The following is a 56,717-nucleotide window of genomic DNA, read 5'->3' on the forward strand; positions in this document are numbered from 1 at the left end:
GCGGCATCTTCCGCCCCATCCTCTACGCCGTCCCAATGCAGTACCTCGCCTACCACACCGCCGTCGCAAAAGGCACAGACGTCGACCAGCCCAGAAACCTCGCAAAATCCGTAACCGTGGAGTGAAACGCGGGCCGCTGCCAGAGGAGACGGCACCCGGCCTCTTCCAGGCTCTGTCCCTGCTGCTCGTGGCGGGCAGGGAAAGATCTGTTGCGACCCTGCTGGAGCGAGGGATCTCGCCGCTGTCGGACAGCACGATCATCGACCTGCTGCGGGCACGGGGTGACGCGGGGCAACTTGCGCAGTCGGGCGTCTTCTTCGAGTGGCTGGACCGGCAGCCCGCCCTCCGTCGGGATGTTCTGCATGATGCGGTCTGGGACGCGATCGACGAAGCGGCGCAGGGATCGATCATCGACCCTGGTTTGGCAGGCCGCTTGATGCAGCAGCGGCCGCCGTCACTGCCTTCCCGGCCCGACACTGCCGCGGTCGACCTCTGCTATGTCCTTGCGATGAGCCTCCCCCAGGATAGTTCGGGCTATGCTCAACGCAGCCATTCGCTGATCCCCGCATGGACCGCACACGGCCTGCACATCCATTGCCTGACCATCCCCGGATTTCCCTGGCACCGCGGCAAGGCCGGCGAGCGGGGGGGCGACCAAGTCGGCAGCGTCTCTTACGACCGCTGCGGCGATGAAACCCATGCGATACCGTCGGACCTTGCCAGCGTTCGCGCCTCGGCCTCCGAACTTGCGAACCGGCTGATGCTTGTCCGGCCCAAGGCCGTCATGGCGGCATCGGACTTCGGCGCGGCCCTGCCTGCCCTTCTGGCGGCGCGCTGGCTGGGACTTCCATTCATCTATGATGTCAGGGGCTTTTGGGAACACTCGCGCGCGGCCGGCGATCCCCGATGGGGAAGCAGCGCCGAATTCGGCCGGTCAGTGGCCATCGAAACCTTCGTGGCGTCCCAGGCGGATCTTGTGCTGACCCTCAACGAGCCGATGCGGTCCGAGCTGGTCCGGAGGGGCGTCCGACAAGAGCGTGTCGCCTTGGCACCCAATGCCGCAGATCCGCACCGGTTCGTGCCCCGCCCCCGCAACGCTGCACTGGCCGCCCAGCTGGGGATCGGTCCATCCGAGATCGTGATCGGCTACATCGGTTCGTTCAGTCGGTATGAAGGTCTGGATGACCTGATCATGGCTGCTGCCAAGCTTGCTGAACGCTCCAGCAGCTTCCGGGTGCTGATCGTCGGCAGCGATCATCAGGCCGGTTCGCCCGAAGTTGCGCGCCTGCGCGCAATGGTTGAAGAACACGGGCTGAGCGGCCGGGTGACGCTGCCCGGTCGCGTACCGGCCGAAACGGTGTCGGACTGGTATTCGCTGATCGACATCGCCCCGATTCCCCGCAAATCCTGCACGGTCACGCAGCTCGTTTCGCCGCTCAAACCCCTGGAGGCGATGGCGATGGGCAAGGTCGTGGTCGTGCCCGACCTGCCCGCGCTGACCGACATCGTCAGCCATGACAGGACAGGCATCGTCTACGGGTCGCGACAACCGGACGGGCTTGCCAACGCGCTCGGCAGCTTGCTGGATGATCCCGATCAGCTCAAGGGCCTGGGGCAGCATGCGCGGGACTGGGTCGTGCAGGAGCGGAACTGGCAGACCTGCACGCAGGCATCGGCCGACGCGATCCGCGCGTTGATAGGCTGATTCTCGCAGAGCGGGCGTGAAAGATACGGCGCACCGGCGGTCGAGGCGGCTTCCCGCTCCGGTTGCGACTTTCACCTCGGGATGAAGTAGGCTAGCCACGGGATGCGTTTCCGACCGACAGTTCAAGGAGCCTCTGAAATGACCCAGGCAAGCGTGGCCCCGCCAGGCACCGATGTCGCACCCTTGTTGGGCCGGGCTCGTCACATCGACAGAATGTCGGAGCTGACGCCCGACGAGATGAAGCAGGTCCTGCCAAGCGAGGCGTTGTTCTGGACCCCTCGCCACCAGGAACAGGACCGGGCTTCGGGACATGTCCCGTTTCTGTTCTGGCTGGCCGACGCGGTCCGCCCAAGCACCCTGCTGCAGATCGGCCTGAAAGATCCGTCTGGCTACTTCGCCTTGTGCCAGGCCGCCGAGCGCCTGGAGCTGGGAACCTTGTGCTTTGGCGTGGCCCAGGGCACCTCTCTTCCGCCTGTCGACGCTTCCTATGCGTCCTTTTCAGTAGTTCGCCCGGGCGGATTGACCGAACTCGAGATTCCGGATGCAACGCCGATCGACCTGCTGGTGATCCAGGAACACCTTGACGCAGAGCTGGCAGCCCAGATCGCCGATCTCGTCCTGCCCCGCCTTTCGGACCGTGCCGTCATCCTGATCAGCGATCCTCAGAAAGCAGTGCCATCGGCGCTGGACCTGATCCTTGGTGATCAGGTGCACAGCACCACCCTCTTCACGATGGAGCAGGACCTGCCGGGCTGCATGCTTGTCCTTTGGGGGCGACAGCAGCCCACCCACCTGCGCACGTTGGTTCACCAGAAGCCCGGAATGGCCGGCTGGCTTTCTGCCAACAAGGTCTTTTCGACGCTTGGAAAAGGCTTGCTGGCAACTCGGCAGCTTGGTGCGATGTCCCAGCAGTTGAGCCTTTCGCAGGAGCGGCTTGAGCAGGCCGAGGCGGCAAGCGCACCGGCATCGCGTACGGCCGCCACCCAGGAGCAGTGCATCCAGACCCTGACCGACGAGGTCGCCGACCTCCGCCAGTCTCTCGCGACGGCCCAGGCCGAACACGGTGAGCGCATCGAGGACATCGCGGTTTTGACCCGCCATTTCCGCACGGAAGCGACAAAGATCACGCAGGACTTGCAGAAGCAGACCGCCCGCGGGATCGTGCTTGACCAGCAGAACAAGAAATTGGCTCGGCAGCTTGACGAGATGACATGCCATCGTGACAGTCTTCTGAACAGCACCTCATGGAGGATCACCAAGCCGATCCGCGATCTGGTGCGAGCCGTGCGGGGATACTGACAGGCGGTATCCGCTACGAAGGGTCTACCTGGAACCGGCTCTTGCAGCAGATACTGGGGAAACCGCCACTTCTGCGTCGCCAGCAAAGCCGCCAATCTGCGCAGCACCGCCCCACCAGCACGCGCGTCCGAGAACAAGGCCAGTTCTCGGCGGTGAACTCGCTCTGGCAATCGCCGCCGGGGCCCACGGACGCTCGGACTTCCCGCGATCTGGCGCCGAGATGGTCCAGGCCAATCCAGCCCAGAAAGTTGCTAGTGACGATGCAGTCGGGCTCGGCGCATCCGGTTGCGCGTCGATCCCACGCCCGCGGCGCTGGTCTCGGCCGTCGGACCCGATTTCCCGCGGCGCCGACGTCGATCACCACCAAGATTCGGGAGTGCCGCGACGCCTGCACGAGTTGGGCGACCAGCGTGGGATCGGCATGGCCAGCGGATCTGTCGTGCGGGTGCCGGGGCACGCTGCGTCTTGCAGCTTCGCCCGGACCTGTCGCTTTCGCTGCTTGTTGCGCAACTACAGGTTCATCGGGTCGTCTTCATGGTGGTGACCTATCCTTCACGTCCCAGCGAAACGTGAACCCGCCGACAGCCGTAGCGCACGCCATTCCCGGTCGGCTCGACCCGATGGCGCCTCGCTGGCGTTCATTTCGTGGAACTTTTTGTTCCTCGTTCGACGGTCGCCTGATCGCTTGGGAACTTGTAGCGGAACCCAAGCCTCTCGATACGCCAAGCCTCACAGGCAAAGCGACACGCCGAATGCATGGCATCTGGTCAGGGTAAGCCAGCAAGCTGCACCGCACCGAACCACGCCTCCCGCCGGAGGATCGCGTTGAGCAGCAAGCCTCCATAGCGCGTTCGTCGACAGATCCGTTCTCCGGTCCTCTGCGTTCCAATTCAAGTCGGACGCCTGACCGACCCTTCTTTCGGCAGATCCCCACAATAGGCATTCCTTCCTGATCGGCTTCAGGATAGACGCCACCGGCATCGCTGCAGAACTTCGCGTTGAAGCGGGACGTCCCCTTTCCCACCAACCTCAGGCCACGCGTTCGATCTCGGCGGTACCGAGTGCGTTGAAGCGGTTCATGAGTGCGACGCGGATGTGAACTTCAGCGGCCTGTCTGTCCGGGTGTCGCGAGGTGATCCGCTCGCCGAAGGACTTGAGGCAGCGCATCTTCGCCTCGATTCGACTTTGGACGTGATAGCGGGACCAGTGCTTCCGGTTGGCCCGACCAAAGCGCCTGGTCGCCCGGAGGATCTCGTTGCGGGCGCGGGCGGCAGGGCAGCCTTCCTTCCAGAGGCGGCCGTTCCTGCGGATCGGGATGACGGCCGTGCCGCCGCGGTCCACGATAGCCACGTGACACCGTCGGGTGTCGAAGGCGCCGTCGCCGGTCACGGTGCCGATCTGTTCATCGGCCGGGATCTGGCTCAGCAGGTCCGGTAGAACCGGGCTGTCGCCTTCGGCTCGCGGTGAATTCCAACGCCCGGATGTCGCCGGTGGCTGTATCCATAGCCTACCAATCGACCGCATGAATTCTCCGGCAGGCCGCGGTCTGCAACAACGCTGACGCCACCGCTCACCCTCATCCACCAACGTCGGAGTCTTTATCGCCTTCAGCTCCTCACTCATCCGGGAGACTATCGGCCGAAAAGGGCAGGTTCGAACGGGGCAAAGCAGACGAGAAGAAATATCCGCATGAGGAACGCCGCCTCCGCGATGAAAAAGGGCCGTCGCTCCGGCAGGATAGTCTAATGGGTGACGAGCCGATCGGGATGATGACCCATCAAGAAGCTATGGCAACGGCGGACGTCTGCTGCGGCCTTGGGTTCAGGCCAGCTCGGTTCGACAAGCTGCGGGCGAGGACCGCAACGTGGGTGGGGCCGACGCCCGGAAGCTGAGGGCGCTGGAGAATGGTCAGCCTAAGGGCCTGCTGGTCGACGTGACGCCCGACGCCATCGTGCGGAAGATCCTTGCGGAGTATCTTCGCCGACACCGGAGGAGCGATCCGGGGTGTTCAACGCGATGCGGAAACGGACTTGCTTGAGGGCGGGCGAAGACGACCCGCAACGCCACGCCGGTTCTGGCGGTGTCAATCCGAGGACGGTGCGGCGCGAACCTCTGCGCGAGAAGTCCGCAAGCCCAGGTGCCGCCCGGACCTGGGCTTGCGGAAAAAGGCAAACGTGGCAGGCTTTCTCTTTTGTCTGCCGGAGAATCTCAAGCGCGAGGGAGGATGCTTGCTCCACTTGATTCTCTGGCTGGTTCGGGCCAATCGGTTCCCATAGCATCCTGCAAAGGTGGTACCTCCTACAGGCAAGTGCCGGGAACAGCATTCGTGGCGGACAGAACATCGATCAATCGCCCTTCTAAGGCAGCGGACGCCTTCGAGGATGATATCGCGGCTTTGAATCGCGCAGCGGAACTTGCGGCCTTATGTCGGCTGGTTCGAACGCAGGACCGTGCGTTGTTGCGCAGTCAGCGGAAGGTGTTCGCGCTTTCCGCCCAAGTTGCCGCCTTGCAGCAGAAACAGCTGGACGTGAATGACCAGCGCAACGACCTCGCGCGACAGGTCGAGGATCTGCTGAGCAGTAGTTCATGGCGCGTGACCGCCCCGCTGCGGCTGCTGGCGCGGTTTCTGCGATCCCGCAGGCGGTCATGAAACTGCCGCCGTCCGATTTGGCCGCCATCCGCGCGAGCCACCTGTTCGATGCCGACTGGTATACGACACGCTATCGGGATGTCGTGCTGACAGGGATGTCTCCTGCCGCCCATTTCCTGCGGTTTGGGCGGACGATGCGGCGGTCGCCGGGTCCCCGCTTCGACACCGGGTTCGTGCTGGACAGATACGCCGATATTCGCGACGCCGACAGGAATCCGCTTGTTGCGTATCTTGACTGCACCGATACCGACCGCAGGCCCACCACCGCGGAAGAACTTGACGGCTGGCTATGCCGCCTGCGCGATGGCCTGAGTTCCGACAAAGGCCTTCTGCTGTGGGTTCAGGTGCGGCACATGGATCCCCGCCTAGCCCATACGATAAAGTCGGCGGCGTCGGCTTGCGAACATCACGGAGCAGCACATCTTCTGATCGACGATTCTGATGCCGACCCAGCGGCCAAGGACTGGCTGACAGACCAGTTCGAGCCTGCGATGCAGCGCCGCATCATCCAGCGGACCAGCAGAACCTCGTCAGTGGTTCCGGGACGGCGGCTCGTCATGATACTTCAGCCGGGCCAGTCCGTCTCGCAGCCCGAGCTTGCGTATCTGGATCTGCTGCTCGCCGAAAATCCGACGGGTTTCCTGATGCATCGACTGCTGGGCCGATGGGACAGCCCGGCCTCCCACAAGGTTATCATGCCTGATTGGCTGTTTCGCGACAGCACCACGGACAGAAGATGCCTGCCATGGGCGCGCGACGGCATGGACCGGCTCTTGTCCGCCCTGAGGCTGGCACCGGCCCTTCCCCTTCTTCGCGAGCGCGAGGATCCGGGCATCTTCGATCAGTGCCCCTATTATCGGGACCTGCTGCAAGCAAATCCGCTGGCGAATGTCGTCATCGAGGTCGCACGCGGGCCTGCTCTGCCGGAGATCACGCCTACCGAAGAACCGGTGGAACGTGATGGCCTGGCGTTCAACGCGGCCCTGACTGCAATGACACATCTGTCAGACCCTGCGGCGAAGCAGGAAATGCTGCACAGGCTGAATCGCCACAAGATGCAGGTCATCGAGAAACTATCGCCGGACCGTGTTCTGGACGATCTGTTCGCAAAGGTGGCGGCACCGCTGCCGGACCCGGTTGACGCAGAGCATATCAGCCTGTTCGCATGCGTCCGCGACGAGAGCGCCCTGCTGAACGTCCTGATTCCGCACTACCGAAGCATCGGCGTCACGCGCTTCTTCATCGTCGACGACGGGTCGCGGCAACCGGTCCGCGACATGCGGCTTGGACCCGACGTTGCCGTCTTCAGTCCCGCCTGTGGCGATTTCAGGACGTCGAAGACGTTGTGGATCGAGTCCTTGATGAAGGTCTTTCTGCAGCCGGGCGCCTGGGTTCTGACGGTGGATGCGGATGAATTCATCCGCCTGCCGCGAGAGATGACGTCGCTTCCAGAACTGGCGCGCCACCTTGACGGCATCGGACGCGACTTTGCCGCGGGCCTGCTTCTGGACATGTTGCCCGTTCCTGGCAGTGCCATCGATCCGGCGCGAAACGACCCCCGCGATGGGTTTGTGCGCTTCTTGTATGACCCGTCGAAGCCGCCCGATGATTACCGAAGCGATCCGGCGGTAAGGTGGGGATTCGGAGCCGAACGGGCGCACCTGTCCTGGCGCTTCGACGCGCGGTGGCGGCTGTTCGGCACGGTCGATTCGCTTCGCAAGATGCCATTTTTCCGCTACTGGCCGGACCGGCATCCGAACCAGGGCTTCCACAGCTTCGATTATCTGGACACCGCGCGGATCCCGGGCCCCGGGATCTGGGCGCAGACGCCGGTCCTTCCGATGCTGCACTACAAGCTGGTCAAGCTGTTCGACGACGACTCTCGGCGCCGGATGCTGGAACGTTCGGCGGGCTACCATGCCCAGACCAGCGCCAACATCGCGCAGAGCTTTGCCATGTCCGACACAGAGGTTGGCGCCCGTCTGCTGGAGCTTCGTCCATGGCTGCGCGACGCCTCGGAGGCCGACATCGTCACCCGCGATTTTGCCCGAGCCGCAGGTCCGATTTGCCTGAAGTAACTTGCCGGCTGTTCATGTTACCAGCTGCCTGGTCGCAAGTTCGGCAGGGCGACGAAGATCATCACCAGAACGCGCCAAACCGAAGGCCCCGAACCAAGATGAAAAGCAGATCGTCATGACCTCAGCCCCATATGCCGACCTTCTGGGAGCCATCGTCCTGGGCTGGATGTCCCGCATCGCACGCCGCATCGACCTTCTGGGCGCGGACACCCACGTTTCCGTAAGGTTCACAGGCCCTGCGCGCGCGCAATTGACCGAGTTGGCCTCCGCCTATGCCGGACCCCCTACATTGGCCGGCGGCCAGCCGCTGGTCACCCCCCGGTTGACGTTGCTTGGGATCGGGGCGCTTTACCCGCAATGCTTTGCGTTTGCGCAATCCCTCGCCGCGGCAGAGCCTGGCCAGCCCCGCCTGGCAGATCTCTGTCGATCCGTCCTTCACGACTTTTGGAACGAAGATGATCCCCGGATTCGCACCCTGGCGCGACTGTCTCATAAAATCGATGCAGGAAACCTGCGCGCGCTGATCGCCGCCAACGATGAGGCGTCGACATATTTCCGCGACCGTCTGAAGAGCGAATACGACGCCCTGCGGCAACAGCTGGCCGGCCCGTCGGACAGCACGACGGTGCTGCTTGTCGACGCCGGGCCCGACCGCACGACCAGGCATCTGCTGCAGCAGATCTTCCCCGACATCCGGTTTGAAGCGGTCTACTTCGGAACCACTGACGTCGGTGCCGATCCACACCGTGAGGGGGTGATCTTTCACGCTCCGCATCATGATCCTGATCGGCCGCAGACGGCGCTGGCACTGTATCCGATGCTGCTGGAACGCCTGATGCAATCGTCATCGACCACCAGCGGTCTTTATCGGGCCGTCGTCGATTTCGTGCGACAGAATTCCTCGCTCCCCCACTGGCACGCTGAAGAGGCCATGGCGCAAGCGCTGGACCAGTTGGCCCTCCGCTTGATCAGCCCGACAATCGAAGATGTCGAGGTCTTGGGTTTCGGTCTGACAGATCTGCGATCGACTTGGCAGCCGGGCCAGAACGTTCTGGAGAATTCCGCTGGTCATGCAAGCGCGCTGATGTCTCATGCCACGGGGACGTCACCCGACGCGACGTTCTTCACTGAACACGAGCGCGGGATTTCGCCTGCCCAGCCGGAAGGCAAGCCCGACGGTTGGGCCGGATCGGTGGCCATCGTGACCCGTACCAAGAACCGCCCGCTGCTGTTGCGGCGTGCGGCGCGTTCCGTGTCTGAACAGCAATGGCGCAACTTCTGGTGGGTGGTCGTCAACGACGGCGGCAACCCCGACCCGGTGCGCAAGATCATGGCGGCCAGCGGCGTGAGCCCTGACCGGATCCTTTTCATCAACAACCCTCAAAGCGTGGGCATGGAGGCCGCCTCGAACCTTGGAATCCGCGCCGTCGACACCGAGTTCGTCGTCATCCACGACGATGACGACCAGTGGGAACCCGACTTCCTGCGTCAGGGCGTCGAGTTTCTTGCCTCGCCTCGCGCCGCAGCCGCGGGATTCGAGGGTGTGCTGTCACGGGCCTGGAAGGTCGTCGAACAGATCGAGCGCGACCAGGTGAATGCGAAGCATAGCGAAACCTTCATGCCCTGGATATCGGAGGTTCCACTGGCGCAGATGGCGGTCGGGAATTTCTTTGCCCCGATCAGCTTTCTGTATCGCCGCCGCATCTATGACGACATCGGCGGGTATGACGAAAGGTTGCCGGTGTTGGGTGATTGGCGCTTCAACCTTGACTTCCTCGCGCGGGCCAACATCGGATTTCTGGACCGCCACCTTGCCTACTATCATCATCGCGACGAGTCGGCCGCACCCGAGGCTTCCGGCTATGTCAATTCTGTCGTCGGCGCAAACGCCCTGCACCAGCAGTACTTCTCGGTGGTGACGAACGGAATCCTGCGCGACCCCGATACCCCCAAGGGACTTCGGCTTGCCGTCGCCAACGCCCATCAGCAGAGAATATTCGAACGGAACTTCAACATGACGCGCGCGCAAATCAGCAAGCTGCAGGCGCGGATGGATGCCGCCGGCGTGCCAGAGTCGGCGCCCCCTTCTCTGCCCGCAGTTCCGACAGCGCAAGGGCCAGGCCCGTTGCCGCGCGCCGACCGGGACCACATCTTGCGGTCCCTGCGCACGGCGCTGCCGCTTACCACCTCGTTTCGGCGCATCGCCGCGCGGCTGCGGTGGTTCCTGCGTCTGCGGCGGCTTCACGACGCTCGGGCGCGTCACAGGTATCTTCCCAAGCTGTTTCACCTGATCCCGAGCCCGGCCGACTTCGACCACATCTCGTATTTGCGCAATCATCCTGAAATCTGGGCCACCCGCTTCAACGGGCCTGGTGAATGGATCCCCTACCACCATTACCTGCTGACTGGCATCGACCGCGGAAACGTCCGGCCGACGCTGCCGCTTCTACAGTCCGGACCGGACGACGCGGCGCACATTCCCTGCACCGAACGGACCTGCTAACAACCCGCTCATGACGACGCTGATTCTCCATCCCGGCTCCCCCAAGACCGCGACATCCACCCTGCAGCATGTCCTGCGCGCGAATCGGGCCCTGCTTTCAGGCGCCGGTGTGGGCCTCATCCTGCCCGAGGATTTGCGCGGAAAGCCGTATCTCGGCCGCTATCTGGCTGCCTATCGTGGCGAACATGTCCCCGACATGGCACAACGGACAGAGGCCTTCTTTGCGCCGTTCCTCGGCCGGCACGAGCACGTCATCTGCAGCGAGGAAACCTTCTGCCACGACTTCATGCCGTCGCGAAAGTTCGCCTCTGGCGGGATCGACAGGGCCGCCCGGACGGCCGAACTGCTGTCGATGACGGGGGCAGCGCGGACAAGAATCGTTCTGGGCGTCCGCCCTCAAGTGGATCTGCTGACGTCGACCTATACGCATTTCGTACATCGCCATCGCGAGACCCGCAGCTTCACGGAGTGGCTGGATGCAGAGGTCAACCTTCCTGACCTTCTGTGGAAGCCAGTCGTCGATGCCTTTCGAGAGCGCTTTGGCGCCGAGTCAGTCCATGCGATTTCCCTAGCCATGACAAGGGACGTGGGGATGCAGGGTTACCTGCGGGCCGTGCTGACGGCCTTCGGGATCGGCCACCTGGGATTGGACCTTGATACCGACAAGGTCCATAATCCTTCACCCTCGCAGCGAGCGGTGCACCTCTGTCGCATCATGAACAACGAAATCGCCCACCCAAAGCGGTCCGAGACGATCAACACATCGCTGGTAGAAACCTTTCCGGTTGCAGAGTTCGGAAAGTTCGTCCCCGAGGACTGGACGCTGCCCGAGAACATGCAATCCCTCTACGCGGCCGATCACTCGGCCGCGCTGTCCTGAGGGGGTTTGCTGGCCGCAGCCTCACCGGAACCGATTTCGCCCCGGTAGCGCGCCAGCAGCAGGTCGACATGCGCCTGCAAGCTGGGCATATGCAGCTCCTCGTCAAAAAAGGTCTTGCGCAGTGAGGCGTCGCGAACAAGCCGGTCCAGTTGCGCGCGGAAGTGGTCGGCGTCGCCGGCGGTGAATACGAAGTCGTCCGGCCGTGTCAGCGTCTGCTTGGCTCCGACATTGGAGGACAGAAGCGACGGGACGCCAAGGCGTGCCAGCTCGACCGTGACCTGGTTGAACGTCTCCCACCAGATCGAGGGAACGACGTTCAGGTCGATCATCTGCGACAGCGCGGTGATCTGGTTGCGGGCATAGCTGGGGATGACCTTGACGCTGCGGAACCGCGTCTCGAGCTGGGCAAGCTGGCGTTCGCGCTGGGGCGACAGCCGCGCCACGATCAGAAGGTCGACATTTTCCCGGTAGAACGGATCGTCGATTTCAGAAAGAGCATCTATCAGGAACGGCAGGCCCTTCGACCGAATGTCGTAGCCGATGAACGAGAGCGTCAGCGCCGTATCGGCCGAGGCGGCATCGGCAGCCCGACCCGTGGTCGCCCGCGCTGGACGTCCGGCACGCAGCGCCCGGCGTTCCTCGGGCGAGATCTCGATGTCGATCGGCAGCAGCAGCGTCTCGACCCGGGTGCCGTCCGGCAGGAACCGCATCGCCGTCTGTCCGCACAGATCCGACACGGCGAAGACTCCGTCGAGGTTGCGCAGGGCGACGCCGTTGGCTTCGCGCCACTGGCGGAAGGCCCAGCCTTCGAGCAACCGGGCACCCGGCGCGTGCGGGCGCGGCGGGCGGGTCTTTGGGCCGGCCTGCCAGCCATGGGATTTGCCGACATCGGTCTTGGGGCGAAACTGCCACTGGCGAAAGCCCGTGCGCAAGCCCGAGGCGACGTCACGCGCAAGATTGCGGACCGCCTTGACGTAGGACTTCGTGCCCGAGAAGCTGTCGAACAGGAAGCCGCCGAGCGGGTGCCCCGCCAGCCCGCGCCCCTTGATCGCGCCACCGACGCGGTCGAAGGCGATGAGATCGGCCATCCTGTGATCGCTTCCAAGGCAACCGACGCAGCTTTGGCCGTCGTGATAATCGTTGCAAGGCCGCCGGTTGTCGTAAAGCAGTTCGATCTGCGGGCAGACCGGCATGTAGTTGTGGAACGTGTAGAAGATCCGCCGCAGATTGCCACCTCTTGCCAGGTTCAGCACGTCGGCGCCGATCCCTTCGAGGTTGTGGATGTGGAGTGCGTCGAACGGCCCGTTGACGTCGATGAAGTCGCGCACGAGGCGCGGCGTCACCTGGTCGCGCAGCCACTGGTCGACCGAGTTGAAGGCCGCATGCGCAGGGGCCTTGATGGGTGAGTTGACCAGCGTGAAGGTTCGCAGGCGGGGATTGTCGAAGACGTTCGATGTCTCTTCGATCGCAGGCTTGCGGTTGAAGAAGCGGTAGCGCTCACCCGAGGACAGAAACCACACCTCGACCCCGTCGCGGGAAAGAAGCTCGGTGATGACGTTGCGGAGATACATGGTGACGCCGCCGCCCGCCATAACCGGGCTGTCGAACTGCGCCCAGTTGTAGATCAGGATTTTCATCGCGATATCAATCCGATTATCCGATTCAAGACCGGATTGAGCCAGCCAAGGCGGCTGGCGGCCATGCTGCCCTGGACCCAGCGATCCTCGTAGAGGCAGCGTGACAGGTCCGACCGCAAGCGCCACAACCGCACGCGGCGCAAGAGGCCGCCTTCGGTGATCTCGGTCAGGCCCGCCTGGTGGGTCAACCCCTCGACCGCCCGGAGCGTCGCCCGCCGGGGCTGGGCAAAGCGGCTGACGATCGCCCGCCGGATCGCCGCATCGGCATCTCGGTCCGACAGCGGAGAGACGCGCAGCAACCGGTCGATGCTCCGAGCGGTGCGCAGCAGGCGGGTTCGCCCGACCGGCCCTTCGTCTTCGTTTCCCGGCCCGAAAACCGGATGAAGCATGCCTGCCGCATCCGCGCGGTAGTCGCGCAGGCTGCCACGGCTGCGGTCCACGGCGAACGGCTCCAGCCAGGCGAAGTTGAAGGCGGCGGCGCGGTGGCGCCAATCGCTGCGGCCGACCATGACGGGGTCAAGCATGGTTGCCCGGGGATGCATGCGGCCCAGGTTGCCGGCGAAGAACCGGTTGGCCGCAAACATCATCAGCGCCATCCGAGAGCGGACGGGATGTCCCGCGTGCTGGAGGAAATACATGTGTTCCGACAACGATTTCAGGACGGTCCCGGAATACCCGATGTCGACCAGCAGGATGCGCTGATCCTTGGTGAACAGGTCTTGCTGGTCCAGGTAGGCGATGACCCGCCGGCGCTTGGCCTGAATGACATCGTCCAGCTGCCCTGCAATCCACTCGTCCGCAACCAAGTCCGCCACCGCCAGATCCTGGGCCTGGTCCGTCAGCGCCCCCAGTTCGTCGGGCTGAAGGCCAAATGCCCGGACGATGCCGCCCAAGGTGGGCTCCTCGTCCTGAAGCCAGCGGACGTGGAAGTTCAGGTATTCCTCCCAGTTCGGATCCGTCCTGTCCGGGCAGGTCAACAGCACCCCGGCGCGACGGCTGAAGGCGAGGTCGCCCATCCGCGGAAGGTCAAGTGCATCCGCCGCGCCGCTGTCCTCGATCAGCTGCCGTACCAGGTGGTGATAGATCGTGCCATCCCGCGTCAGAAAGAGAATCCGGTCGAAGCCGCCCTGCTGCGCGGTTGTCATAACCTGCCGGGCGAAGCTGAGAAAACCGGCAGAGATGAGCCTGACCATGCCTTCGGCCGGCTCTCCTGCAGCGATCTGATCGACCAGGCGCGTCGCGGCGGCGGGCCGCCGATGAGCACCGAGATGCGTCAGGTGATCCAATCGCGCCTTGTGAACCTCGTTTTCGCTGTTGAAGTAGTGCAGCGCGTCCCAGCCCCGTTCCCGTGGGCGGGTCACGTCGTTCGTCCAGTTGTCGCCCAGGTGCAGCCGCCGCACGCTGCCGCAGTCCAGCGCCCGGTTGATATGGTCGAACATCACCCCGCTGTTCTTCGTCACGCCGACGTCGCAGGACACGAAGATGTGGTCGAAGAACACGGTCAGTCCGTGATCGTCCAGTATCAGCCGCAGCCAACGCTCTCGCAGGTACATGTCGGAGACAAGGACCAGCGTCTTGTTCTGGGCCTTCAGCGCGATCACGAAGTCGCGCATTTCGGGGTTTATGACCAGGACGCGCCGCTCTGTCTCTACCTCGAAGGCGATCAAGGCCTCGACGGCGCGCGCCCTTCTGGCAGGATCCGAGACATATGGTTCCAGCGCAGTGTCGAAGACGTCCGCAAGGTCGACCTCGTTGCGATAACCCGCTCCGGCGACCATTCCGGCCGCCTTCACAGCGTCCTGATGACGGTAGCGGCAATGAAGCAGCAGTCCGGCCGGCAGCGGACCATCATCGCCGCGGATCATCCTTTCGCCGAACTCGGCCGTCTTCAGATGCACATCATCGATGGCGATGGTCCGGGAAACCAACGTATCGAAAAGATCGAAGCTGATGATCCGGTACGGCTGCACCAGCGCGCTCAGCTGCTCGGGATGCGAGAAATTGTTGGCGTCAAGGCCAAGGCGCCCGAACTTGCGCTTCGCTGCTGCCAGCGCAGCCCGCTCGGGGGCCATCATCGCGCCGATCCGCGTCAACTGAGATACAAGCAACGAATGGTCCGATATTGTCGAGTGGGGTCGATCACCGGCCCGAAAGCCGGCGTCGGTACCCCGCCCTGATACGGCTCTTGCCCGGGAATCGTCAAGGCGGGCACGGCAGAACTGCGGATCGCGGCGGTTGCCGGACGGGAACGCGGCGTGGTAACCGCGGATATCCGCCGGCATTTCAGTCGGCCTTGCAAGGTCGCGAATCCCCCATGGTCTTGGACAAGCCCACCATCGCTGCCGCTGTCGTGACCCATAACCGGCTGGACAAGCTGGCCGTCACGATCGAGCGCCTTCTGGCCGAGCCGGTGGCGCAGGTGGTGGTGGTCGACAACGCCTCGACCGACGGAACCGCGGAATGGCTGTTCTCGCAGGACGATCCGCGCCTGATCGTGCACAGGAACACCGCCAATCTTGGTGGTGCGGGCGGGTTTTCGGTCGCCATGGAGATCGCACGGGACCGGACGGCTGCGGACTGGATCGCCGTCATGGATGACGACGGACGGCCCGAGCCCGGCGCGATGGCTGTCTTTTCCAACATGGACCTCGACGGTTGGGACGCCATCGGCGCGGCCGTATTTCACCCGGATGGCCGCATCTGCGAGATGAACCGCCCCTATCGCAACCCGTTCTGGCACCGCCGCGCCTTTCTGCGCACGCTGGCGCGGATGCCCTTCGGGCGCGGGCGCACCGGGTTCCACCTGCGCGACGCCGACTACTTGCCCGAGGCGCCGGTATGTGCCGTGGACATGAGCAGCTTCGTCGGGCTTTTCCTGTCCCGGTCGGCGCTGGTGCGGGCGGGGCTGCCTGACCCGCGGCTGTTCATCTATGGCGATGACCAGCTCTACACCCTCAAGATGCGGCGGCAGGGTCTGCGCATCGGCTTTGCGCCACAGGTGCGGTTCGAACACGACACCGCCGCCCAGCAGGCGCAGAGCGGACTGGTGCTTCGGCCAATGTGGAAGGTCTACTACATGTACCGCAACGCGCTGATCGCCTATCGCGTGGCCGCGGGGCCGTGGTTCTGGCCGCTGGTGCCAGTCTTGCTGCGAAAGTGGCGGAAGAAGTCGGCCGACTATGGCTCGGATGCTGTCCTGTTCCGCCAGATCCTGGATCGCGCGGTACGCGATGGCCTGGCATCGCGGCTCGACCGTCCTCATTCGGAAGTTCTGCGCCTTGCCCAGGGCAACTGATCGGCGTGTTGCCGGTCGGGTCTGATCGATTCAAGTCACGCAGCGGTGGAACCGATCGCAAATCTCATCCGCAGCTCACCGAGGATGAGGGGACTGGGCATCAACGATCAGGATCGAGTTTGGACGATGCTCATGAAGATCTGCGACAAGCAGCGTGAAAACAAACGTCACGGCAGTGGTGCGGCTTGTGGCCGAGCGAGACAGGATATCTTCGCCCGTTCATCGGCTTCTGGACCATCTGGACACATGAAGCATGCCGCCGAACAGCGATCACTCGATGTGGCCGGCGATGGCGCGGCCCAGGGCAAAGACGCGCTGTTCCAGGATCACCGGCGTCTCGCAGACATAGGTCAGCGACTGCTGGCGCTCGGTGAAGATGCGGATGTCCCAGTCCAGCGCCTCCTCCGCGGCGTCGATGGCGTCGAAGTCCGGCTCGGCAGCGGCTTCCTGTTCGGCCATCTTGGCGCGCCGTTCGTCGATGCGGTCGGCCATCTGCACCTGCGACCTGCCATAACGCGCGATGCCGGCAATGATCGTGCTGCGGTCGCGCTCGATCTTGTCGAAGATCGCCTGCATCAGAGCCACCAGCGACGCGTCATCCGCCTCGGCGGCGAACGCGGCAATCTCGGCCTCGGCCTCCTCCAGCGGCAGGCGGCGCTGTTCCAGCCGCGCAGCCAGCTGTGCAATCTGCGGGTCGCGCACCAGTTCCGCCGTCCGCTCATCGGGCTGCGGGCCGGTCCAGACCTGCCCCAAAGACAGATGCGGCTGCTTGCGCTGAATGCAGGGCCAGTCAGGATCGGTGCCCGTCGCGGCCCAGGCGGGGGCCGCCAACACTGCCAGCACCAGGAACAAGCGGATCATGCGGGACCTCCTTTCCGGCGGGCCCAGAGGCCCTTTTGCGGATCATACATGAAGACGGCCGCCCCGAAGAACCCCGCCAAACATCCTAGAACGACTGCAAGCGAGGTCCAATTGACCTGCAGATAGAGCGCGAACCGGATCAGTTCGACCGCGTGGGTGAAAGGGTTCACCGCGCAGATGTCGTGCAGCAGCGGCGAACTTTCGTTCATTCGCCACAGCGGATACAGCGCCGAGGACGCGAAGAACATCGGGAAGATCACGAAGTTCATCACGCCCGCAAAGTTTTCCAGCTGCCGGATGGCGCTGGACAGGAACAAGCCCATCGCGCCCAGCATCAGCCCCGACAGGATCAGCGCCGGGATGACGGCGATGTAACCCCATATTGGTGGCTCGATCCCCCAGAACCAGGCGATGGCGAGGAAAGTATAGACCTGGATGATCGACACGACCACGCCCGCCACGAGCTTGGACCCCAGCAGGAACCATCGTGGGAACGGGCTGACCAGCAGCGTGCGCATGGCCCCCGTCTCGCGGTCATAGACCATCGACAGTGACGACTGCATGCCGTTGAACAGCTGGATCATCGCAACCAGTCCCGGCGTGACGTAGACCTCGTAGAGGACATAGGTTTGGTAGGGCGGCGTGATCGACAGGCCCAGGACGGCGCGGAAGCCCGCGGCAAATATGAACAGCCAGACCAGCGGCCGCACCAGCGCCGCAAGGAAGCGTCCGCGCTGGTTGACGAAGCGCAGTGTCTCGCGGCGGGAAATGCCCAGGAAGGCCGTCAGCCCGCCGCGCCTCATGCCGTTACCCCGGTCAGGTCAAGGAAGGCCCGGGTCAGGCCATCGGACCCGGCGATGTCGGCGGCCAAGCCGTGGCGCAGGACCGCTCCGCGATGCAGGATGACCAGGTCGTCGGTCGGCTCGATTTCGTCCATGATATGCGTGGCCCAGAGAGCCGAGACGTTGTCCTGCGCGATCAGCCGGCGGGTCAGGGCCAGCACCTCGGCCCGCGATTTCACGTCCAAACCCACCGTCGCCTCGTCCAGAAGCAGAAGTTCGGGGCGGTGCAGCAGCGCGCGGGCGATCTCGGCCCGGCGGGACTGGCCGCCGGACAGGGCGGTGACGCGGGCATCGGCCCGGTCCAGCAGGTCAACCTGGGCCAGCACCTCGTCGATGCGCGGACGGGCTAGGCGACCCGGAATGCCGTGCAGGCTTGCGTGATAGAGAAGGTTCTGACGGATGGTCAGGTCAGCGTCCATCGCCCGACTTTGGAAGACGACGCCCAGACGGGCCAGCGCCTGCGAAGGCTCGCGCCGCAGATCATGGCCGCCGACGCGGATCACCCCCGACCGGTTGTTGTATAGCCGCGTGATCAGGGAAAACAGCGTGGTCTTCCCCGCACCGTTAACGCCCAGAAGCGCGGTGAACTCACCGCGCCGGACGGTCAAAGACACGTCCTTCAGCGCCTGGACGGCGCCGAAGTCGTGGCTGACATGATCGATCTGTAGGGCTGGTGTCACTGGATGTTGAAAACCGCCTGCAGCGTGTCGCCGGACGATCCCGGCACCGACAGCGTATAGCGCCCCGGCAGGATTGCAATGAAGCTGAATACCGCCGTACCGGCGCTGTCGAATTCGATGCTGTGGACGCCCATGGGGCGCACCTCGATGTCCTCGACCACGATCTCGTTGATCCAGATGGCGCGGAAGAAGTCGCCGCCAGACAAGGCCAGTTCCTGGCTGCCATCCGCGGTGATCTCGATCCGATAGTATCCGCCGGACTTGATCGTGTATTCGCCGCCGGCCACCGGCTGACCCGAGGCCAGCGTCAGCGGCGCCAGATCGGTGCGGTTTTCCCGCGCCAGAACGCCCGCAAACCCGTAGTCGAACTGCCCGGTCGCGTCATAAACGCCCTCGCCCGCGCTCTCCTCCTCCTCTTCCTCCTCCTCGGTGTCGGCGGCTTCGGTGGCCGCACCGTCCATGGTCGTATCGGCGGCCGGGGCTTCTTCGGGCTGCGATTCCTGGGCAGTCGTTGGCAGCGCCAGGATCAGCGCCAGCGCGGCGCCGGACATCAGCTTGGTCAGTATCGTCATGGAAAGCTCCTTTATACGTGAAATCAGTCGGGGGCGACGACGACGCCCCAAGGCTGCTGCCCGACCTGGACCGAGCGGACGACCTCGTTCGCCTCGACGTCGATGATCGACACGTCGTTCGAATTGCCGTTGGTGGTATAGAGCCACTTTTCATCGGGCGAAAATGCCAGCTGCCAGACCCGCTGGCCGACCAGAAGATAGTCGGTCACCTCGTCGGTCCGGGCATCGACGACGGCGACGCGGTTCGCCGGGCCAAGGGCCACGAACAGCTTTGTTCCGTCCGAGGTGACGCGGGCGCCCACCGGCTGGATCGCCTCGGGCAGGACGCCCGGAATCTCGAAGCTGATCTTCTTGGTGATCTGCTGCGTCGCGGGGTCGATGACGCTGACCGTTCCCCCGATCTCGGACGTTACGTACAGCTTCGACCCGTCCGCAGTGTACTGGGCAAAGCGCGGGCGGCTGTCGACCAGGACGTTCGCGGTGATCTCGAACGTCTCGGTGTCGATGAAATGCGCCATGTTCGTCGTTTCCGACGTGTTTATCACGACGGCGCCGTCCGGGCTGACGCCCATGCCTTCGGGTTCGACGCCGACCGGCACCTCGGCCAGCACCTGATGGGTTTCGGTGTCGACCACGGTGACGATGTTGTCGTCCTCGTTGGCAATGAAGAGCGGGTTCCCCGACGGGTGCAGCACGAACAGTTCCGGGTCAGGGCCCGACGGCAGGGTGTGCAGCTCCTCCATCGTGTTCGGGTCGAAGACGCGGACGAGGTTATCATCAGACGCGCAGACGTAAAGCTCGGTCCCGTCGGGGCTGATCGTGATGCCGCGCGGCCGATTGCCGACGGGATAGGTGCCGATCACCTCGAAGGTTTCGCCGTCGATGACGGTAACGTCGTTGCTGCGCTCGTTGGTGACGAAGACGCGGTTCGCCAGCGCGGCATCGGCCGAGATCAGCAGCGCAAGCCCGGTGGTGGCGGAAAGCAGGTGTTTCATGACGCCTCTTGGAATTGGCATTGGGTTTCGGGACGGTCGACACCCAGCGTGTCGAGCTGGCTGGTCTGGTGCAGGTACTGGTCCTGCGGGCTGACCGAGGTCGTCAGCACACCCGTGGTCAACAGGATCGGCTGGCGCACCTGGTGGTCCCAGTCGCGCACGGTCAGGGCCTGACCCTTGAAGCCCGCGACGTCGAACTCCGGCGACAGGATGAATTCCTTCAGGACCTCCGGGTCGCCCGACTGCTTGCGCGTGGCGGCTTCGCCGACGATGCGCAGGGCCAGCCACGCCTGGTAGTCGTCTTCCCGGATCGGACGGTTGGCCAGGCTTTCGAAACGGTTCTGGAACTGCGTGCCGCCCCACGCCTCCATTGCCGGATGCCAACTGCGCGGCACCAGCCCGGCGGACCCGGCCACGGGGCGCGGGTCCCAAGTCAGGTACGGCATGTAGGCTGCGAAGACGTCGGCCTCGTCGGCGGTCATGACCACGTCGTGTTCGGCGGCGCGCTGGGTGAAGACCGGCACCTGCGCCTGCACCTGCACATGGCCGCTGTCGGTGCGACGGGCGCCGCCGGTGTCTTCGTACTCGCGCTCCTCGACGATCTGGGCGCCGAACTTCTCGGCGGATCGCCGATACGCCTCGGCCATGGCCTGGTCATCGGGATGGCTGCCGTGGATCAGGAACCAGCGCGGCCAGTTCTTCCACATCAGGAACTGCGTCAGCCCGTCGGCCAGCATCGCGCGGCTTGGCGCGACGTGGATGGTATTGAACCGGCAGTCCTCTCCGCGTAGGTTGTCGCCGCGGGCGCGGGCGTTCAGCAGCATGGCCTGGTCGCCAACCTGGTCGGCGAGTTCCAGCGTCACCGCATCGTCGGCCAGCACGACGACGAACTCGATTCCGTCCTCGAGCAGCTTCGCCATCTCGGCGCCGGCGGTTTCGGGGCTGGCGGTGACTTCGGTCGCCTCGAAGTCCTGACCCATGAAGCGGCCGGTCGTGTCGTTGTCCTCGATCGCCAGGCGCGCCCCGGCAAAGCCGAGGTCATCGGGCGGCAGATCCAGCCGAGAGATCGGCGGAAGACCCGGGTCGTCCACGCGCAGCACCGCCGTCCGGATCAGGACAGGGTCCTGGGTCTGGGCCGCAGCGGGCTGGGCCAGCGCCGCGGCGCCAGCCAAAAGTCCAATGATTCCCTTGAGCATCTGTCTTCTCCCTGCCGCCATGGTGGGTGGTGAAACCGTTTGCGACAAGCCGGTTAATGTTCCCGCAGCGACCGGGAAGATTTGGCTGCGACCAAGGTCTGGTCGCGTACGTCTTTTGTCTTATGGACGACCCCCGGCGCACGGCGCATGGTCGGGGCATGTCGAAGATCTGCCTGATATCGGCCCTTGGCTTGGCGCTTGCAGCACCTGCCGCCGGCCTCGCCCAATCTCCGCCCGAACCCGGCAACGCGACCTGGTTCGGCATCCACTACATCGACACCTCGACCGAGGGCGCGATCAACGGCGTTCGCGAAGATGAGACTGCCCGCATCGAGATGATCGAGGATTTCATCGCCGACGACCTGACCGAACGCGGCTTCACCCTGGTCGAACCGCCGGCGGACGCGGTGGCGCCGATCCTGAACCCCGTGCATTCGAACGGCGCCGACACCAAGATCGCCCGAGAGATGGGGTCCGACTATGCCATCGCGGGCGAGGTTCAGAAGGTGTCGAACCTGATCCAGTCAGTGAACCTTTACCTGCGAGACCCCGAATCAGGGCATACCCTGCGGGCTGGCTCCGTCGAGATCAGGGGCAACACCGACGAAGCCTTTCGGCGTGGCTACAGCTATTTGCTAAGAAACATCATCTTTCGGGAGGATAAAGAGGAATGATGAAGACGCAGGTTCTTGCCGTGGCGCTCGGCGCGGTCGTGGCCTTTGCGGGCGCGGCCGGGGCGCACGGCCCCTCGCGACTGAAGACGGAACAGACGGTCGTGCTGGACGCTACCCCTGCCGAGGTCTGGGAGGTGATCGGCAAGTTCGACGACATGAGCTGGCATCCCGCCGTCGCCTCGACCGAGATGATGCCGGAAGGCGCGCCGGCCGACGTTCCCGACGAATCGACGCGGGTGCTGACGCTGAATGCCGACGGCGCGCCCACAATTACCGAACAGCTGATGGCCATCGACAACGAGAAGATGAGCTACAAGTACATGATCACCGAGGTGGATACGGCTGTGCTTCCGGTCACCAATTATTCCTCGACGCTGCAGGTCAGCGACAAGGACGGCAAGGCCGAGGTGCTGTGGAAGGGCGGCTTTTATCGCGGCTTCCCGAACAACGATCCCCCGGCCGAGCTGAATGACGACGCGGCCATCGCCGGCGTCAACGGCATCTACGAGGCTGGTCTGAACGCCCTGGTCGAACGGTTCGGCACGGTCGAGTGACCATCAGGCTGCTCCTCGCGCTAAGCGCGCTTGCATCTCCGGCCTTGGCCGGAGATCTTGCTTTTGTGACCTCGCAGAACGGCGACGCCGTCAGTGTCGTTGACCTGGAGCGGGCGGAAATCGTTGCCAGAGCCGACATCTCGGGTGCCCCGGCCCCCGTGGCCTATGATCCCGCAGAACGGCGCGCATATGTCATCTCGGCCGATACCGGGCGGCTGCATGTGCTGGACGAGGAGGCGCGTGTGGTGGCACGGGCCGATCTGGGCGCCGGCGCCTTCGGGCTTGCCTCGGCGCCGGGCGGCGGGATCTTCGTAGCCGATTGGTATGGCGGGATGCTGACGCGCCTGGATGCCGAGCTGCGGCCGGTCTGGCAAAGCAGGACCAGTGACGCCCCCGCAGGGGTGGCCGTCAGTCGAGACGGAAGCCTTGTGGCGACGGCCGACCGTGACGCCGACGCGGTCAGCATCTTTGCAGCCGACGATGGACAGCGGTTGCATCAGGTGCCTACGGCCGGGTCGCACCCTTTCGGGATCACCTTCCACGACGGACTGATCTATACGGCAGACGTGCAGGGCGACACTGTGTCCGTCATCGACCCGCAGGCGGGGAAACTCCTCGGGCAGGTTCCAACGGGCAGCCACCCTTACGCCGTGGCGTTCGCCGGGGGTAAGGGTTTCGTGACAAACCAGTATGACAGCAGCGTCACCGTCTTCGACCCCGCCACGCTCAACGTCGTGGCCGAAGTGGATGTCGGCGACTATCCCGAGGGGATCGCGCCCCTGCCCGATGGTAGCGGTGTCGCCGTCGCAAATTGGGATTCGGACAGCCTGGTCATCCTGGATGCGTTGGACCTGTCGATCCGCGACAGTATCGACATGCCGTCCGGGCCAAGGGCCTTCGGCAGCTTTACGGGGAGACAGGTTCTGCCGTGACCAGCGGCGGGCCGCCTGCCTCTGCCCAGGAATCGGCTCCGCCAGGAAACCACAGGATCGGCTGATAGCCCCATTCGATGGCCCGGCGGGCGGCGTTCCAACTCATCCAGCAATCGGGTCGGCAGAAGAACACCAGGGGCCGCTGGGGGTCGTCCCGACGGAGGCGGTCCAGACCGGTGCGCAGCCTGATTTCTTCAGGTTCTGACAATGCCTCGTATCCGGTGTTCCACAGCCAGACCGATCCCGGGATCGTCAGGTGCAGCTGCTCGTGCCAGATCGTCCCCTCCGGCAGACCTTCGGGGCGGGTCTTTCGGGGCAGAACGTCGATGAACGCCGCCCGGCCCTCGTCATTCAAGGCGATCGCCGTCCTAGCGTCGATGACCTCGGCCCCGGCAAGCGTTGCCGGGACCGAAGCGCGGTAAGGCTCGCCCCGATAGGTATCGGGTTCCGGCACCGTCTCGGCCAGCGCCGGCGCGGCAACGGCAACGGCAACGGCAAGGAGCAGTGCCAGAACCCGGATCATGGCAGGACCTGCTTGCCGTAGTCGTCGACCAGCGGAACGCCGGCATCATGGAGGATCTGGTTGATGCCCTCTTGGTTGCGCCGAATCAGGCTGTTCAGCTGGCGCTTCCACTCCTGTTCTTCCAGCCGCACGCCCATCGTGATGCGATAAAACATCTTGGGCCCACCCTCTTCCTTCAGAAGCGGCGTGAACTGCAGGTCCGGATCGTCCTTCACGCGCGGCCCGGCCAAGGGCCCCCACAGCACGGCAGCGTCAATTTCGCCGCTGCGGATGCCTTCGATCATGTCGCCAAGCGGGTCCTCGACCCGCCGATCGACGAACAGGTCGCCGCCGCGCATGTTTTTGGCAAGCCCCGCCCGTGCCAGATGGGTGGCGGGCGGCGTGCCGGCGACGACCCCGATATCGGCATCCTTCAACGCCGGATCGTTCAGCTGGTCCACGGTCGTCAGCGGACCGTCGCGGCGCGTCACGATCCCATAGACGGACGTGTAGTAGTGGTTGGTGTTCTGCACCAGTTCGTCACCCTGGGCATAGCCCATCACGACGTCGCAGGTTCCGGCACGGAGCGTCTGTGTGATGAAACCCATCCCCGACGGAAACCAGCTGTAAGTGACGGGTAGGTCCAGAAGCTCTCCGAAGTAATCCGCCAACCGATTCTCGAAGCCGGTGCCGTCCTGCGACGACATCGGCGCATTGGCGGGGTCCGCGCAGACCCGAAACGCCGCAGTCGAACGCAGATCCGCGACCTGGGCCACGCCCGGTCCGGCAAGCCCTGCAGCCAGGGCCAGCGCTGCGGCCGGACGGGCCATAAGCCTGCTCAACTGGACATGCATGAATCTTCCAGCGCGGTATATTCCTCGGGCTTGTCGGCACGCTCGGCCGGGCGACCGCGGCCTATCTCGCCGGTGCCATGCGCCAGAAGGTAGACATAGATGTCGTCGATATAGCACCAGACGTTCTTGTTCGTCCCGAAGGCCGGCATCACCGAGTTGCTGCCCTGGCGACCCGATGCAACGGTTTCCATGAAGTCGTAATAGTCCATGCGCAGGACCGAATTTTTGAGCGCGGGCGCATAGGTCGACCCCTCGCCGTCGGGGCCGTGACAGACGTGGCATTCGGCGTGGTAGCGGCGGAAGCCGTTGAAGGTGGCGAAGTCGACGACCCCATCCTCGACCTTGAAGGTGGGGATGCCTTCCGCGTTGCGCCAGCGTCCATCCAGCATCTCGACCGGGGTGATGTCCATGCCATTCGGCAGGACTGTCTCGCCCTCGGCCACTTCGACCGGTTCTTCCTCGGGCATCGCGGCATCGTCGGCTGCGGCGGGCTGGGTGTTGCCGGACACGGCCGCGGCCGCTCCTGCTCCGGCATCCGCCGGCGGGGTTTCGGTTGTCGCATCGGATTGCGCCAGGGCCATGGTGGCCAGTGACGCCCCAAGAACCAGCGCCGTCAAACCGCTGATGGCTTTCATCGTAGATGTCCTCCCATTTCGTATCTGCCTGCTCTCCTCAGACAGAACCGCCCCAAGTCTAACCTTGGGGCGGCCCCTTCACAGATCAACTTCGCTCTAGCGGAACGAAAGTATTAGCCGTTCGTCGCGCCTTCAGCCGGGGCCTCACCCTCCGCCGGAGCGGCGGCAGGCTCCTCAGTCGCGCCTTCGGCCGGCTGTTCCATCGACGCGGGCTGCGCCGACATGTTGCCGTCGCCCGGCAGTTCGAACACGGTCAGCTGACCGCCCAGTTCGGTGTAGTCGCTGAGCGCAGCATAGCCGCCCACGGCGCCAAGACCGTCGTTCGGGTTCGTCAGACCGGCCGCGAGGCCGATGCCGGCCCAGCCGCCGACACCCGACAGGACACCGATATACTGCTTGCCGTCGTGAACGTAGGTCATCACGTTCCCGATGATGCCCGACGGGGTCTTGAAGCTGTAGAGTTCTTCGCCCGTGTCAGCATCGACCGCCTTCAGATAGCCTTCGAGCGTGCCGTAGAAGACCACGTCGCCAGCGGTTGCCAAGGCACCCGACCAGACCGAGAACTGCTCGGGCAGCGACCACTTGATTTCGCCCGCGACGGCATCCCAGGCGATGAAGTTGCCCATACCGCCGTGGCTGTCGGGCGCCGGGTACATCGACAGGGTTGCTCCGACATAGGGCTGACCCGCGGTGTAGGCGACGCGGAACGGCTCGTAGTCCATGCAGACGTGGTTGGTCGGAACGTAGAAGAGGCCCGTCTTCGGCGAATAGGCCGCCGGCTGCTGGTCCTTGGTGCCAAGTGCCGCCGGGCAGACGCCGGTGGTGTTGGTGTCTTCGCCGTTCTGCGCGGTCGAGTATTCGGCGACGACCTGGGGACGGCCATAGGTTTCCGACTGCGGGTCCATGTCGACTTCGGTCGCCCAGTTCACGGCCGGATCGAACTTCTCGGCCACCAGCAGCTCGCCGGTCTCGCGGTCCAGGGTGTAGGCAAAGCCGTTACGGTCGAAGTTCACCAGCAGCTTGCGCATCTGCCCGTCGACTTCCTTGTCGACGAGGATGTTCTCGTTCACGCCATCATAGTCCCATTCGTCATGGGGCGTCTTCTGGTAGAACCACTTCGCTTCGCCGGTATCGGCGTCGCGTGCCATGATGGTCATCGACCACTTGTTGTCGCCGGGACGCTGCGACGGGTTCCAGGTCGACGGGTTGCCGGTGCCGTAATAGACCAGGTTCAGGTCCGGATCATAGCTGAACCAGCCCCAGGTCGAGCCGCCGCCGATCTTCCACTGGTCGCCTTCCCAGCTGTTGAGCGAGCTGTCGGCGCCGACAGGCTCGCCCAGGTGCATCGTCGTTTCGGGGTTGACCAGCATCTCCTCGTCCGGGCCGGTCGAATAGGCCTTCCAGACCTCGGTGCCGTCGGCGAGGTTGTAGGCGGTGAGCCGGCCGCGGACGCCATATTCGCCCCCCGACACGCCGACCAGGACCTTGTCGCCCACCGGCATGACGGTCGCGGTGTTCGTTTCGCCGATCGTGGGATCGCCGGTCTTCACCGACCACTTCACTTCGCCGGTCATGGCGTCCAGCGCCGTCAGCGTGGTGTCTGCCTGATGGGTCAGGATCATCCCGTCAGCATAGGCGACGCCGCGGTTGACCGTGTCGCAGCACATGACCGCAATGACCTCGGGGTCCTGCTGCGGGGTGTGACGCCACACGATTCGGCCGTTGTCCGACAGGTCCAGCGCGAAAATGTTGTTCGGGAACGGCGTGTGGACATACATCATGTCGCCGATGACCAAGGGTCCGCCCTCGTGCCCGCGCAGAACGCCCGTCGAGAAACTCCACGCAACCCGCAGGTCGCCGACGTTGTCGCGCGTGATCTGGTCGAGTTCCGAATAGCGCTGGTTTGCATAGTTGCCGGTCTGGATGGCCCACTGTTCCGGTTTGGCCGTTTCGGTCAGGACGCTTTCATTGGCATGCGCCGACGTCACCGTCAGCAGCAGCGCGACAGCCGCGCTGTTCAAGAGATGTTTCATCGAATGCTCCTCCGCTCCCTGGTTATAACGCCGCAGGCTTCCTCCTCCTGCGGCGGCCCATTCCTGAGTGTTGGTCGGGCATTCCTTCGCGTCAATTGAGCCGTATGCCGCATGCCCCTAAAGTCTTATGGGCAAACGGCAAGTGGTCCGGGAATTTCCGGCAATTGTCCTCAGGCCAGCCGTTCGGCGTGCCAAAAGACGTGGTCGGCAATGAAGCTCTGCACGAAGAAGTAGCTGTGGTCGTAGCCCGGCTGCATCCGGAACTGCCCGGGTTGCCGACGGGCCATCATGGCATGAGCCAGCGATTCGGGTTTCAGAAGGTCCAGGAACTGGTCCGAGCTGCCCTGGTCGATCAGGACCTCGCCGGGATAACCCCGCTCGGTCATCAGCAGGGTCGCGTCATGCGCGCGCCAAGTGCCGCGATCCTCGCCCAGATAGGCTGTCAACTGCTTGCGCCCCCAGTCCGACTCGCTCGGATGCGCGATGGGCGAGAATGCCGATACCGACTTGTAGCGGTCCGGATGGGTCATCGCGATGGTCAGCGCACCGTGGCCGCCCATGGAATGGCCGGTGATGCCCATTGCATCGCGATCAATCGCGAAGTTGTCGCCGACCAGTTCCGGCAATTCGTGGACGATATAGTGCCACATCTGGAAATGCGACTTCCACGGGTCCTGCGTGGCATTGACATAGAAGCCCGCGCCCTGACCCAGGTCATAGGCCTCGTCGTTGGCCACGCCCTCGCCGCGGGGCGAGGTGTCGGGGAAGACGATGGCGATGCCGGCCTCGTCGCACCATTGCTGGGCAGCGGCCTTGGTCATCGCGTTCTCGTGTGTGCAGGTCAGACCGGACAGGTACCACAGCACCGGCACCCGGCCGTGCTGCGCCAGTTCGGGCAGAAAGACGGCGAAGGTCATGTCGGTGCCGGTCGCCTGCGACTTGTGGCGGTAGACGCCCTGCGTGCCGCCGAAGCTGCGGGTTTCGGACAGGGTTTCAAGGCTCATTCGTCTCTCCCTTCAGGGTCTGGAACATGACCAGTGCATCGACCGGCCCTCTGGTGGGGTGAACAAACGCACCCGGCAGACGGCCCACAATGGCAAAACCAAGCTTCTGCCACAAATGGACGGCATCCACGTTCGTCGAGACGACGAAGTTGAACTGCATGGCGCGAAAGCCCTGCAACATCGCCCAGTCCTTTGCGTGACCGCCAAGGGCCCGGGCCACGCCCCGGCCGCGGGCATCCGGGTGCGTCGCGAAGGACGCGTTGGCGACATGAGAGCCGCCGGCCGGCCGGTTGGCGCCGACATGGCTTGTGCCGAGGATGCGGTTGTCGATCTCGGCCACGAAAACGGAAAACGGCGCGGCGAACCAGTCGTCCAGCGCCTCGTCACGTTCAATGTCGCGGGGGATGCAGTAGGTTTCGCCGGCACGGTAGACCGGGCGCAGGATGTCCCAGATCGCCCCGTGGTCGGATGCGGTGGCGGGGCGGATCGCCACCCCGCCCAACCCGCTCATTTCAGTTCGTCCACGCCACGGATGACCTGGCCCAGCAGGCCATAGTCCAGCGCCTCTTGCGTGTTCAGCCAAAAGTCGCGCTGCGTGTCCTTCTCGATCCGCTCGACCGACTGCCCGGTCGCTTCGGCGAATATCTGGTTCAGGCGGTCGCGCATCAGGCGCACCTGTTCCGCCTGGATCATCATGTCCGAGGACGTGCCGCCGATCCCGCCCGAGGGCTGGTGGATCAGGAAGCGCGTGTTGGGCAGGCAGTAGCGGTTTTCCTTCTTCGCCGCGACGAAGATCAGCGCGCCCGCCGATGCCACCCATCCGGAACCGATGGTGCGCACGGACGGCCGGATGAACTTGATCACGTCATGGATCATGTCACCCGATTCGACATGCCCGCCCGGCGAGGAGATCAGCATGTTGATCGGTGCATCGCTGTCCTCGGCCAGGGCCAGAAGGTGGGCGACGGTGCGCTGTGCCAGCTTGTCGTTGATCGCACCGGCGACGATCACCGTGCGCGACTTGAAGTATAGCTTACCGATCTTGTCGCCCTCGGGCAGGCCAAGGCCGCCGTCTTCCTTGTGGCGACGGTCGTCTTCTTCGGGTTCGTCGTCGTCATCGTCCAGCCACTGGTGACGCATGCGCCTGCTCCTTCGCTCTTTCTCATGCCGACGGCGGGACCGGAGCCCCGCCGTTCTTTTACCTAAGCAGCCGTGAAGGATCAGTAAAGGACGACCGAGCGGATCGACTCTCCGCTGTGCATCAGGTCGAAGCCCTTGTTGATGTCGTCCAGCGGCATGGTGTGGGTGATCATCGGGTCGATCTCGATCTTGCCGTCCATGTACCAGTCGACGATCTTCGGCACGTCTGTCCGGCCGCGGGCGCCACCGAAGGCCGTGCCCTTCCAGACGCGGCCCGTGACCAGCTGGAACGGACGGGTGCTAATTTCCGCACCGGCCGCCGCCACGCCGATGATGACCGACTGGCCCCATCCGCGGTGGGTGCATTCCAGCGCGTCGCGCATCACCTTGGTGCTGCCGGTCGCGTCGAAGCTGTAATCCGCGCCGCCGATCTGGTCGAAGGGCGTCTTCGTCATCTCGACGATGTGCTGGACGATGCCACCGTCGATTTCCTTGGGGTTGACGAAATGCGTCATCCCGAAACGCTCGGCCATGGCCTTCTTGTCGTTGTTCAGGTCGACGCCGATGATCATGTCGGCACCTGCAAGGCGCAGGCCCTGGATCACGTTCAGACCGATGCCGCCCAGGCCGAACACGACCGCCTTGGCCCCGATTTCCACCTTCGCGGTGTTGATCACCGCGCCGATGCCGGTGGTCACGCCGCAGCCGATATAGCAGATCTTGTCGAAGGGGGCATCCTCGCGGACCTTCGCCACGGCAATTTCGGGCAGGACCGTGTGGTTCGCGAAGGTTGAGCAGCCCATGTAGTGGTAGATCGGCGTGCCATCCAGCATGCTGAAGCGGCTGGTTCCATCGGGCATCAGGCCCTGACCCTGCGTGGCGCGGATGCGCGTGCAGAGGTTGGTCTTGCCCGACAGGCAGGACGCGCATTCGCGGCATTCCGGCGTGTAGAGCGGAATCACGTGGTCGCCCGGCTTGACCGAGGTGACGCCGGGGCCGACTTCAAGCACGACGCCGGCGCCCTCGTGGCCCAAGATCGACGGGAAGATGCCTTCCGGGTCCGCGCCCGAGCGGGTGAATTCGTCGGTGTGGCAGATGCCGGTGGCCTTGATCTCGATCAGGACTTCGCCAGCTTTCGGACCTTCGAGGTTGACCTCCATCACTTCCAGCGGTTTGCCAGCCTCGAGGGCTACTGCGGCACGGGTTCTCATCTCTTGTCTCCTATCGCCTCGGTGGGCTCTCGGTCAGGACCAAGGGGCCGACGGCGCGGCCCCTTGGCGTCTCTTGAAATCGGCGCCTGGTCAGGTCAAGCCGCAAGTGCCCCGGATCGCTTGGCGACATGAGTCGCGATCGCGTCCATTAATGGCGGCGACAGCGCGTCATACGGCTCCAGCCCCAGCTCGCGCAGGCGCGCCCGGATGCCATCCATGCTGGACGGGTCGACGCCGGTCTCGATGACCGAGCTGACGAAGGCGGCGAACTCGGGCGGCGACCATCCATCCTCGGGCGAAAGCTCGGTGTGGACGAAGTCGAGGCCATAGAACGGGTGGTCCTTGTTCTCGATCCGGCCGTACATGTGAACGCCGCAGACGCGGCAGCGGTAGCGCTGGATCGGTGCGTCGGGGTTCACCACCTCGAGCTTGTCGCGGTTGTCCACAACTTCGACCGCATCGCGTGAAACCACGGCAATCTGGCTGAAGGCCGCACCGTCAGGCTTCCAGCACTTGGTACAACCGCAGACGTGGTTGTGCGCGGTCTGGGCGCCGACCCGGACCCTCACCGGGTCGCTGGTGCAATGGCAGCTGAGTACGCCGCCCGAGAATCCCGGGCTGGCTTGCTTTATGCCGTGATCTACGGCCGGGTGAATGGTCACCCCGTCAGTGCTGGTCATGGCCCCCCTCCTCCACATGACAGGACAGGGCCTAACGTCGCGCCACAAGGAACATTCGGCAAGTCGGCGGAAGGTTGTAGCAGCCCGGTCGAACTTCGGGCTGCCCAAGGCCGATCAGCTGGCCGGAGTCGACGAGACGCCGACCTTGGCGGGACGCAGCAGGCGGTCGTGCAGCTGGAAACCGTTGTCCATCACCTGGATGATGTTTCCGGCCACGGTGCCGGGGACCGGCGCCTCGAACATGGCCTCATGGACGGTCGGATCGAACCTTTCCCCGGGTTCAGGGCGGATGATCGCGATGCCGTGCTTGGTGAAGACGTTCGACAGCTCGCGCAGCGTCAGCTCCACCCCTTCGATCAGGGCAGCCGCGGCGGTGCGCTGATCGTCGGTGACCGCATCCAGTGCCCGGGTCAGCGCATCGTGAACCGGCAGCAGGTCGCGGGCCAGGCGCGAGCCGCCATAGTTTTCGGCATCCCGGCGATCCTTGTCCGCGCGCTTGCGCGCATTTTCGGCATCAGCCAAGGCGCGCATCCACTTGTCGCGCAACTCGTCCCGCTCTGCCATCAGGCGGGCGACCTCATCGTCGACCTCGGGCCGGGCCAGGGGATCGTCGAGGAATTCGTCCATCGGCTGTTCGTTCTGCTCGGTCATGTTCATTTCATCCTTTCCGGCCGGACAGCACCCGCCCGACCAGCTGCGCGGTATAATCGACGATCGGGACGATCCGGCCGTAATTCAGCCGGGTCGGCCCGATGACACCCACCGCGCCTACAATTTTCCGGTCGGCATTCATATAGGGTGAAACCACCAGAGCGGAACCCGAAAGTGAAAAAAGCTTGTTCTCGGAGCCGATGAAAATGCGGACCCCTTCGCCCTTTTCGGCCAGCTCCAGAAATTCCACGATGTCGCGCTTGCGTTCCAGATCGTCAAAGAGGATGCGGATCCGATCCAGGTCGGCCAACTCGCTGTCCAGGAGGTTCGCGCGACCGCGCACGATCAGCCTTGGATCGGCGGCCTCGGCCCCCCAGAGGGCGATGCCGGAATCGACCAGCTCGGCCGCCAGCACGTCCAGTTCGCGTCGGCGGGTGCTGATCTGCTGGGCCAGGTGCCCCCGCAGTTCGGCCAGCGTCTTGCCCTCGGCCATGGCGTTGAGGAAGTTACCGGCCTCTCGCATCGAAGATGGCGTCTGACCGGGCGGCGGCGTGAAGATGCGATTTTCGACATGGCCGTCGGCGAAGACCAGCACGACCAGCGCGCGATCCGGCCCGAGGCTGACGAACTCGATGTGGCGAATCGGGGCCTCGTGCTTGGGCATCAGCACCAGCGAGGCACCCCGGGTGATCGAGGATAGCGCCGTGCTGACCCGGTCCAGCAGCACGCCGGTGTCCGGGTCATCGTTGCCCAGGGTCTGGTCGATGGCGGCACGGTCGTCGGGTTTGACCGCATCGACCTCCATCATGCCGTCGACGAACAGGCGCAGGCCCAGATGCGACGGCAATCGTCCGGCCGACACGTGCGGGCTGTCCAGAAGTCCCATGAATTCCAGGTCCTGCATCACGTTACGGATCGTGGCGGCGCTGACCTTTTCCGACAGCGCCCGTGTCAACGTCCGCGATCCGACCGGCTCTCCGGTGTTCAGGTATGACTCGACGACCCGGCGAAAGACTTCGCGGGACCGGTCGTTCAGTTCGTTCAGCAGCGATTCCTGGCTCATGGGCCTCGTGGGGTTGCGTGACGGTGCCCTCGGGCGGTATTGGGCAGGCACTCTCATGAAAAGGATGAACCATGCGCCCTTCTGGCCGGAATCTAAGCCAAATGCGCCCGATTTCAATCGAAACCGGGGTGATGCGCCACGCCGAGGGGTCGTGCCTGATCAAGTGCGGCGACACGCACGTCCTGTGCACCGCCACCATCGAAGACAATCCGCCGCGCTTCCTCAAGGGCACCGGGCTGGGCTGGGTTACTGCTGAATACGGGATGCTGCCGCGCGCGACCAACACCCGCAACCGGCGCGAAGCCGCGCAAGGCAAGCAGTCGGGCCGCACGCAGGAAATCCAGCGCCTGATCGGCCGCAGCCTGCGGGCCGGCATCGACCGCAGCGCCCTGGGCGAGCGTCAGATCAGCATCGATTGCGACGTGATCCAGGCCGATGGCGGGACACGCTGCGCCTCCATCACCGGGGGCTGGGTCGCGCTGCGGCTGGCGGTGAACAAGCTGCTGAAGGCGGGGGCCCTGACCAGCGATCCGATCGTCGACCATGTCGTGGCGGTCAGCTGCGGGATCTATGGCGGCCAGCCGCTGCTGGACCTGGACTATGCCGAAGACAGCGAAGCCGGCACAGACGGCAACTTCGTCCTGACCGGCGCCGGTCGGCTGATCGAGGTGCAGATGTCGGCTGAAGGCGCCACCTTCTCTCGTGACGAGATGGGGCAACTGCTGGACCTGGCCGAGGCCGGGATGGCCGACCTGGTCGCCGCGCAGAAGGCCGCCGTGGCATGAGACGCTTCGACGGCCGCCGGCTTCTGGTCGCCACCCACAACGGCGGGAAGCTTTCCGAGATGCGGGCGCTGCTTGCGCCCTACGGGGTCGAGGTCACCGGCGCCGCCGACGCAGGCTTGGCCGAACCGGCCGAAACCGAGACGACCTTCGTCGGCAACGCGCGAATCAAGGCGCGCGCGGCCGTCGAGGCGACAGGCCTGCCCGTGCTGGCTGACGACAGCGGCATCTGCATCGATGCCCTGGGCGGTGCGCCCGGCGTCCATACCGCCGATTGGGCGGAGACGGGCAACGGTCGCGACTTTGCCATGGCAATGGCCCGTGCCTGGCAAGAGCTTGAAGACGTTGACGCGGCCGCGCCCCGCAGCGCGCAGTTCCGCTGCACGCTGGTGCTGATGTGGCCCGACGGTCACGACGAAGTCTTCGAAGGAATCCTGCCGGGCAAGGTCGTCTGGCCGCCGCGCGGCGAGGAAGGTCACGGCTATGACCCTATCTTCCAGCCGGACGGCCACGACATCACGTTGGGGCAGATGCCGTCCGAGTTGAAGAACAGCCTCAGCCATCGGGCGCGCGCTGTCGCCGCAATGATCGAGAGCGTCTTTGCGTAGCGCCCCCACCCTTGCGCCGGACGCAGCGGCCGCGTCCGACGAATGGCGCGCGGGCGGGTTCGGGCTTTATGTCCACTGGCCGTTCTGCGCCGCCAAATGCCCCTATTGCGATTTCAACAGCCACGTCACGGATCGGATCGACCAACAGCGATGGGCGAACGCCCTGTCGGCCGAGGTTGCGCGGCTGGCCGCCGAAATTCCCGACCGCCACTTGGGCAGCATCTTCTTTGGCGGTGGGACGCCGTCGCTGATGCTGCCCGAGACCGTCGATGCCGTCATTCGCGCGGCGCGGGCTGGCTGGGGCTTTGCCAACGATATCGAGATCTCTCTGGAGGCCAATCCGACAAGCGTGGAACGCGGCCGGTTTCGCGGCTTTGCCGAGGCTGGCGTGAACCGGCTGTCGATGGGCATTCAGGCGCTGAATGACGACGACCTGCGCCGGCTTGGTCGGATGCACAGCACCGCCGAGGCCCGAGCCGCCTTCGACGTCGCGCGAGAGGCGTTCCCAAGGGTCAGCTTCGACCTGATCTATGCCCGTCAAGGTCAGGATCGCGCCGCTTGGCGGGCAGAATTGCGAGAGGCCCTGGCGATGGCGGTCGACCACCTGTCACTTTACCAGTTGACGATCGAACCGGGCACCGCCTTCGGCGCGCGTGCGGACGCAGGCAGGCTGCGAGACCTTCCCGATGAGGATCTGTCCGCAGATATGTACGCCGACACGCAAGAAATTTCCGATGCGGAAGGGATGTCGGGCTACGAGATCTCGAACCACGCCAGACCAGGGGCAGAGAGCCGCCATAACCTCGTCTACTGGCGGCAGGGCGATTGGGCTGCCGTCGGTCCCGGCGCTCATGGCCGATTGACGCTGCCCAACGGACGAGTCGCCACCGAGGCGCACCGGCTGCCTGGACAATGGCTGACGGCCGTCGAGACGGCAGGAACGGGAGAGTTGCCCCGGGCGTTGGTGCCGCGCGATGAACAGGCAACGGAATACCTTCTGATGGCGATGCGGTTGAGCGAGGGAGTGGACAGCGGCCGGCTGGAACGCCTGTCGGGTTCCCGGCTCGACGAAAGCAAGTTGAGATCGCTGGAAGAATTTGGCGTCATCGTCCGGCGCGGCGGGCGTATTGCGGCTACTGCGGATGGTCGCCCGGTCCTGAACGCGATTCTGCGCGAACTGGCGGCCTGACGTGCGACGCAGGGCTTGGCTGGTCATTGGATGGCTGTTCACCGTCCTTGCCATGATCGGGATACCTCTTCCTGTCATACCGACGGTTCCGTTCCTGCTGGTCGCAGCCTGGGCCTTCGCCAAGTCATCGCCGGCCTTGCAGCAACAGATCCTCGACCATCCTACCTACGGACCACCGGTCCGCGCTTGGCAGGAACGGGGCGCCGTTGGTCGGATAGCGAAGATCTGGGCAATCTTGGCGATGAGCGTCGGTGTCGCAGTGTCATGGTGGGCTGGAATGCCGCCTTGGGTCGTCGCTACCCAGGCCGCAATCTGCGCCACGGTCGCAATATTCTTGGTGACGCGACCTGAAAAATAGCAGGTTTTGTGGTCAACCCGCTGATGAAGTCTACATCAGGTGTCAGCCTTGCCCGCTGAGAAGTTTGCAAAGATGATCCAGCTGGTCAAGATCACGATAGGAAATGACTAATTGCCCTTCGCCAGACGACGGATGGTTGATCTGCACCTTCATCTTAAGATGAGCAGACAAGTCAGCCTCCAAGGCTCTTGTGTCGACATCCTTTTCGCCGCTCTTCGGCGTTGGCTTCGGCTGCGCATCCTGCGGTTGCGCCAGCTTGCGCACCATGTTCTCGGTTTCTCGAACCGACAGCCCTTTCTCTGTGACCCTCCGAGCCAGCTGAGCAGCATTCGGAGCGGTGATCAAAGCTCGCGCATGACCAGCCGTCAGCTTTCCGTCCTTGACCATATCCTGGATAGGCTCTGGCAAGTTCAGGAGGCGAAGAAGGTTTGCGATGTGGCTGCGGCTTTTATTCAGCGCTTCGGCAAGACGTTCTTGCGTATGGCCGAAGCGATCCATCAGCTGTCGAAAAGAGGCAGCCTCCTCGATGGCATTCAGGTCGGCACGTTGGATGTTTTCGATGATCGCGACTTCAAGAACCTCTGTATCGCTCATCTGCCGGACGATGACCGGGATCTCGTGCAGCTGCGCCATCTGAGCGGCTCGCCATCGGCGTTCGCCTGCGACGATCTGGTAAAGCCCGTCATCCGCCGGGTGCGGTCGGACAATAAGGGGTTGAAGAACACCGCGCTGCTTCAGTGATGCCGCGAGCTCTTGCAGAGCATCAGCATCGAAGTTCCGGCGAGGCTGATCGGGATTGGCCGTTATCTGCTCAATCGGGATCAGCATTCGATCCTTGACCGTTTCTGTCGAAGAAGCACTTCCTATATCCATCTCAGCCATCAAGGCTGAGAGGCCACGCCCCAAACCACGCTTCGCAGCCCTGATTTCCGACATCACGCATTCTCCGACACGAGCTTCAGTCGAGCGGCGAATTCGGCCGCAAACTTACGGTAAGCAATACTTCCTTTAGAATTCGAATCATAGGCCAGAACTGGCTGCGCATGCGAGGGAGCCTCTGACACCCGGACGTTGCGCGGGATGACTGTTGGATAAACAAGATCGCCCAGTGTCTCCCGCGCGTCGGCCTCGACCTGTTGTGACAAGTTATTTCTGTAGTCGGACATGGTAAGAAGTATTCCGTTGACCCGGAGTCGCGGATTGGCGCTTTGACGGACTTGCTTGACTGTAGCAAGAAGCTGCGAAAGTCCTTCCAAGGCATAAAATTCTGCTTGGAGAGGAACCAGAACGCTACTAGCAGCAACCATTGCGTTGACTGTTAGCAGACCCAACGCCGGTGGGCAGTCAATAAGAACCACGGTTCCTTCTGGTGCAGCTTTCAACTGCCTCTCCAGCAGGCGGGTCCGGTCAAGGGCTTGGGCAAGCTGCACGTCTGCGGAAGCCAGATCAGAGGTCGACGGGACAAGCCGAAGATTTACGATGTCGGTCTCGACAGCCGCGACAGAAAGATCGACCTCGCCAGTCAGAAGATCGTAAACTGTAAAATGGCGCTCATCTGCGGTGATGCCAAGTCCTGTCGAGGCGTTACCCTGCGGATCAAGATCTACCAAGATAGTAGGGATACCGGATTCGGCCAGAGCTGCGCCTAGATTCACTGCCGTTGTTGTCTTGCCAACTCCGCCCTTCTGATTTGCGATGGCTATGATATGTTGTTCAGCCATGGGCCGAGACTCCGCTGATCTTCAATATTGCTGCATCAGCATCCGTGTTACTTGGAAACGCTTCAAGATCAAACTGCCATTGATGCCTCGCGGAAGCACATTCCGCGCCCCAACTGCGTCCCTTCATAAGCCATGCAGTGCCGTTCGGCGCTAGGTGACGTTCCACCATTGGAAGAAGACGGTCGAGTGATGCCAGCGCCCGCGCAGAAACATGATCAGCTTCTTGGGGCGGCGCGTGCTCGATGCGTTCAGCTATCACTGCCGTGTTTGTCAGGGCGAGCTCTCGCACGACCGTTCGAAGGAACGCAACCTTGCGTTGATCGCTTTCAATAAGGGTGAAGCTAAGATCAGCTTCAGCTAGTGCGATAGCAAGAATGAGCCCAGGCAAACCGCCCCCACTCCCAAGGTCTACCCAGTGTCCCGAAACATCTGACGCAACTTCCGCTACTTGAAGACAGTCTCGGATGTGCCTCTGCCCGGCGTCCACCAAGGAACGCGGAGAGACAAGGTTGATCCGGGCATTCCACTTCTCCAGCAACTCTAGATATCGCTGAAGCAGACTTTGTGTTTCACGTGAAACAAAAGTCATGCTCGCCGCCGCATACCAGCTGCTATAACAAGCAAGGTAAGTGCAGCAGGCGTCATGCCCTCAATTCCCGCCGCCTCTGCAAGCGTCGAGGGACGACGCCGTGTCAACTTCTCTAGAAGTTCTCCCGAAAGGCTCGACAACTTGGAATAATCAACATCTACCAGTGAAACTGACTCATTCTCCTTGATGCGAGCAACGTCCTTCTCTTGGCGGTGCGTATACTGATGATATAGCGCGTCATTATTCAGCTGAATTCTGGTTGTCGCAGAGATGAGATCAAGTTCCGGGAGAAGCTTTGTGAGTTGGTTGTTCGTAATACTCTGATACCCCAGCAAGCTAAAACCATCTCTCATGTGACCATCAAGACGAACTTCAACTCCTGACGCGCGCAACTCGTTTGGGGAGAACCGTTTTGCGGACAGGGATGACCGTGCGGCGACGTATGCCTGCTGCCGCGTCGCAAAATGATCATAACGTGCCTCTCCTACAACACCTAGGGCAAAGCCTTTCTGTGTCAGTCGTTGGTCCGCGTTGTCAGCTCTGAGGGACAGGCGAAATTCGGCGCGTGATGTGAACATTCGGTAGGGTTCCGTCACTCCACGTGTAACCAGGTCATCAATCAGAACGCCGATATAGCTCTCGGTTCGGCTAAACGCCACCGGTTCCGCACCCTTGGCGAAGAGCGCAGCATTGATACCCGCAACTATACCTTGCGCTGCAGCTTCCTCATATCCTGTCGTTCCATTGATTTGCCCTGCAAGATAGAAGCCGGTCAAATTTTTGACAGCGAGTGTTGCGTCCAGCGCCGTTGGGTCAACATAGTCATATTCTACAGCGTACCCTGGCTGCAAAAGAACTGAATCTTCGAGCCCCTTTATTGATCGGACATACGCCTCCTGCACATCTGGCGGAAGCGAAGTCGATATACCGTTGGGGTAAACAGTGTGATCATGAAGCCCTTCCGGCTCGAGGAATATCTGGTGCGACGACTTATCAGCAAACCTTGTCACCTTGTCCTCTATAGAAGGACAATACCGCGGACCTCGGCCTGTGATCTGACCTCCGTACATCGCAGAACGGCTTAAGTTCCCGCGGATGATGGCGTGCGTGCGCTCGTTGGTCTCAGTGATCCCGCAGGAGACTTGCTGAGCGCGAGGCGCTACGTTGAGATACGAGAACATCACCGGCTCTTCATCGCCTCGCTGCTCTGACAGCAGGTGCCAAGCGATGGTTCGTCCATCTAGACGAGGCGGCGTGCCCGTTTTTAGCCTGCCCAACGGAAGAGCAAGGTCCTCTAGATCGCGTGCCAAGCTCTTTGATGTTGCGTCACCCCATCTTCCTGCAGGACGTGTCGCATCGCCGATATGGATCATGCCATTCAAGAAAGTTCCCGTGGTCAGGATGACGGCCCTACAACAGAAGGTCTCTCCACGCGCGGTATTAACCCCCACGACCCTCCCTTGGTCCATCGCCAAGCCTGTCACCTCGCAAAGATGAAGCTCGATCCCCTGATAATCAGCAAGCAATCTCCTAGCGGCGGCGCCATAAAGTGCGCGATCGATTTGCGCTCGAGGTCCTTGCACTGCGGGCCCTTTACGGCGGTTCAGCAACCGAAACTGGATACCTGCTTCGTCGGCAAGCCGTCCCATGACACCATCAAGTGCGTCAATCTCTCGGACAAGATGACCCTTGCCCAAGCCGCCGATTGCCGGGTTACAGGACAACGTTCCGATGTCGCTCTCCCGCATCGTCAAGAGAGCCACAGAACAGCCCATGCGCGCTGCGGCCGTCGCCGCTTCTAAACCGGCGTGCCCTGCACCTACAACGATCACATCACAATGTTTCACGTGGAACATCCTCACTTTCCGATGCAGAAAGAAGAAAATATTTTATCTAGATAGTCCTCAACTTCAATCCTGCCAATCAACCTATCAAGAGCAACTCCGGTTTGTCGAAGGGCCTCGGCAACAACTTCGGCCGAATTATCGTCACCGATGTTTAAATCGGATATGGCCTGTTCAATTTCGAGTCTCTGACGCATGTGGCTTACCAAACCTGCACCAGCCGCGCGTTGACTAAGGATCTCGAACACCTGATCCAGCAGCCTTTGGACGCCGGTCCCCGTAACTGCAGAAATAGCGATCTTGTGGTGGATGACGTTGAGATCCGCGCGTCCTTGAACGACAAGGTCTCCGTCGTACCAGACTCCCAGATCCGTCTGCCCGCTATCAGACAGGTGGATCCGTAAATCTGCTGCGGCTGCACGGTCACGTGCGCGCTGTATACCTATCACTTCGACATCATCGTCAGTGGCTTCACGCAACCCGGCGGTATCTAAAAATGTCACAGCCAAGCCTTTGAGATCCGTCCGAAGTTCCAACACGTCTCGGGTCGTTCCCGCGCGGTCGGATACGATCGCTACATCCCTTTTGGCCAACCGGTTCAAGAGACTCGATTTTCCGGCGTTCGGCGGTCCGACGATGGCAACCTCGAACCCTTTCCTGATCTGTTCTGCAGCCGAAAACCCGTCTACCTCTTGCTGCAGAAGCAGTCGAACCTCATCTATCAACTCGAAAGCGCGGGACGGAACCTCGTCCGGAACGTCTTCGTCAGCGAAGTCGACACTTACGGCGACCAATGCTCCTGCCTCGATCAACAAAGATCGCCAAAGGGCAGCTTTCTTGGCAAGTTCTCCGCCGGCGGCCCGAATTGCAAGCTTTCGCTGGCTCTCTGTTTCAGCAGCAAGCAGATCACCAAGGCCTTCGATCTCGGACAGGTCCATGCGGCCATTCAGGAAGGCCCGCTTCGTGAATTCACCCGCATCCGCGTGCCGCGCACCCGCGCGCAGTAGGGCGTCCTCAACGCGACGAACAACAACAGGAGCACCATGAAGATGAAGCTCCACCACTTCCTCGCCTGTAAAGCTCGCGCCAGCGTCAAAGCGAAGCGCAAGGACCTGATCGATGATTTCGCCAGCGTCGACGAGGTCGCGCAGATAAGCCATTCGGGCAACCGGCAAGGGTCCCACATATGCTTCGGCAGCCTGTCTGGCACCGTCGCCACTCAACCGAATGACGGAAACGCCCCCCCGCCCTGGCGGGGTGGCTTCTGCGTATATCAGGTCCATGTCGACTCCGTCAGGCGTTCATCGAATCGAAGAATTCCGAGTTGGTCTTGGTCTGCTTCATCTTCGAGATCAAGAACTCGACGGCATCGGTCGTGCCCATCGGGTTCAGGATGCGGCGCAGCAGATAAGTCTTCTGCAGGTCGCGACTGTCGACCAGCAGTTCTTCCTTTCGCGTCCCGGACTTGAGGATGTCCATCGCAGGGAAGACCCGCTTGTCCGCCACCTTCCGGTCGAGCACGATTTCGCTGTTACCGGTCCCCTTGAACTCTTCGAAGATAACTTCGTCCATACGCGACCCGGTGTCGATCAGCGCAGTGGCGATGATCGTCAGGCTGCCGCCCTCCTCGATATTTCGTGCTGCACCGAAAAAGCGCTTCGGCCGCTGCAGGGCGTTCGCATCGACGCCGCCCGTCAAAACCTTGCCCGAGCTAGGCACCACGGTATTGAAAGCCCTACCGAGTCTTGTGATCGAATCAAGCAAAATCACTACATCTCGTTTGTGCTCGACCAGACGCTTCGCCTTCTCGATCACCATCTCGGACACGGCGACGTGCCGGCTTGCAGGTTCATCGAAGGTCGACGACACGACTTCGCCGCGCACGCTGCGCTGCATGTCGGTCACCTCCTCGGGACGCTCGTCGATCAGCAGGACGATTAGATAGCATTCCGGATGATTGCGCTCGATCGAATGGGCGATGTTCTGCAGCAGCACCGTCTTGCCGGTCCGCGGCGGCGCGACGATCAGCGACCGCTGGCCCTTGCCGATCGGCGACACCAGGTCGATGATCCGCGCGCTGCGATCCTTGATGGTCGGATCCTCGATCTCCATCTTCAGCCGCTCGTCAGGATAAAGCGGCGTGAGGTTGTCGAACGCCACCTTGTGCCGCGCCTTTTCCGGATCTTCGAAATTGATACGCTCGACCCGCGTCAACGCAAAATAACGCTCATTCTCTCCGGGCGCACGGATGACGCCCTCGACAGTGTCGCCCGTCCGCAGAGAGTGCTGCCGGATCATGTCGGGGCTGACATAGATGTCGTCGGGACCGGGAAGATAGTTGGCCTCGGTCGACCGCAGGAAGCCGAAGCCGTCCTGGACCACCTCCAGCACGCCATCACCGCCGATATCCCACCCCTCTTCGGCATGCTCCTTGAGGATCGAGTACATCATCTCGCCCTTGCGCATGGTCGAGGCGTTCTCGATCTCCCATTCCTCTGCCATGGACAGAAGGTCGGCGGGGCTTTTCGCCTTGAGGTCGGACAGGTTGAGGCGTTCTTCGGTCATATCGGCGCATGCTTTCAGCCACACGACGGATCGGGTAGCGAATAAGTTCTGTTCGGAGAATCCCGCACCGGACGGGCGGGGTTGCCGCGCATGTAAGGCGCGGACTGTCCCGAGTCAATATTTCGATTAGAACTTGACGATGACGGCCGACACGATAGCGATCATCAGGATCGTCGGCATCTCGTTCATCATCCGATAGCTGCGTCCCGCCCTGCCCTGTCCTCCGGCCAGCTGGCGCCGCTCTCGGGCGCACCATATGTGAAACCAGCTCATCGCGATCACCGCGCCGGCCTTGACCCAGGGCCAAGTCAGCGACCAGTCGACGATACCCGGCGTCAGAACAAGCGTCAGCCCACTGATCCAGGTCGCGATCATCGCTGGATTCATGATCAGGCGCAGAAGCTTGTCTTCCATGATCACGAAACTGCGCGTCGGCTCGCCTGCCTGTGCAGGACGTTCGGCATGATAGACGAACAGCCGGGGCAGATAGAAAGCCCCTGCCATCCAGGAAATAACCGCCATCACGTGGAACGCTTTCACGTACGGATAGATCAGCAAAAGCCAGTCGAGCATCGGGAACCTCGTTTCCTCCCCCTTAAATAAAAAGAAGAATGAAAGGAATGTAGTTGTAGTAGGCGCTGTGGATAGCGGGACAAGGACTCTGTTCACTGGAATCTCCGCAGAATCAGGGACTGTGGATAACGAAGGGGAAAATTAGTGTCAGGTCTGTAAAACCGTTTGTTAACATCTAGATGTAATGGGGATAACTTTGCGGATAATGATCCTGCATCCAAGTTCTCCACAGATGGTTCGGATAACGCTTCGGACTTGTCCAGATGTGAACAAACACGTGTCGTTCCCGTCCTGTTCTGTGGCCGAATCCTGCCCTTGAAGACCCTTGACGCAGTTGCACCCAAACTCGGCCCCGATTCCCCCAGCGGATTGTCCACAGGCTTGCCGTCCAAGGGGTTGAGCCGCATCGGCCACAGCCAGCGGCCGATGTCGTCACGGGATCTTTCTTCGCCGCCGCACTCGGCCTAGGCTGATCGAAATTGCAGCCAGCCAGAAAGTCCGATGACCGCCGACCTTCCCGCCAGCCAGATCGCACATGCGCCCCTTGCAGGCGTCATCGGAATGCCGATCGTGCATTCCAGATCGCCGCGCCTTCACGGGCATTGGCTGGCGCGTTACGGGCTGCCAGGACACTACGTCCCCGTTCCCGTGATGCCCGAACACCTGGCCGAGGTTCTTCGCGTCATGCCGCGCATGGGCTTCGTCGGCGCCAATGTCACGATCCCCCACAAAGAGGCTGTCCTGACGCTGGCCGATACCGTCACCGACCGGGCCGCGCTGATCGGTGCGGCCAACACGCTGATCTTCCGCCCCGACGGCAAGATCCATGCCGACAACACCGACGGCTATGGCTTCGTCGCCAACCTGCGCCAGAATGCGCCCGACTGGACGCCCGACCACGCAACCGCCGCGGTGATCGGCGCCGGCGGCGCGGCCCGGGCCGTCGTCGCCTCCCTTCTGGACAGCGGCGTCAGCGAGTTGCGGATCACGAACAGGACGCGGTTGCGCGCGGAACAGATCAAGGCCGAGTTCGGTGCCCGGCTGGTGGTTTATGACTGGGCGCAGGCCGGCAACATGGTGGAAGGTGCCACGACCGTAGTCAACGCCACCTCGCTGGGGATGGAGGGAAAGCAGCCTTTGCGCATCCCTCTCGACGCGCTGTCGCCCGGCGCTGTCGTGACCGACCTCGTCTATACCCCGCTGATGACGCCCTTCCTGGCAGAGGCTCAGGCCCGTGGCTGCCATGTCGTCGACGGGTTGGGCATGCTGCTGCACCAGGCAGCCCCCGGCTTCGAACGCTGGTTCGGCCATCGCCCCGATGTCGACGAAGAGGCGCGGCGGGTCGCGCTCGGATGACGTTCCGCCTTGGCCTGACCGGTAGCATCGGCATGGGCAAATCGACGACGGCGCAGATCTTCCGCGACCTTGGCCACCCCGTCTGGGACGCTGACCAGTCGGTCCACCGGCTCTATGGGGTCGGCGGTGCGGCCGTCGAACCGGTTGCCGACGCCTTTCCCGATACCCTGCGGGATAACGCCATCGACCGCGACGCCCTGAAATTGGCAATCCGCAAGGACCCGACTGCGCTGGCGAGGCTGGAACGGATCGTCCACCCGCTGGTCGCAGAAGACCGCCAGTCGTTCTTGTCCCGCCACCACGACACTCCGCTTGTGGTGCTGGATATCCCGCTGCTGTTCGAAATCGCCGCCGCTCCTGACGTTGATGGGATCGCGGTCGTCTCGACCGATGCGGAAACGCAGGCGGCGCGGGTGCTGGCCCGCCCCGGCATGACACCCGAGACGCTGCGTTTGATCCTTGCACGGCAGATGCCGGATGTGGAAAAACGAGCCCGCGCCGATTGGATCATCCCGACCGATACCGTGGAAGGCGCGCGCCAGGCTGTTGCCCGCATCATCAAAGAGGTCATCCCGAATGCGTGAGATCGTTCTCGATACCGAAACCACCGGCTTCGACGCCGAGGGCGCCGACCGCATTGTGGAAATCGGCGCGCTGGAACTGGTGAACCATCTTCCGACGGGCCGCACCTACCACGTCTACGTCAACCCTGAACGCCCTATGCCGAAGGAAGCCTTCGACGTTCACGGGCTGGGCGACGACTTCCTGCGCGACAAGCCCCTCTTTGCCGAGGTGGCGACCGGGTTCATCGATTTCATCGGGACGGACGCAAAGCTGGTGATCCACAATGCCAGCTTCGACATGAAATTCCTCAACGCCGAGTTGCGCCGCGCCGGCTATCCAGTCCTTCCGCCGTCGCGGGCACTGGATACGCTGATGCTGGCGCGCGAGAAGTTTCCCGGCTCTCCGGCGACTCTCGATGCGCTTTGCCGCCGGTTCGGCGTCGACAATTCGGGGCGCGACCTCCACGGGGCGCTTCTGGACAGCGAGCTGCTGGCAGAGGTTTACCTGGAACTGATCGGCGGCCGCCAGCCCGACCTGGTCCTGGACGGACCCAGCCGCGGCGCCGGGCAGGCACAGGCCGCAGACGGCACGATGCACCGGCGCGCCACCCGGCCCCGGCCGCTGCCACCCCGTCTCACCCCGGTCGAGGCCGAGGCACATGCCGCCTTTGTCGCGACGCTTGGCGAGGCCGCCGTCTGGACCCGCTACGCCTGAACCGGACGCCGGTCTTGCACCGGGCGGCGACGGGCTCCATTCTGTCCCAAACGAGATGCGGGGCGGCATGCCGAATTGGTTTCACGACACCTTGGCATTCTGGGGCGCCGTCTTCGACCGGATGGACAAGACGCACATGCCGCTGATCGCAGCTGGCGTCGCCTTCTACGCGATGTTCGCCGTCTTTCCCGGCCTTGCCGCCATCATCGCGCTGTGGAGCCTGTGGTTCGACCCGTCGGTGGTGATGACCTACCTCGACGTTGCGCACGAATTCATGCCCACCGGTGCCTCCGACATCGTCGATGATCAGGTGACCTCGCTGACGCAGAACGGCCAGACGTCGATCGGGTGGACGTCGTTCATTTCGTTCCTGATCGCCACGATCGCGGCACGGGCGGGCGTGGATGCGCTGATCAGGGGGCTGAACTCGGCCTACGGCGTCCGGTCGCATTCCACGATCTTCGGATTCCTGCTGGCCTACGGCCTGACGCTGGTGATCGTCGGAATCTCGATCGCCGGGCTGGCGACCATCGTCATCGTCCCCGTCCTGCTGAACTTCTTCGTCGTGGCGCCCGTCAGGTCGCTTCTGGTGACGGCCCTGCCCTGGGGCGGGATGTTCCTGCTGGTCATCCTGACCATCGGCATCCTCTATCGCTATGGCCCGAACGTGAAGACGCCGCGGACGCCGATCTTCACCTGGGGGGCGCTCTTTGCTGCCCTGCTATGGTCGGCGGGATCTATCGCCTTCTCGGCCTATCTAGGCAGCTTCAACAGCTACAACCGGATCTATGGGTCGATCGGAACGGTGGTGGCGCTGCTGATGTGGTTCTACCTCGCGGGCTTTTCGGTACTGCTGGGCGCGCTGATCAACGTCGAACTGGCGCGCCGCCGCCGCCTGCGCGCCGCACGCGAGGCGCGGCGCGGCTTCGACCAGCTGCTTGCCGAAAAGTCGGGTTAGCGGGGGCTTTCTGGCCCCCGCTGTTCGATCAGACCTCGAGTCCCTCGGTCGAAGCAAAGAACATCGCCTGGCTGACGGCCGAGCGGACCTGTTCTTCGCTGTAGGGCTTCGAGATCAGGAAGGCCGGCTCGGGCCGGTCGCCTGTCAGCAGCCGTTCCGGGAAGGCGGTGATGAAGATCACCGGGATGTCGCCCATGCTGGACAGCAGCTCGTTCACTGCATCAACGCCGGATGATCCATCGGCCAGCTGGATGTCGGCCAGGATCAGGTCGGGACGCGACTTGCCGGCCAGTTCGATCGCGGCGGTATGGGTCCGGGCGACGCCCGTCACCTCGTGACCCATCGCCTGCACGATACCCTTCAGGTCCATGGCGATGATCATCTCGTCCTCGATCACCATGACCTTGCCGCGCAGGGTGCTGCCCATCTCGTTCAGCGCGATCTGGACCAACTCCTCGGCTTCGGCCGCGTCGATCTGCATGACGCGCGCGATCTGGTCGGTGCGCAGCTCCTCGATGGTCCGCAAGAGCAGCGCCTCGCGCGAGTTCGGCGTCAGGCCGCGCAGGTGATCCTGGGCGCGTCGCTCGCGCACCGACATCTCGGCCTCTTCCACGGGCTGGCCCGAGCTTTGCCAGATGGCGTGGAAGGTCTTGAACAGGGCGATCCGCAGATCGTCCTCACCGTCCAGAACGCTGCGATCCGAGAGAATCGCCTCCAGCGTCGCGGCGGCATAGTTGTCGCCCGCAGTTTGGCTGCCGGTCAGGGCGCGGGCGTAGCGACGCAGGAATGGAAGCTCGCGCCCGATGTTTTGGGCCAGATCGGCAACAGTCATTACACAGTCCTCTTAATTCGCGTATTGCAAGGAACCAACTGAACCGCCTATCGGTTGCATGGTGTGCGCACAAGATTGTCGGGACTGACACTAATATGACAACCAAGAAAGACGACCGTCGGAGAGCGGCAGTGGAAAAACAGATCGATGAGAACCTCAAGAGGGTTTATGACCAAGACGCCACTGTGGACATTCCCGATCGGTTTCTGGAACTCCTGCAGAAGTTGAAGGAGCAGGAATGATCCAATCCCAGGCTTCATCCGGCCTCATTTCCTCCTTCGGTACCTGATCACATGCCTCAAACAGCTTCGGCAAACCCGCGCGACCAGCTGGTGGATCACCTGCCGGCCCTGCGCGCCTTCGCGCTTTCCCTGACCCGAGAGGGTGCAGCGGCCGACGACCTTGTCCAGGATACCATCGTCAAGGCCTGGACGAACATGGACAAGTTCCAAGCTGGCACGAATCTGCGCGCCTGGCTGTTCACGATCCTGCGCAACACCTTCTATTCGTCGCGCCGCAAGACCAAGCGAGAGGTCAGCGACAGCGACGGCATCCACGCGGCGCGCCAGGCTGCGCGTCCGGACCACGACGGCAGGCTTGCATTGCGCGACTTCCGTGCCGCGTTCCGGCAGTTGCCCGACGAACAGCGCGAGGCGCTGGTCCTTGTTGGCGCTTCGGGCTTTTCCTACGAGGAAGCCGCGGACATGACCGGCGTCGCCGTCGGCACCGTCAAATCCCGGGCCAATCGCGGCCGGCGCAAGCTGGCCGAGCTGCTGCACCTTGAGGACGGGGAAGAGCTGAACATGACGGACCAGGCCACCCTTGCGGTGATGGCGCAGAACAACGTCAGCTCGCGCTGAGGCGGCGGCGTGCTCAGGCGCATCACCGACCGGCTGGAATTCACGCGGCGTCTGGGATTCCGCCTAGGCGGTCTTCTGTCCGTCGCGATCCTTCCCATTGGCCTGATCTCCCTCGTCCAGAACCTGCACCTGTCGCGAGAGGCCGAACGCAGCGCCGAGATCGCACTTCTGGGCCGCACGGCATCGGCGGCGGCGGGCGAACGCGCGCTGCTGCAAAGCGCGCTGGGATCGGCCGACGCCTTGGGCCCTGCGGTGCTGGAAAGCCTCGACCGCCCCCAGATCTGCTCGCAGTTGCTGCGGAATTTCGTCCAGCGCAGCGGAACGTATCGCCACGCCGCGTACATCCCCCTGGACGGCATCGTCGAGTGCACCTCGGCCGACGCCGCCGACGTTCCGCTGGACCTGTCCGACACCGACCTGATGCGGGAATTTCGTGATTCGCCGACCACGGCCGTGACGGCAATGTCCCATGGTCCGGTCAGCCGCCAACCCGTCGTGGTGGTGGTACAGCCGCTCTATCGCGACCGCGACCTGATCGGCATGACTGCCCTGTCGCTGACGCAGGAACTGCTGCGATCAACCCACGCCATGGACTTCGGGACCGAGGGCGCGCGGATCCTGACCTTCAACAACCTCGGCCACGTGCTGAACGCCGATGTCAGCGACGGGGGCGACCCGCAGGCCCTGCTGCCCCGCGACCTGTCGCTGGTCAGCCTTCTGGGCAGCGGCGAATCCACCTTCCGCGCCACCGCCAACAACGGCGAGACGCGGGTCTTCACCGTGGTCCCGGTCGTACCCGGCCTCGTCTACGCCTTGGGCAGCTGGAGCCCGAAGACCGCCGGCATCGGCGTCTTTCAGATGTCGCGCTTCGGGGCGGTCCTGCTTCCCATGGCGCTGTGGGTAGTGTCGCTTGCGGTGGCCTATTTCGCGGTCTTCCGCCTGGTGCTGCGCCACATCACCGTCCTTCGCGGCCAGATGCGCCGCTTCGCAATCGGCAACCGCGATGCCGCCCCCCCCGTCCTCGAGGATGCGCCGACCGAGATCGCGGATGTCAGCCAGACGTTCCACAACATGGCCCGCATCCTGATCCGCGACGAAGAGGCGATGGAACAGGCGGTGGCCGAAAAGACCGTCCTGCTGAAAGAGGTTCACCATCGAGTGAAGAACAACCTCCAGCTTATCGCGTCGATCATCAACATGCAAAGCCGGCTGATCGACGACCCGGACGCCAAGCGCGTGCTGCGTTCGGTCCAGGACCGCGTCGCGGCGCTGGCGACCATCTATCGCAACCTCTATCAGGCCGAGCAGCTGGACGCGGTCGAGGCAGACAGGCTTATCACCGACATCGTTACGCAGCTGGTCACCGCCTCTCAGGCAGCCGGGCGAGAGCTGCGGGTCGAGACTGACATCCAGCCCCTGACGATGCTTCCCGACCAAGCCGTGCCGCTGACGCTGCTGACGACCGAAGCCCTCACGAATGCCGTCAAATATGCTCAGGCCCCTGCCGACGGCGGTGTCTCCTGGGTGCGGATCGGCCTGACCTCGCCCACGCCGGGTCATGGGCTGCTCGAGATCGTGAACTCGGCTGGACCGGTGCAGGACAAGAAGAGCGCAGGCCTTGGCAGCCAGCTGATCGAGGCATTCTCGATGCAGCTCGAAGGCGAGATAACGACCGGGTTCGAGAACGGAGCCTATCGGCTGTCGCTCTATTTCAAGCTGGCACAGGCCAGCTTCGGCCACGGCGGCAATCCCCGCCAGGTGGTTCTGACTTCGGCGGCACGGGCCGGATCGCGGCACTAGCTGCTCAATTCTTCACGACGATCCAAGCCGCCGCTTGCGCCCTGCCCAAGGTGGTCTATCTTTCCGGCATGATCCATGAAGACAGCTATAACCTTGAGACCGGACGCGGACTGATCGCCTGCCCCCGCTGCGACGCGCTCCATCTCGAGGAACACCTCGAACCGGGAGAGACCGCCCGCTGCATCCGCTGCGGCACGGTCATCGCCAAGCCCCGCGAAGGCGCCTTCGCGCAGCTGATCGCTTTGGCCTTTACGTCGATGGTGCTGCTGGTGGGGGCTGTGTTCTTCCCCTTCCTGCAGGTGTCCGCGATGGGCTTCGGCAACGCCAGTTCCCTTTTCGACGTGGCGCTGGCGTTTGCCGATGGCGTCCTGCTGCCGCTGGTCCTTGCGGTTCTGGCGATGATCATCGGCCTGCCGATCGCGCGGTCGTTCCTGCTGCTCTATACGCTGGTGCCCTTGGCGCAGGGACGCACGCCCTATCGCCACGCCGCCCGCGCCTTCCGCTGGTCCGAGATCCTGCGCCCCTGGTCTATGGCCGAAATTTTCGTGATCGGCACCGCCGTCGCGTTGGTCAAGGTCGCGGGGCTTGCCTCGGTCCATCTGGGTCCGGCCTTCTGGGCCTTCGCCGCGCTGATCTTCGTCAACATCGCCTCGCGCGCCTTCATGTGCCAGACGACGATCTGGGACGCGATCGAGGAAGCAGGTCAATCCACCGAATACGGCCGCCCCGCCGGGGCCGACGCATGAGCGCCCGCGCCGGCGACCACGGTGGCCCCATCCTGACCGCGCATCGTGCCGGTCTTCTGGGATGTCACAGATGCGGCAGGGTCTGGCCGGCCGACCAGGTCGATTGCCGCCGCTGCAACGCGCACCTGCGCCCGCCCGACCGGCACCGTCTGCAGGTGGTCTGGGCCTGGTGGCTGGCCGGGTTGATCGCCTATATCCCTGCCAACGTCTTCCCGATGATGAGCACGCAGACCTTCGCGGGCCTTGCCGGCAATTCCGAGGCCACGATCCTCGGCGGAGTGGTCGAGTTGATGCACCACGGCAGCTACGACATCGCGCTGATCGTCTTCGTCGCGTCTATCATCGTGCCGGTCGGCAAGTTCATCGCCATCGCTTGGCTGGCAATCGTCGCGGGCCGGCCGGCCACGAGCGAACAGGCGCATGCGCGGCTGAAGGTCTACGAGGTGGTCGAATTCATCGGACGTTGGTCGATGATCGACGTCTTCGTGGTGGCCATCCTGTCCGCGCTGGTGCAATTGGGCTTCGTCGCCTCGATCCATCCCGGACCCGCGGCGGTTTCGTTCGCGCTGTCGGTTGCCTTCACGATGCTTTCCGCGCAAAGCTTTGATGCGCGATTGATCTGGCGGGGTCTGCCCCTGCGCAGCCGCCGCGATTCCGACGACCTTTGACGGCCAAGGACGACGACAGAATGACCGACACGCCCCAGCCCCTCAAGCCGGCAAGTCCGGTCCGCAAGACTGCCGCCCGGGCAGCGCAGGCGGGGGTCAACGTCATCTGGATCGTGCCGATAATCGCGCTGATCGTGACCCTCGGGATCGCCTGGAATGCCTTCCGAGAGCGCGGCACCCTGATCGAAGTCGTCTTTGCCGACCCCACCGGCATCACCCCCGGCGACACCGCCCTGCGCTTTCGCGAGATCACAGTCGGCGGGGTCGAGGGCGTCAAGTTCACCGAGGACCTGTCGCAGGTCGTCGTCTCGCTCCGCGTCGACAGCGACGTGGCGCAGTATATCGACGACGACGCGGCCTTCTGGATCGTCAGGCCGCAGGTCTCGGCCCAGGGCGTGACGCGCCTTGATACCGTGCTGACCGGCGCCTTCATCGAAGGCTATTGGGACGCCGAGATCAGCGAACCCGCGTCCCGCTTCGCCGGGCTGGAGCGGCCGCCGCTGGTGCGCAGCGATCAGCCCGGCACCTGGGTCACGCTGTCGATGGAAACCGCCGAGGGCCTTTCCGAAGGCGCGCCGGTCCTCTTTCGCGGGGTCGAGGTCGGGCGGCTGGAAAACGTCCGCCTGTCCGAGGGCGAGGACCGCGTCCTCGCAGATGCCTTCGTCGAGGCGCCGCACGACGCCCGGCTGACGACGGCCAGCGTCTTCTGGGACACCTCGGGCTTTTCGCTGTCGCTTGGCGCGCAGGGCATCGCCTTCAATGTCAACTCCCTGTCGTCGGTCCTGCAGGGCGGCGTCGCCTTCGACACCATCGTCAGCGGCGGCAGCGTGATCGAACCCGGCCACGAGTTCGAGGTGCAGGTGGACGAAGCCGCGGCGCGAACGACGCTCTTTGCAACCGACGACGCCAACCGGCTGCGCGTCGGCATGCTGATCGAGGATTCACTCCAGGGCCTGACGCAAGGTGCAGACGTTCAGTTCCAGGGCCTCCGCGTCGGTCAGGTGACCGACTTGGCGGTGAACCTCTCCGAGGATGCAGAGGGCAATCCCGAGGTCCGGCAGCTTGTGACAATGGCGATTTCGCCCCGCCGGCTCGGCCTGGACGAAGACGCCACCGCGGACGAAGCGCTGGCCCTGCTGCGCGAAGAGGTCGCGCAAGGCCTGCGCGCCCGCGTCGCCAGCGCAGGATTCCTGGGAACATCGCTGATGGTCGAACTGGTCGACATTCCCGACGCCGAACCGGCCACCATTGACGAGGAGACAGGGCCGAACCCGCTCATCCCCTCGGTCCAGGGCGATCTGGACGACTTCACCGCCAGCGCCCAAGGTCTTGTGGAACGCATCGGCAACCTGCCGATCGAGGAGGTCCTGAATTCGGCCCGCGACACGCTGGACAGCATCACCGTCCTGGCCACTTCACAGGACACGCGCGCCATTCCGGGCGCCCTACGCACGGCCATCGACGAAGGTGCGGCCGCACTGGCCAACATCAGCAGCATCACGACCGAACTGAACCAGGCCAACAGCGGCGAGACCTTCGCCCGCCTTCTAGACGAGGCCTCCGAGGCCTTCACCGCCATCAGCGCGGCCGCCGTCGACGTTCCGGAGGTGATCGACCAGATCGATGCCGCCGCCGCCGCGGTCGAGGAATTCGGCTTCGCCGAGATCAGCCTGCAGGCCGAGGGCATCCTGGCCGACCTGCGCGCCATGCTGGGCAGCGAGGACGCCGAACAGCTGCCCCGCAACCTGTCCAACACGCTCGAGGCGGCGACCGGCCTGCTGAACGACCTGCGCGACGGAAACGCCGTGGGCAGCCTGAACGAGGCGCTGGACTCCGCCAGCACGGCGGCCGACCAGATCGCGCAGTCGGTCCAGCAGCTTCCGGACCTGATCCGGCGCCTGCAGGCCACCGCCGCCGGCGCCGAAACGCTCTTTGCCAGCTATGGCACGCGATCGGCGTTCAACAACGAACTGATCGGCGCATTGCGCGAACTGCGCCGCGCCACCGAATCCATCGGCTCGGTCGCGCGCCTGATCGAGCGCAACCCCCGCGCCTTCATCCTGGGACGATAGACATGACGCTGCACCTTGCGCCCCTCTGCCTGCCGCTGATCGCCCTGCTGGGGGCCGGCCTGCTGACCGCCTGTTCCGACCCCGAGGACACGGGCCGCTATCTTCTGGACGCACCCACCGCCGGGATCACCGTCCCGAACCGGCTCGGCACGGCCGAGCTGAAGGACGTGACCCTGCCGGGATACGCGGCCGATCAGGAGGTCGCGTTTCAGACCGAGGACGGGGCCGTCCGGTCGAACCCCGAGAACCTCTGGGCCGACAGCCCGTCGCGGGCCTTCACGCTCAGCCTGGCCAGCGCCATCAGCGCTGTCTCGGGCGCGACGGTCATCAGTGAGCCTTGGCCCCTGGCCGAGCCCCCGGCTCGGATCGTCGAGGTGCGGGTCGAACGCGCGCTGGCGCAGGCCGACAACATCTATCGGCTGTCGGGCCGGTACTTCGTGTCCGACGACGGCTTGACGGGCGGCGGGACGAACTATGTCCGCAGCTTCGACATCCAAATCCCGATGACCACCACGGGACCCGCCGCGACGGCCGAGGCCGCCGGCCGCGCCTTGTCCCAACTGGCGCAGCAGATCGCGTCGCTGTCCGGTCCCGGCGCCACCATCGCCACCACCCGACCGTCCGCCGATCCGCTGGACCTGCCGCCGCTGTTCTAGGCCAGCGCGGTCAGGATCTGGCCGTGCAGGTGCGGCCCCGCGGTGATCATGCCGTCAACCTGCGCACGCGCGCTGTTGAAGCGCATCCGCTGGCCGCGACGGTCGCTGACAGTCGCACCCGCGCGTTCCGCGATCAGGCTGCCGGCGGCGATATCCCATTCCCAGCATGCCCGCAGCGACAGGGCCGCGTCGAACTGTCCCTCGGCCGCCAGGCACAGCCGCCACGCCAGCGAGGACCGGAACTCTCGCCGGAAGGCCGGCATCGGCCCCCGCCAGTTCGCCGCTTCGGAAACCGCGCGATAGGTCAGGACCCGCGCGCCGTCGATGTCTGCGTCGCTTGGCCGGATCGGCTGGCCGTTCAGCAGTGCGGGCCCGCCTTCGACGGCGGTGTAGGTCAGGCCACGTACCGGCAGATGCACCACGGCGGCGATGATCCGGTCATTCTCGGCCACGGCAAGAGAATGGGAGAACCCGTCCTGGCCGTCGATGAAGGCCCGGGTGCCGTCGATGGGGTCGATGATGAAGCAGCGGCGCGCGTCCAGCCGCGCGGGGTCTGCCTCGCTTTCCTCGGACAGCCAGCCATAGTCGGGACATGCGCCGGTCAGCCGCGCCTGGATGGCGTCGTTGACGGCCAGGTCGGCTTCGGTCACCGGGCCCGCGCCGCCGCCCTTGTCCCAAGCCACCGGATCGCGCCGCCAGAAGCGCAGGGCGATCTGCCCTGCCTCGATGGCGGCTTCCGTCAGCAGGGCCAGGTCGGCCTCAGGCGCCCGCAACTGTCATGCCGTCGACCAGCAGGCTGGGCACCTCGGTCGCCCGCCAGGGCAACGCGTCGTCGGCCGCGATCAGGGTCATCAGCATGTCCCTCAGATTGCCGGCGATGGTGCATTCGTTGACCGGATATGCGATCTGGCCATTCTCGACCCAGAAGCCCGCAGCGCCGCGGGAATAGTCGCCGGTCGTCCCGTTGATCGACGCGCCCAGCATCGATGTCACCACCAGTCCCCGGCCCATCTGCGCGATCAACTGCTGCTGGCTGACCTGCCCCGGCGTCAGGACGACATTGCTGTGGCTGGGCGACGGTGCCGAGGCCAGGCCCCGGGCAGCCGATCCGGTGCTGTCCATCCCCAGCTTGCGGGCCGTCGCAAGATCCAGCGTCCAGCCCTGCAGCACGCCGCCCGCCACGATGTTGCGGACCCGCGTCGCCATCCCCTCGGCGTCGAACGGGCGCGACGACGGGTAGCGCGGCCGCAGAGGGTCCTCGACAAGGTCCATTCCCGCTGGCAGAACGGCGGCGCCCAGGTCGCGGCGCAGCCAGCTGGCCCCGCGCGCGATGGCGCTGCCATTCACCGCCGACAGCAGGTGCCCGATCAGCGACGCCGACACGCGCCGGTCATAAAGGATCGGGAAGGCCCCGGTCGGCGGCTTTCGTGCCCCCGCCCGCGCCAGCGTGCGTTCCGCCGCCAGCAGGCCGATCTCCTCGGGCGTGGGCAGGTCGGCGGCGAAGACGCGGGATTCGCCGGCATAGTCGCGTTCCATCCGCAGCCCCTCGCCGGTAATCGCCACCGCCGAGAGCGAATGCCCCGTCCGCGCATAGCCGCCCGAAAACCCGTTCGACGCCGCCAGCCACATGCGCCGGTGGCTGTATCCGGCATTGGCGCTTTCCAGCTGGCTGATGCCCGCGACCGACATGGCCGCAGCCTCGGCGCGCAGGGCCGTGTCCTGAAGATAGGAGGGGTCCGGCTCGGGCGCGTCCTCGGCGATCTCCAGCCCCTGTGCGTTGCGGACCGCCGACAGCTGCGATGGATCGGCCAGGCCCAGGGTGTCGTCCACCGGCGCCTCTTGCGCCATGGCGACGGCGCGGGCGGCCATCTGGGCGATGGCCTCGGCCGCGTGGTCCGAGGACGACACCGCCGCCTGCCGGCCGCCGATCAGGACCCGAAGGCCGATTTCGACGCCCTCGGCGCGCTCGGCCTGCTCCAACCCGCCGGCGCGCACGTCGATGCCGACGGCGCGGCCGTCGACGGCCAGCGCATCGGCCTGGTCGGCACCGGCACGTCGCGCGGCATCAACTAAGGCTTCGGCCAGGCGCTTCAGGCGGTCGGGATCGGCAGGGTTCGTCATGCGGTTCTCGTGCTG

53 protein-coding genes and 2 pseudogenes are annotated in these 56,717 nt (G+C 64.0%); 25 read left to right on the forward strand and 30 right to left on the reverse strand.

What is annotated here, in order from left to right; all coding sequences use genetic code 11:
* The first annotated feature begins 121 nt into the window (after positions 1-121).
* Positions 122-1,705, forward strand: coding sequence for a glycosyltransferase family 4 protein (locus OC159_RS10810; protein WP_265501165.1), 1,584 nt, complete (start codon positions 122-124; stop codon positions 1,703-1,705).
* Positions 1,706-1,843: 138 nt separating this feature from the next.
* A complete protein-coding gene (locus OC159_RS10815) occupies positions 1,844-3,004 on the forward strand; it encodes a hypothetical protein (RefSeq protein WP_265501166.1) in 1,161 nt (386 codons plus the stop codon).
* A gap of 1,029 nt (positions 3,005-4,033) precedes the next feature.
* On the opposite strand, the pseudogene OC159_RS10820 reads toward OC159_RS10815, so the two are convergent.
* Positions 4,034-4,511 (reverse strand): annotated as a pseudogene (locus OC159_RS10820) (IS5 family transposase); the annotation flags it as partial.
* 819 nt (positions 4,512-5,330) lie between these two features.
* On the opposite strand from OC159_RS10820, the gene OC159_RS10825 reads away from it, so the two are divergent.
* The 4 genes from OC159_RS10825 (at position 5,331) to OC159_RS10840 (ending at position 11,115) form a co-directional block, all read left to right on the forward strand.
* Positions 5,331-5,654: a hypothetical protein gene (locus OC159_RS10825; RefSeq protein ID WP_265501167.1), complete on the forward strand. Its 324-nt coding sequence runs from the start codon at positions 5,331-5,333 to the stop codon at positions 5,652-5,654.
* Positions 5,651-7,732, forward strand: coding sequence for a glycosyltransferase family 2 protein (locus OC159_RS10830; protein ID WP_265501168.1), 2,082 nt, complete (start codon positions 5,651-5,653; stop codon positions 7,730-7,732). The genes OC159_RS10825 and OC159_RS10830 overlap by 4 nt, the downstream gene beginning before the upstream one ends.
* A 115-nt stretch (positions 7,733-7,847) precedes the next feature.
* Positions 7,848-10,235, forward strand: coding sequence for a glycosyltransferase family 2 protein (locus tag OC159_RS10835; protein ID WP_265501169.1), 2,388 nt, complete (start codon positions 7,848-7,850; stop codon positions 10,233-10,235).
* Positions 10,236-10,245: 10 nt separating this feature from the next.
* Positions 10,246-11,115 (forward strand): hypothetical protein, encoded by an 870-nt coding sequence (locus tag OC159_RS10840; protein ID WP_265501170.1) that lies wholly within the window; start codon positions 10,246-10,248, stop codon positions 11,113-11,115.
* Here the strand turns inward: OC159_RS10840 and OC159_RS10845 are convergent.
* Both OC159_RS10845 and OC159_RS10850 read right to left on the reverse strand, forming a co-directional pair.
* Complete coding sequence (locus OC159_RS10845; protein WP_265501171.1) at positions 11,094-12,752, reverse strand: glycosyltransferase; 1,659 nt, start codon at positions 12,750-12,752, stop codon at positions 11,094-11,096. The genes OC159_RS10840 and OC159_RS10845 overlap by 22 nt on opposite strands.
* Entirely contained in the window at positions 12,749-14,845 is a 2,097-nt protein-coding gene (locus OC159_RS10850) for an HAD family hydrolase (RefSeq protein ID WP_265501172.1), read from the reverse strand. The genes OC159_RS10845 and OC159_RS10850 overlap by 4 nt, the downstream gene beginning before the upstream one ends.
* A 221-nt stretch (positions 14,846-15,066) precedes the next feature.
* On the opposite strand from OC159_RS10850, the gene OC159_RS10855 reads away from it, so the two are divergent.
* Positions 15,067-16,047 (forward strand): glycosyltransferase, encoded by a 981-nt coding sequence (locus OC159_RS10855; RefSeq protein ID WP_265501173.1) that lies wholly within the window; start codon positions 15,067-15,069, stop codon positions 16,045-16,047.
* A 270-nt stretch (positions 16,048-16,317) separates the two neighbouring features.
* On the opposite strand, the gene OC159_RS10860 is transcribed toward OC159_RS10855, so the two are convergent.
* From OC159_RS10860 to OC159_RS10885, 6 genes are all read right to left on the reverse strand, one after another.
* Positions 16,318-16,908 (reverse strand): hypothetical protein, encoded by a 591-nt coding sequence (locus tag OC159_RS10860; RefSeq protein ID WP_265501174.1) that lies wholly within the window; start codon positions 16,906-16,908, stop codon positions 16,318-16,320.
* A complete protein-coding gene (locus tag OC159_RS10865; RefSeq protein WP_265501175.1) occupies positions 16,905-17,711 on the reverse strand; it encodes an ABC transporter permease in 807 nt (268 codons plus the stop codon). Before OC159_RS10865 ends, OC159_RS10860 begins: the two co-directional genes overlap by 4 nt.
* Positions 17,708-18,430: an ATP-binding cassette domain-containing protein gene (locus OC159_RS10870; RefSeq protein ID WP_265501176.1), complete on the reverse strand. Its 723-nt coding sequence runs from the start codon at positions 18,428-18,430 to the stop codon at positions 17,708-17,710. The genes OC159_RS10865 and OC159_RS10870 overlap by 4 nt, the downstream gene beginning before the upstream one ends.
* Positions 18,427-18,891 (reverse strand): cupredoxin domain-containing protein, encoded by a 465-nt coding sequence (locus tag OC159_RS10875; protein ID WP_322626725.1) that lies wholly within the window; start codon positions 18,889-18,891, stop codon positions 18,427-18,429. The genes OC159_RS10870 and OC159_RS10875 overlap by 4 nt, the downstream gene beginning before the upstream one ends.
* A gap of 134 nt (positions 18,892-19,025) precedes the next feature.
* The gene (locus tag OC159_RS10880; RefSeq protein ID WP_265501177.1) at positions 19,026-19,997 is read right to left on the reverse strand and encodes a YVTN family beta-propeller repeat protein; all 972 of its coding nucleotides are present in this window, start codon (positions 19,995-19,997) and stop codon (positions 19,026-19,028) included.
* Positions 19,994-21,193, reverse strand: a complete 1,200-nt coding sequence (locus tag OC159_RS10885; protein WP_265501178.1) for an ABC transporter substrate-binding protein — start codon at positions 21,191-21,193, stop codon at positions 19,994-19,996. Before OC159_RS10885 ends, OC159_RS10880 begins: the two co-directional genes overlap by 4 nt.
* A 158-nt stretch (positions 21,194-21,351) precedes the next feature.
* Here OC159_RS10885 and OC159_RS10890 point away from each other — a divergent pair, with 158 nt between their 5' ends.
* The 3 genes from OC159_RS10890 to OC159_RS10900 all read left to right on the forward strand — a co-directional run bounded on the left by OC159_RS10890 (position 21,352) and on the right by OC159_RS10900 (position 23,353).
* Complete coding sequence (locus tag OC159_RS10890) at positions 21,352-21,867, forward strand: DUF3280 domain-containing protein (protein ID WP_265501179.1); 516 nt, start codon at positions 21,352-21,354, stop codon at positions 21,865-21,867.
* Positions 21,867-22,421, forward strand: a complete 555-nt coding sequence (locus tag OC159_RS10895; protein WP_407674098.1) for an SRPBCC family protein — start codon at positions 21,867-21,869, stop codon at positions 22,419-22,421. The genes OC159_RS10890 and OC159_RS10895 overlap by 1 nt, the downstream gene beginning before the upstream one ends.
* A 65-nt stretch (positions 22,422-22,486) precedes the next feature.
* Entirely contained in the window at positions 22,487-23,353 is an 867-nt protein-coding gene (locus OC159_RS10900; RefSeq protein WP_265501181.1) for a YncE family protein, read from the forward strand.
* On the opposite strand, the gene OC159_RS10905 is transcribed toward OC159_RS10900, so the two are convergent.
* From OC159_RS10905 to hrcA, 11 genes and pseudogenes are all read right to left on the reverse strand, one after another.
* Positions 23,328-23,876 carry a PQQ-dependent catabolism-associated CXXCW motif protein gene (locus OC159_RS10905; protein WP_265501182.1) on the reverse strand — a complete coding sequence of 183 codons (549 nt, stop codon included), beginning with the start codon at positions 23,874-23,876 and terminating at the stop codon, positions 23,328-23,330. The two genes, OC159_RS10900 and OC159_RS10905, sit on opposite strands and share 26 nt — an antisense overlap.
* Positions 23,873-24,685 carry a substrate-binding domain-containing protein gene (locus OC159_RS10910; RefSeq protein WP_265501183.1) on the reverse strand — a complete coding sequence of 271 codons (813 nt, stop codon included), beginning with the start codon at positions 24,683-24,685 and terminating at the stop codon, positions 23,873-23,875. The genes OC159_RS10905 and OC159_RS10910 overlap by 4 nt, the downstream gene beginning before the upstream one ends.
* An 8-nt stretch (positions 24,686-24,693) precedes the next feature.
* The gene (locus OC159_RS10915; RefSeq protein WP_265501184.1) at positions 24,694-25,344 is read right to left on the reverse strand and encodes a c-type cytochrome, methanol metabolism-related; all 651 of its coding nucleotides are present in this window, start codon (positions 25,342-25,344) and stop codon (positions 24,694-24,696) included.
* Positions 25,345-25,580: 236 nt separating this feature from the next.
* Positions 25,581-27,377, reverse strand: a pseudogene (locus OC159_RS10920) (methanol/ethanol family PQQ-dependent dehydrogenase); the annotation flags it as partial.
* A gap of 170 nt (positions 27,378-27,547) precedes the next feature.
* Entirely contained in the window at positions 27,548-28,381 is an 834-nt protein-coding gene (fghA, locus tag OC159_RS10925) for an S-formylglutathione hydrolase (protein WP_265501185.1), read from the reverse strand.
* Positions 28,371-28,892 (reverse strand): GNAT family N-acetyltransferase, encoded by a 522-nt coding sequence (locus tag OC159_RS10930; protein WP_265501186.1) that lies wholly within the window; start codon positions 28,890-28,892, stop codon positions 28,371-28,373. Before OC159_RS10930 ends, fghA begins: the two co-directional genes overlap by 11 nt.
* A complete protein-coding gene (locus OC159_RS10935; protein ID WP_265501187.1) occupies positions 28,889-29,521 on the reverse strand; it encodes an ATP-dependent Clp protease proteolytic subunit in 633 nt (210 codons plus the stop codon). The genes OC159_RS10930 and OC159_RS10935 overlap by 4 nt, the downstream gene beginning before the upstream one ends.
* An 80-nt stretch (positions 29,522-29,601) precedes the next feature.
* Entirely contained in the window at positions 29,602-30,732 is a 1,131-nt protein-coding gene (locus OC159_RS10940) for an S-(hydroxymethyl)glutathione dehydrogenase/class III alcohol dehydrogenase (RefSeq protein ID WP_265501188.1), read from the reverse strand.
* Between the two features lie 95 nt (positions 30,733-30,827).
* Positions 30,828-31,412 carry an S-(hydroxymethyl)glutathione synthase gene (gfa, locus tag OC159_RS10945; RefSeq protein ID WP_265501189.1) on the reverse strand — a complete coding sequence of 195 codons (585 nt, stop codon included), beginning with the start codon at positions 31,410-31,412 and terminating at the stop codon, positions 30,828-30,830.
* Positions 31,413-31,526: 114 nt separating this feature from the next.
* Positions 31,527-32,039 carry a nucleotide exchange factor GrpE gene (locus tag OC159_RS10950; RefSeq protein ID WP_407674099.1) on the reverse strand — a complete coding sequence of 171 codons (513 nt, stop codon included), beginning with the start codon at positions 32,037-32,039 and terminating at the stop codon, positions 31,527-31,529.
* 31 nt (positions 32,040-32,070) lie between these two features.
* A complete protein-coding gene (hrcA, locus tag OC159_RS10955; protein ID WP_265501191.1) occupies positions 32,071-33,126 on the reverse strand; it encodes a heat-inducible transcriptional repressor HrcA in 1,056 nt (351 codons plus the stop codon).
* A gap of 71 nt (positions 33,127-33,197) precedes the next feature.
* Here hrcA and rph point away from each other — a divergent pair, with 71 nt between their 5' ends.
* Genes rph through OC159_RS10975 form a run of 4 tightly spaced genes read left to right on the forward strand, consistent with a single transcriptional unit; the run spans position 33,198 to position 36,063 of the window.
* Positions 33,198-33,911, forward strand: coding sequence for a ribonuclease PH (gene rph, locus OC159_RS10960; protein WP_265501192.1), 714 nt, complete (start codon positions 33,198-33,200; stop codon positions 33,909-33,911).
* Positions 33,908-34,516 carry an RdgB/HAM1 family non-canonical purine NTP pyrophosphatase gene (gene rdgB / locus OC159_RS10965; protein ID WP_265501193.1) on the forward strand — a complete coding sequence of 203 codons (609 nt, stop codon included), beginning with the start codon at positions 33,908-33,910 and terminating at the stop codon, positions 34,514-34,516. Before rph ends, rdgB begins: the two co-directional genes overlap by 4 nt.
* Positions 34,509-35,705, forward strand: coding sequence for a radical SAM family heme chaperone HemW (gene hemW / locus OC159_RS10970; protein ID WP_265501194.1), 1,197 nt, complete (start codon positions 34,509-34,511; stop codon positions 35,703-35,705). The genes rdgB and hemW overlap by 8 nt, the downstream gene beginning before the upstream one ends.
* Before the next feature lies 1 nt (position 35,706).
* The gene (locus OC159_RS10975) at positions 35,707-36,063 is read left to right on the forward strand and encodes a YbaN family protein (protein ID WP_265501195.1); all 357 of its coding nucleotides are present in this window, start codon (positions 35,707-35,709) and stop codon (positions 36,061-36,063) included.
* 42 nt (positions 36,064-36,105) lie between these two features.
* Here the strand turns inward: OC159_RS10975 and OC159_RS10980 are convergent, their stop codons facing one another.
* The 7 genes from OC159_RS10980 to OC159_RS11010 form a co-directional block, all read right to left on the reverse strand.
* A complete protein-coding gene (locus tag OC159_RS10980; protein ID WP_265501196.1) occupies positions 36,106-36,999 on the reverse strand; it encodes a ParB/RepB/Spo0J family partition protein in 894 nt (297 codons plus the stop codon).
* Complete coding sequence (locus OC159_RS10985) at positions 36,999-37,784, reverse strand: ParA family protein (protein WP_265501197.1); 786 nt, start codon at positions 37,782-37,784, stop codon at positions 36,999-37,001. The genes OC159_RS10980 and OC159_RS10985 overlap by 1 nt, the downstream gene beginning before the upstream one ends.
* Entirely contained in the window at positions 37,777-38,373 is a 597-nt protein-coding gene (gene rsmG, locus OC159_RS10990; protein WP_265501198.1) for a 16S rRNA (guanine(527)-N(7))-methyltransferase RsmG, read from the reverse strand. The genes OC159_RS10985 and rsmG overlap by 8 nt, the downstream gene beginning before the upstream one ends.
* The gene (gene mnmG / locus OC159_RS10995) at positions 38,370-40,229 is read right to left on the reverse strand and encodes a tRNA uridine-5-carboxymethylaminomethyl(34) synthesis enzyme MnmG (RefSeq protein WP_265501199.1); all 1,860 of its coding nucleotides are present in this window, start codon (positions 40,227-40,229) and stop codon (positions 38,370-38,372) included. The genes rsmG and mnmG overlap by 4 nt, the downstream gene beginning before the upstream one ends.
* Positions 40,230-40,231: 2 nt before the next feature.
* Positions 40,232-41,500, reverse strand: a complete 1,269-nt coding sequence (mnmE, locus tag OC159_RS11000) for a tRNA uridine-5-carboxymethylaminomethyl(34) synthesis GTPase MnmE (RefSeq protein ID WP_265501200.1) — start codon at positions 41,498-41,500, stop codon at positions 40,232-40,234.
* Positions 41,501-41,510: 10 nt separating this feature from the next.
* A complete protein-coding gene (gene rho, locus OC159_RS11005; protein ID WP_265501201.1) occupies positions 41,511-42,782 on the reverse strand; it encodes a transcription termination factor Rho in 1,272 nt (423 codons plus the stop codon).
* Positions 42,783-42,908: 126 nt separating this feature from the next.
* Positions 42,909-43,355, reverse strand: a complete 447-nt coding sequence (locus OC159_RS11010) for a CopD family protein (protein WP_265501230.1) — start codon at positions 43,353-43,355, stop codon at positions 42,909-42,911.
* 501 nt (positions 43,356-43,856) lie between these two features.
* Here OC159_RS11010 and OC159_RS11015 point away from each other — a divergent pair.
* From OC159_RS11015 to OC159_RS11030, 4 genes are all read left to right on the forward strand, one after another.
* Positions 43,857-44,711, forward strand: coding sequence for a shikimate dehydrogenase (locus tag OC159_RS11015; protein WP_265501202.1), 855 nt, complete (start codon positions 43,857-43,859; stop codon positions 44,709-44,711).
* Positions 44,708-45,295: a dephospho-CoA kinase gene (coaE, locus tag OC159_RS11020; protein ID WP_265501203.1), complete on the forward strand. Its 588-nt coding sequence runs from the start codon at positions 44,708-44,710 to the stop codon at positions 45,293-45,295. The genes OC159_RS11015 and coaE overlap by 4 nt, the downstream gene beginning before the upstream one ends.
* Positions 45,288-45,989, forward strand: a complete 702-nt coding sequence (dnaQ, locus tag OC159_RS11025) for a DNA polymerase III subunit epsilon (RefSeq protein WP_265501204.1) — start codon at positions 45,288-45,290, stop codon at positions 45,987-45,989. The genes coaE and dnaQ overlap by 8 nt, the downstream gene beginning before the upstream one ends.
* A gap of 67 nt (positions 45,990-46,056) precedes the next feature.
* The gene (locus tag OC159_RS11030) at positions 46,057-46,947 is read left to right on the forward strand and encodes a YihY/virulence factor BrkB family protein (protein ID WP_265501205.1); all 891 of its coding nucleotides are present in this window, start codon (positions 46,057-46,059) and stop codon (positions 46,945-46,947) included.
* 28 nt (positions 46,948-46,975) lie between these two features.
* On the opposite strand, the gene OC159_RS11035 is transcribed toward OC159_RS11030, so the two are convergent.
* Complete coding sequence (locus OC159_RS11035) at positions 46,976-47,779, reverse strand: response regulator (protein ID WP_265501206.1); 804 nt, start codon at positions 47,777-47,779, stop codon at positions 46,976-46,978.
* 95 nt (positions 47,780-47,874) lie between these two features.
* Between OC159_RS11035 and OC159_RS11040 the strand changes: the two genes are divergently transcribed.
* The 7 genes from OC159_RS11040 (at position 47,875) to OC159_RS11070 (ending at position 54,581) form a co-directional block, all read left to right on the forward strand.
* Positions 47,875-48,021, forward strand: coding sequence for a NepR family anti-sigma factor (locus tag OC159_RS11040; RefSeq protein WP_265501207.1), 147 nt, complete (start codon positions 47,875-47,877; stop codon positions 48,019-48,021).
* A gap of 51 nt (positions 48,022-48,072) precedes the next feature.
* Positions 48,073-48,639 (forward strand): RNA polymerase sigma factor, encoded by a 567-nt coding sequence (locus tag OC159_RS11045; RefSeq protein ID WP_265501208.1) that lies wholly within the window; start codon positions 48,073-48,075, stop codon positions 48,637-48,639.
* A gap of 9 nt (positions 48,640-48,648) precedes the next feature.
* The gene (locus tag OC159_RS11050) at positions 48,649-50,439 is read left to right on the forward strand and encodes a sensor histidine kinase (RefSeq protein WP_265501209.1); all 1,791 of its coding nucleotides are present in this window, start codon (positions 48,649-48,651) and stop codon (positions 50,437-50,439) included.
* A gap of 68 nt (positions 50,440-50,507) precedes the next feature.
* A complete protein-coding gene (locus OC159_RS11055; RefSeq protein WP_265501210.1) occupies positions 50,508-51,185 on the forward strand; it encodes a paraquat-inducible protein A in 678 nt (225 codons plus the stop codon).
* Entirely contained in the window at positions 51,182-51,853 is a 672-nt protein-coding gene (locus OC159_RS11060; protein WP_265501211.1) for a paraquat-inducible protein A, read from the forward strand. The genes OC159_RS11055 and OC159_RS11060 overlap by 4 nt, the downstream gene beginning before the upstream one ends.
* 20 nt (positions 51,854-51,873) lie before the next feature.
* The gene (locus OC159_RS11065; RefSeq protein WP_265501212.1) at positions 51,874-53,925 is read left to right on the forward strand and encodes a PqiB family protein; all 2,052 of its coding nucleotides are present in this window, start codon (positions 51,874-51,876) and stop codon (positions 53,923-53,925) included.
* A gap of 2 nt (positions 53,926-53,927) precedes the next feature.
* Positions 53,928-54,581, forward strand: coding sequence for a PqiC family protein (locus OC159_RS11070; RefSeq protein WP_265501213.1), 654 nt, complete (start codon positions 53,928-53,930; stop codon positions 54,579-54,581).
* Here OC159_RS11070 and OC159_RS11075 read toward each other — a convergent pair.
* Entirely contained in the window at positions 54,578-55,354 is a 777-nt protein-coding gene (locus OC159_RS11075; protein ID WP_265501214.1) for a 3'(2'),5'-bisphosphate nucleotidase CysQ, read from the reverse strand. The genes OC159_RS11070 and OC159_RS11075 overlap by 4 nt on opposite strands.
* Positions 55,341-56,702 (reverse strand): TldD/PmbA family protein, encoded by a 1,362-nt coding sequence (locus OC159_RS11080; RefSeq protein WP_265501215.1) that lies wholly within the window; start codon positions 56,700-56,702, stop codon positions 55,341-55,343. Before OC159_RS11080 ends, OC159_RS11075 begins: the two co-directional genes overlap by 14 nt.
* Positions 56,703-56,717: the final 15 nt, after the last annotated feature.

It is taken from the genome of Paracoccus beibuensis (assembly GCF_026162625.1).
Lineage (GTDB): Bacteria > Pseudomonadota > Alphaproteobacteria > Rhodobacterales > Rhodobacteraceae > Paracoccus > Paracoccus beibuensis.

Bases quoted from the DNA above. Each gene is read 5' to 3' on its own strand.
- OC159_RS10835 (WP_265501169.1), top strand. From the start codon at position 7,848: ATGACCTCAGCCCCATATGCCGACCTTCTGGGAGCCATCGTCCTGGGC.
- OC159_RS11045 (WP_265501208.1), top strand. From the start codon at position 48,073: ATGCCTCAAACAGCTTCGGCAAACCCGCGCGACCAGCTGGTGGATCAC.
- OC159_RS10935 (WP_265501187.1), bottom strand. From the start codon at position 29,521: ATGCGTCACCAGTGGCTGGACGATGACGACGACGAACCCGAAGAAGAC.
- rsmG (WP_265501198.1), bottom strand. From the start codon at position 38,373: ATGACTTTTGTTTCACGTGAAACACAAAGTCTGCTTCAGCGATATCTA.
- OC159_RS10830 (WP_265501168.1), top strand. From the start codon at position 5,651: ATGAAACTGCCGCCGTCCGATTTGGCCGCCATCCGCGCGAGCCACCTG.
- OC159_RS11010 (WP_265501230.1), bottom strand. From the start codon at position 43,355: ATGCTCGACTGGCTTTTGCTGATCTATCCGTACGTGAAAGCGTTCCAC.
- OC159_RS10910 (WP_265501183.1), bottom strand. From the start codon at position 24,685: ATGGCCCGTCCGGCCGCAGCGCTGGCCCTGGCTGCAGGGCTTGCCGGA.
- OC159_RS10815 (WP_265501166.1), top strand. From the start codon at position 1,844: ATGACCCAGGCAAGCGTGGCCCCGCCAGGCACCGATGTCGCACCCTTG.
- fghA (WP_265501185.1), bottom strand. From the start codon at position 28,381: ATGAGCCTTGAAACCCTGTCCGAAACCCGCAGCTTCGGCGGCACGCAG.
- dnaQ (WP_265501204.1), top strand. From the start codon at position 45,288: ATGCGTGAGATCGTTCTCGATACCGAAACCACCGGCTTCGACGCCGAG.
- rdgB (WP_265501193.1), top strand. From the start codon at position 33,908: ATGAGACGCTTCGACGGCCGCCGGCTTCTGGTCGCCACCCACAACGGC.
- coaE (WP_265501203.1), top strand. From the start codon at position 44,708: ATGACGTTCCGCCTTGGCCTGACCGGTAGCATCGGCATGGGCAAATCG.
- OC159_RS10930 (WP_265501186.1), bottom strand. From the start codon at position 28,892: ATGAGCGGGTTGGGCGGGGTGGCGATCCGCCCCGCCACCGCATCCGAC.
- OC159_RS10880 (WP_265501177.1), bottom strand. From the start codon at position 19,997: ATGAAACACCTGCTTTCCGCCACCACCGGGCTTGCGCTGCTGATCTCG.
- OC159_RS10915 (WP_265501184.1), bottom strand. From the start codon at position 25,344: ATGAAAGCCATCAGCGGTTTGACGGCGCTGGTTCTTGGGGCGTCACTG.
- OC159_RS11035 (WP_265501206.1), bottom strand. From the start codon at position 47,779: ATGACTGTTGCCGATCTGGCCCAAAACATCGGGCGCGAGCTTCCATTC.
- OC159_RS10950 (WP_407674099.1), bottom strand. From the start codon at position 32,039: ATGGACGAATTCCTCGACGATCCCCTGGCCCGGCCCGAGGTCGACGAT.
- OC159_RS10845 (WP_265501171.1), bottom strand. From the start codon at position 12,752: ATGAAAATCCTGATCTACAACTGGGCGCAGTTCGACAGCCCGGTTATG.
- gfa (WP_265501189.1), bottom strand. From the start codon at position 31,412: ATGACCAGCACTGACGGGGTGACCATTCACCCGGCCGTAGATCACGGC.
- OC159_RS10905 (WP_265501182.1), bottom strand. From the start codon at position 23,876: ATGATCCGGGTTCTGGCACTGCTCCTTGCCGTTGCCGTTGCCGTTGCC.
- OC159_RS11040 (WP_265501207.1), top strand. From the start codon at position 47,875: ATGACAACCAAGAAAGACGACCGTCGGAGAGCGGCAGTGGAAAAACAG.
- OC159_RS10860 (WP_265501174.1), bottom strand. From the start codon at position 16,908: ATGATCCGCTTGTTCCTGGTGCTGGCAGTGTTGGCGGCCCCCGCCTGG.
- OC159_RS10855 (WP_265501173.1), top strand. From the start codon at position 15,067: ATGGTCTTGGACAAGCCCACCATCGCTGCCGCTGTCGTGACCCATAAC.
- rph (WP_265501192.1), top strand. From the start codon at position 33,198: ATGCGCCCTTCTGGCCGGAATCTAAGCCAAATGCGCCCGATTTCAATC.
- OC159_RS10890 (WP_265501179.1), top strand. From the start codon at position 21,352: ATGTCGAAGATCTGCCTGATATCGGCCCTTGGCTTGGCGCTTGCAGCA.
- OC159_RS11070 (WP_265501213.1), top strand. From the start codon at position 53,928: ATGACGCTGCACCTTGCGCCCCTCTGCCTGCCGCTGATCGCCCTGCTG.
- OC159_RS10875 (WP_322626725.1), bottom strand. From the start codon at position 18,891: ATGGACGGTGCGGCCACCGAAGCCGCCGACACCGAGGAGGAGGAAGAG.
- OC159_RS11065 (WP_265501212.1), top strand. From the start codon at position 51,874: ATGACCGACACGCCCCAGCCCCTCAAGCCGGCAAGTCCGGTCCGCAAG.
- OC159_RS10895 (WP_407674098.1), top strand. From the start codon at position 21,867: ATGAAGACGCAGGTTCTTGCCGTGGCGCTCGGCGCGGTCGTGGCCTTT.
- OC159_RS10940 (WP_265501188.1), bottom strand. From the start codon at position 30,732: ATGAGAACCCGTGCCGCAGTAGCCCTCGAGGCTGGCAAACCGCTGGAA.
- OC159_RS10885 (WP_265501178.1), bottom strand. From the start codon at position 21,193: ATGCTCAAGGGAATCATTGGACTTTTGGCTGGCGCCGCGGCGCTGGCC.
- OC159_RS10980 (WP_265501196.1), bottom strand. From the start codon at position 36,999: ATGTCGGAAATCAGGGCTGCGAAGCGTGGTTTGGGGCGTGGCCTCTCA.
- OC159_RS10865 (WP_265501175.1), bottom strand. From the start codon at position 17,711: ATGAGGCGCGGCGGGCTGACGGCCTTCCTGGGCATTTCCCGCCGCGAG.
- mnmE (WP_265501200.1), bottom strand. From the start codon at position 41,500: ATGGACCTGATATACGCAGAAGCCACCCCGCCAGGGCGGGGGGGCGTT.
- OC159_RS11015 (WP_265501202.1), top strand. From the start codon at position 43,857: ATGACCGCCGACCTTCCCGCCAGCCAGATCGCACATGCGCCCCTTGCA.
- hrcA (WP_265501191.1), bottom strand. From the start codon at position 33,126: ATGAGCCAGGAATCGCTGCTGAACGAACTGAACGACCGGTCCCGCGAA.
- OC159_RS10985 (WP_265501197.1), bottom strand. From the start codon at position 37,784: ATGGCTGAACAACATATCATAGCCATCGCAAATCAGAAGGGCGGAGTT.
- rho (WP_265501201.1), bottom strand. From the start codon at position 42,782: ATGACCGAAGAACGCCTCAACCTGTCCGACCTCAAGGCGAAAAGCCCC.
- mnmG (WP_265501199.1), bottom strand. From the start codon at position 40,229: ATGTTCCACGTGAAACATTGTGATGTGATCGTTGTAGGTGCAGGGCAC.
- OC159_RS10840 (WP_265501170.1), top strand. From the start codon at position 10,246: ATGACGACGCTGATTCTCCATCCCGGCTCCCCCAAGACCGCGACATCC.
- OC159_RS11080 (WP_265501215.1), bottom strand. From the start codon at position 56,702: ATGACGAACCCTGCCGATCCCGACCGCCTGAAGCGCCTGGCCGAAGCC.
- OC159_RS11055 (WP_265501210.1), top strand. From the start codon at position 50,508: ATGATCCATGAAGACAGCTATAACCTTGAGACCGGACGCGGACTGATC.
- OC159_RS11030 (WP_265501205.1), top strand. From the start codon at position 46,057: ATGCCGAATTGGTTTCACGACACCTTGGCATTCTGGGGCGCCGTCTTC.
- OC159_RS11060 (WP_265501211.1), top strand. From the start codon at position 51,182: ATGAGCGCCCGCGCCGGCGACCACGGTGGCCCCATCCTGACCGCGCAT.